Origin of the sequence: Saccharothrix sp. ALI-22-I (assembly GCF_001984175.1) — a bacterium.
In the GTDB taxonomy this organism is placed as follows: domain Bacteria; phylum Actinomycetota; class Actinomycetes; order Mycobacteriales; family Pseudonocardiaceae; genus Actinosynnema.
Genome location: NZ_MTQP01000063.1, coordinates 224,607 through 282,277, shown reverse-complemented (window position 1 = coordinate 282,277; position 57,671 = coordinate 224,607). Strand labels below are relative to the sequence as shown.

General features: G+C 71.4%; 47 protein-coding genes, 3 pseudogenes and 1 riboswitch (2 of these 51 cut by a window edge). Of the genes and pseudogenes, 32 read left to right on the top strand and 18 right to left on the bottom strand.

Annotated features, from left to right (window positions below; all coding sequences use genetic code 11):
* The 5 genes in view from ALI22I_RS24750 to ALI22I_RS24730 are tightly spaced (each overlapping or abutting the next) and all read right to left on the bottom strand, a layout consistent with a single transcriptional unit that may run on beyond the window.
* A protein-coding gene (locus ALI22I_RS24750) for a Gfo/Idh/MocA family protein (protein WP_077007912.1) crosses the window boundary here: on the bottom strand, positions 1 to 674 show its 5' portion. It extends 226 nt beyond the left edge of the window; the window shows 674 of its 900 coding nt (coding positions 1–674); it begins with the start codon at positions 672 to 674; its stop codon lies beyond the left edge, outside the window.
* Positions 671 to 1,723 carry an Ldh family oxidoreductase gene (locus tag ALI22I_RS24745; protein WP_077007911.1) on the bottom strand — a complete coding sequence of 351 codons (1,053 nt, stop codon included), beginning with the start codon at positions 1,721 to 1,723 and terminating at the stop codon, positions 671 to 673. The genes ALI22I_RS24750 and ALI22I_RS24745 overlap by 4 nt, the downstream gene beginning before the upstream one ends.
* On the bottom strand, positions 1,720 to 2,955 hold the full coding sequence (locus tag ALI22I_RS24740) for a M20/M25/M40 family metallo-hydrolase (protein ID WP_077007910.1): 1,236 nt from the start codon (positions 2,953 to 2,955) through the stop codon (positions 1,720 to 1,722). Before ALI22I_RS24740 ends, ALI22I_RS24745 begins: the two co-directional genes overlap by 4 nt.
* Positions 2,949 to 3,770, bottom strand: coding sequence for a sugar phosphate isomerase/epimerase family protein (locus tag ALI22I_RS24735; protein WP_077007909.1), 822 nt, complete (start codon positions 3,768 to 3,770; stop codon positions 2,949 to 2,951). The genes ALI22I_RS24740 and ALI22I_RS24735 overlap by 7 nt, the downstream gene beginning before the upstream one ends.
* The gene (locus tag ALI22I_RS24730) at positions 3,760 to 4,797 is read right to left on the bottom strand and encodes a Gfo/Idh/MocA family protein (RefSeq protein WP_238598549.1); all 1,038 of its coding nucleotides are present in this window, start codon (positions 4,795 to 4,797) and stop codon (positions 3,760 to 3,762) included. Before ALI22I_RS24730 ends, ALI22I_RS24735 begins: the two co-directional genes overlap by 11 nt.
* A 215-nt stretch (positions 4,798 to 5,012) precedes the next feature.
* Here ALI22I_RS24730 and ALI22I_RS24725 point away from each other — a divergent pair, with 215 nt between their 5' ends.
* From ALI22I_RS24725 to ALI22I_RS24665, 12 genes are all read left to right on the top strand, one after another.
* Positions 5,013 to 6,158 carry a DegT/DnrJ/EryC1/StrS family aminotransferase gene (locus ALI22I_RS24725; protein ID WP_077007984.1) on the top strand — a complete coding sequence of 382 codons (1,146 nt, stop codon included), beginning with the start codon at positions 5,013 to 5,015 and terminating at the stop codon, positions 6,156 to 6,158.
* Positions 6,158 to 7,282: a DegT/DnrJ/EryC1/StrS family aminotransferase gene (locus ALI22I_RS24720; protein WP_077007907.1), complete on the top strand. Its 1,125-nt coding sequence runs from the start codon at positions 6,158 to 6,160 to the stop codon at positions 7,280 to 7,282. Before ALI22I_RS24725 ends, ALI22I_RS24720 begins: the two co-directional genes overlap by 1 nt.
* A 9-nt stretch (positions 7,283 to 7,291) precedes the next feature.
* On the top strand, positions 7,292 to 8,215 hold the full coding sequence (locus ALI22I_RS24715) for a UbiA family prenyltransferase (protein WP_077007906.1): 924 nt from the start codon (positions 7,292 to 7,294) through the stop codon (positions 8,213 to 8,215).
* Entirely contained in the window at positions 8,215 to 9,540 is a 1,326-nt protein-coding gene (locus ALI22I_RS24710) for a protoporphyrinogen/coproporphyrinogen oxidase (protein ID WP_077007905.1), read from the top strand. The genes ALI22I_RS24715 and ALI22I_RS24710 overlap by 1 nt, the downstream gene beginning before the upstream one ends.
* Positions 9,537 to 11,090, top strand: a complete 1,554-nt coding sequence (locus ALI22I_RS24705) for a class I adenylate-forming enzyme family protein (RefSeq protein WP_238598546.1) — start codon at positions 9,537 to 9,539, stop codon at positions 11,088 to 11,090. Before ALI22I_RS24710 ends, ALI22I_RS24705 begins: the two co-directional genes overlap by 4 nt.
* Positions 11,087 to 11,854 (top strand): class I SAM-dependent methyltransferase, encoded by a 768-nt coding sequence (locus tag ALI22I_RS24700; RefSeq protein WP_077007903.1) that lies wholly within the window; start codon positions 11,087 to 11,089, stop codon positions 11,852 to 11,854. The genes ALI22I_RS24705 and ALI22I_RS24700 overlap by 4 nt, the downstream gene beginning before the upstream one ends.
* On the top strand, positions 11,851 to 13,248 hold the full coding sequence (locus ALI22I_RS24695) for a CoA transferase (RefSeq protein ID WP_077007902.1): 1,398 nt from the start codon (positions 11,851 to 11,853) through the stop codon (positions 13,246 to 13,248). Before ALI22I_RS24700 ends, ALI22I_RS24695 begins: the two co-directional genes overlap by 4 nt.
* A complete protein-coding gene (locus ALI22I_RS24690) occupies positions 13,245 to 14,714 on the top strand; it encodes a class I adenylate-forming enzyme family protein (RefSeq protein ID WP_077007901.1) in 1,470 nt (489 codons plus the stop codon). The genes ALI22I_RS24695 and ALI22I_RS24690 overlap by 4 nt, the downstream gene beginning before the upstream one ends.
* A gap of 52 nt (positions 14,715 to 14,766) precedes the next feature.
* Positions 14,767 to 15,177, top strand: a complete 411-nt coding sequence (locus ALI22I_RS24685; protein ID WP_179118344.1) for a carboxymuconolactone decarboxylase family protein — start codon at positions 14,767 to 14,769, stop codon at positions 15,175 to 15,177.
* On the top strand, positions 15,174 to 16,757 hold the full coding sequence (locus ALI22I_RS24680; RefSeq protein ID WP_077007900.1) for an FAD/NAD(P)-binding protein: 1,584 nt from the start codon (positions 15,174 to 15,176) through the stop codon (positions 16,755 to 16,757). The genes ALI22I_RS24685 and ALI22I_RS24680 overlap by 4 nt, the downstream gene beginning before the upstream one ends.
* The gene (locus tag ALI22I_RS24675; protein WP_077007899.1) at positions 16,754 to 18,100 is read left to right on the top strand and encodes a lyase family protein; all 1,347 of its coding nucleotides are present in this window, start codon (positions 16,754 to 16,756) and stop codon (positions 18,098 to 18,100) included. The genes ALI22I_RS24680 and ALI22I_RS24675 overlap by 4 nt, the downstream gene beginning before the upstream one ends.
* A 1,662-nt stretch (positions 18,101 to 19,762) precedes the next feature.
* Positions 19,763 to 20,986: an FAD-binding protein gene (locus ALI22I_RS24665; RefSeq protein WP_202971064.1), complete on the top strand. Its 1,224-nt coding sequence runs from the start codon at positions 19,763 to 19,765 to the stop codon at positions 20,984 to 20,986.
* A 186-nt stretch (positions 20,987 to 21,172) separates the two neighbouring features.
* Here ALI22I_RS24665 and ALI22I_RS53890 read toward each other — a convergent pair whose 3' ends face one another.
* Entirely contained in the window at positions 21,173 to 22,972 is a 1,800-nt protein-coding gene (locus ALI22I_RS53890) for a Crp/Fnr family transcriptional regulator (protein ID WP_238598545.1), read from the bottom strand.
* A 414-nt stretch (positions 22,973 to 23,386) separates the two neighbouring features.
* On the opposite strand from ALI22I_RS53890, the pseudogene ALI22I_RS55665 reads away from it, so the two are divergent.
* The 6 genes and pseudogenes from ALI22I_RS55665 to ALI22I_RS24635 form a co-directional block, all read left to right on the top strand.
* Positions 23,387 to 23,656, top strand: a pseudogene (locus ALI22I_RS55665) (AfsR/SARP family transcriptional regulator); the annotation flags it as partial.
* Positions 23,657 to 23,742: 86 nt separating this feature from the next.
* A complete protein-coding gene (locus ALI22I_RS53885; protein ID WP_179118327.1) occupies positions 23,743 to 24,018 on the top strand; it encodes a hypothetical protein in 276 nt (91 codons plus the stop codon).
* The gene (locus ALI22I_RS24650) at positions 23,988 to 24,284 is read left to right on the top strand and encodes a hypothetical protein (RefSeq protein WP_077007895.1); all 297 of its coding nucleotides are present in this window, start codon (positions 23,988 to 23,990) and stop codon (positions 24,282 to 24,284) included. Before ALI22I_RS53885 ends, ALI22I_RS24650 begins: the two co-directional genes overlap by 31 nt.
* A gap of 107 nt (positions 24,285 to 24,391) precedes the next feature.
* A complete protein-coding gene (locus tag ALI22I_RS24645; RefSeq protein ID WP_077007981.1) occupies positions 24,392 to 24,838 on the top strand; it encodes a MarR family winged helix-turn-helix transcriptional regulator in 447 nt (148 codons plus the stop codon).
* A gap of 113 nt (positions 24,839 to 24,951) precedes the next feature.
* Positions 24,952 to 25,443 (top strand): hypothetical protein, encoded by a 492-nt coding sequence (locus tag ALI22I_RS24640; RefSeq protein ID WP_077007894.1) that lies wholly within the window; start codon positions 24,952 to 24,954, stop codon positions 25,441 to 25,443.
* 14 nt (positions 25,444 to 25,457) lie between these two features.
* On the top strand, positions 25,458 to 26,129 hold the full coding sequence (locus ALI22I_RS24635) for an HD domain-containing protein (RefSeq protein ID WP_202971062.1): 672 nt from the start codon (positions 25,458 to 25,460) through the stop codon (positions 26,127 to 26,129).
* A 40-nt stretch (positions 26,130 to 26,169) separates the two neighbouring features.
* On the opposite strand, the gene ALI22I_RS24630 is transcribed toward ALI22I_RS24635, so the two are convergent.
* Positions 26,170 to 26,475, bottom strand: a complete 306-nt coding sequence (locus ALI22I_RS24630) for an ABC transporter permease (RefSeq protein ID WP_238598544.1) — start codon at positions 26,473 to 26,475, stop codon at positions 26,170 to 26,172.
* 8 nt (positions 26,476 to 26,483) lie between these two features.
* Positions 26,484 to 26,588: pseudogene (locus ALI22I_RS49570) on the bottom strand (daunorubicin/doxorubicin resistance ABC transporter ATP-binding protein DrrA); the annotation flags it as partial.
* Positions 26,589 to 26,802: 214 nt separating this feature from the next.
* Between ALI22I_RS49570 and ALI22I_RS24625 the strand changes: the two are divergent.
* The 3 genes from ALI22I_RS24625 (at position 26,803) to ALI22I_RS24615 (ending at position 29,332) form a co-directional block, all read left to right on the top strand.
* Complete coding sequence (locus tag ALI22I_RS24625) at positions 26,803 to 27,987, top strand: sugar efflux transporter (protein WP_077007892.1); 1,185 nt, start codon at positions 26,803 to 26,805, stop codon at positions 27,985 to 27,987.
* A 16-nt stretch (positions 27,988 to 28,003) separates the two neighbouring features.
* Positions 28,004 to 28,570, top strand: a complete 567-nt coding sequence (locus tag ALI22I_RS24620; RefSeq protein WP_077007891.1) for a hypothetical protein — start codon at positions 28,004 to 28,006, stop codon at positions 28,568 to 28,570.
* A 99-nt stretch (positions 28,571 to 28,669) separates the two neighbouring features.
* Positions 28,670 to 29,332 (top strand): hypothetical protein, encoded by a 663-nt coding sequence (locus tag ALI22I_RS24615; RefSeq protein WP_083751977.1) that lies wholly within the window; start codon positions 28,670 to 28,672, stop codon positions 29,330 to 29,332.
* Here the strand turns inward: ALI22I_RS24615 and ALI22I_RS24610 are convergent.
* The 3 genes from ALI22I_RS24610 to ALI22I_RS24600 are packed head-to-tail and all read right to left on the bottom strand — an operon-like array spanning position 29,277 to position 32,808.
* On the bottom strand, positions 29,277 to 30,128 hold the full coding sequence (locus ALI22I_RS24610) for an ECF transporter S component (protein WP_083751976.1): 852 nt from the start codon (positions 30,126 to 30,128) through the stop codon (positions 29,277 to 29,279). The genes ALI22I_RS24615 and ALI22I_RS24610 overlap by 56 nt on opposite strands.
* Entirely contained in the window at positions 30,125 to 31,726 is a 1,602-nt protein-coding gene (locus ALI22I_RS24605) for an ABC transporter ATP-binding protein (RefSeq protein WP_077007889.1), read from the bottom strand. The genes ALI22I_RS24610 and ALI22I_RS24605 overlap by 4 nt, the downstream gene beginning before the upstream one ends.
* Positions 31,723 to 32,808: a CbiQ family ECF transporter T component gene (locus ALI22I_RS24600; protein WP_077007979.1), complete on the bottom strand. Its 1,086-nt coding sequence runs from the start codon at positions 32,806 to 32,808 to the stop codon at positions 31,723 to 31,725. The genes ALI22I_RS24605 and ALI22I_RS24600 overlap by 4 nt, the downstream gene beginning before the upstream one ends.
* Positions 32,809 to 32,930: 122 nt before the next feature.
* Between ALI22I_RS24600 and ALI22I_RS24595 the strand changes: the two genes are divergently transcribed.
* A complete protein-coding gene (locus ALI22I_RS24595) occupies positions 32,931 to 33,605 on the top strand; it encodes an RNA-guided endonuclease InsQ/TnpB family protein (protein ID WP_202971061.1) in 675 nt (224 codons plus the stop codon).
* Between the two features lie 148 nt (positions 33,606 to 33,753).
* Here the strand turns inward: ALI22I_RS24595 and ALI22I_RS49565 are convergent, their stop codons facing one another.
* Together ALI22I_RS49565 and ALI22I_RS24585 are read right to left on the bottom strand one after the other, a co-directional pair.
* Positions 33,754 to 34,548 (bottom strand): hypothetical protein, encoded by a 795-nt coding sequence (locus tag ALI22I_RS49565; protein ID WP_143532409.1) that lies wholly within the window; start codon positions 34,546 to 34,548, stop codon positions 33,754 to 33,756.
* 91 nt (positions 34,549 to 34,639) lie between these two features.
* Positions 34,640 to 35,965, bottom strand: coding sequence for a prenyltransferase/squalene oxidase repeat-containing protein (locus ALI22I_RS24585; RefSeq protein ID WP_077007887.1), 1,326 nt, complete (start codon positions 35,963 to 35,965; stop codon positions 34,640 to 34,642).
* A 91-nt stretch (positions 35,966 to 36,056) separates the two neighbouring features.
* Positions 36,057 to 36,198: riboswitch (cobalamin riboswitch) on the bottom strand.
* Positions 36,199 to 36,269: 71 nt separating this feature from the next.
* Between ALI22I_RS24585 and ALI22I_RS24580 the strand changes: the two genes are divergently transcribed.
* The 6 genes from ALI22I_RS24580 (at position 36,270) to ALI22I_RS24555 (ending at position 44,218) form a co-directional block, all read left to right on the top strand.
* On the top strand, positions 36,270 to 37,529 hold the full coding sequence (locus ALI22I_RS24580; protein WP_077007886.1) for a cytochrome P450: 1,260 nt from the start codon (positions 36,270 to 36,272) through the stop codon (positions 37,527 to 37,529).
* Between the two features lie 246 nt (positions 37,530 to 37,775).
* On the top strand, positions 37,776 to 38,711 hold the full coding sequence (locus ALI22I_RS24575; protein ID WP_077007978.1) for a DMT family transporter: 936 nt from the start codon (positions 37,776 to 37,778) through the stop codon (positions 38,709 to 38,711).
* Between the two features lie 114 nt (positions 38,712 to 38,825).
* Positions 38,826 to 40,007: a S8 family peptidase gene (locus ALI22I_RS24570; RefSeq protein WP_077007885.1), complete on the top strand. Its 1,182-nt coding sequence runs from the start codon at positions 38,826 to 38,828 to the stop codon at positions 40,005 to 40,007.
* A gap of 273 nt (positions 40,008 to 40,280) precedes the next feature.
* On the top strand, positions 40,281 to 41,225 hold the full coding sequence (locus tag ALI22I_RS24565; protein WP_077007884.1) for an alpha/beta hydrolase: 945 nt from the start codon (positions 40,281 to 40,283) through the stop codon (positions 41,223 to 41,225).
* Positions 41,226 to 41,232: 7 nt separating this feature from the next.
* Positions 41,233 to 41,778, top strand: a complete 546-nt coding sequence (locus ALI22I_RS24560) for a QsdR family transcriptional regulator (RefSeq protein ID WP_077007883.1) — start codon at positions 41,233 to 41,235, stop codon at positions 41,776 to 41,778.
* Positions 41,779 to 41,827: 49 nt separating this feature from the next.
* Complete coding sequence (locus ALI22I_RS24555; RefSeq protein WP_077007882.1) at positions 41,828 to 44,218, top strand: PEP/pyruvate-binding domain-containing protein; 2,391 nt, start codon at positions 41,828 to 41,830, stop codon at positions 44,216 to 44,218.
* Here the strand turns inward: ALI22I_RS24555 and ALI22I_RS24550 are convergent.
* Positions 44,201 to 48,490, bottom strand: a complete 4,290-nt coding sequence (locus ALI22I_RS24550) for a tetratricopeptide repeat protein (RefSeq protein ID WP_083751974.1) — start codon at positions 48,488 to 48,490, stop codon at positions 44,201 to 44,203. The genes ALI22I_RS24555 and ALI22I_RS24550 overlap by 18 nt on opposite strands.
* Positions 48,491 to 48,539: 49 nt before the next feature.
* A pseudogene (locus ALI22I_RS55660) lies at positions 48,540 to 48,713 on the bottom strand (tetratricopeptide repeat protein); the annotation flags it as partial.
* A gap of 143 nt (positions 48,714 to 48,856) precedes the next feature.
* Here ALI22I_RS55660 and ALI22I_RS24540 point away from each other — a divergent pair.
* Positions 48,857 to 49,999 carry a cellulose-binding domain-containing protein gene (locus ALI22I_RS24540; RefSeq protein ID WP_077007879.1) on the top strand — a complete coding sequence of 381 codons (1,143 nt, stop codon included), beginning with the start codon at positions 48,857 to 48,859 and terminating at the stop codon, positions 49,997 to 49,999.
* Between the two features lie 151 nt (positions 50,000 to 50,150).
* Here ALI22I_RS24540 and ALI22I_RS24535 read toward each other — a convergent pair whose 3' ends face one another.
* Positions 50,151 to 52,412, bottom strand: a complete 2,262-nt coding sequence (locus ALI22I_RS24535; RefSeq protein WP_077007878.1) for an ATP-binding cassette domain-containing protein — start codon at positions 52,410 to 52,412, stop codon at positions 50,151 to 50,153.
* 76 nt (positions 52,413 to 52,488) lie between these two features.
* Between ALI22I_RS24535 and ALI22I_RS24530 the strand changes: the two genes are divergently transcribed.
* Complete coding sequence (locus ALI22I_RS24530) at positions 52,489 to 53,277, top strand: TetR/AcrR family transcriptional regulator (protein ID WP_077007877.1); 789 nt, start codon at positions 52,489 to 52,491, stop codon at positions 53,275 to 53,277.
* Positions 53,278 to 53,370: 93 nt separating this feature from the next.
* Here ALI22I_RS24530 and ALI22I_RS24525 read toward each other — a convergent pair whose 3' ends face one another.
* Both ALI22I_RS24525 and ALI22I_RS24515 read right to left on the bottom strand, forming a co-directional pair.
* Positions 53,371 to 54,294, bottom strand: coding sequence for a GNAT family N-acetyltransferase (locus ALI22I_RS24525; RefSeq protein WP_238598543.1), 924 nt, complete (start codon positions 54,292 to 54,294; stop codon positions 53,371 to 53,373).
* The gene (locus tag ALI22I_RS24515; RefSeq protein ID WP_077007876.1) at positions 54,291 to 55,448 is read right to left on the bottom strand and encodes a winged helix DNA-binding domain-containing protein; all 1,158 of its coding nucleotides are present in this window, start codon (positions 55,446 to 55,448) and stop codon (positions 54,291 to 54,293) included. Before ALI22I_RS24515 ends, ALI22I_RS24525 begins: the two co-directional genes overlap by 4 nt.
* Before the next feature lie 74 nt (positions 55,449 to 55,522).
* On the opposite strand from ALI22I_RS24515, the gene ALI22I_RS24510 reads away from it, so the two are divergent.
* Together ALI22I_RS24510 and ALI22I_RS24505 are read left to right on the top strand one after the other, a co-directional pair.
* Positions 55,523 to 56,122 (top strand): PadR family transcriptional regulator, encoded by a 600-nt coding sequence (locus tag ALI22I_RS24510; protein WP_077007976.1) that lies wholly within the window; start codon positions 55,523 to 55,525, stop codon positions 56,120 to 56,122.
* Positions 56,123 to 56,130: 8 nt separating this feature from the next.
* Positions 56,131 to 57,671: the 5' portion of a DEAD/DEAH box helicase gene (locus ALI22I_RS24505; protein ID WP_143532408.1), read on the top strand. Its footprint extends 1,162 nt past the window's final position; 1,541 of the gene's 2,703 nt are visible here — the first part of the coding sequence; its start codon is at positions 56,131 to 56,133; the stop codon falls past the right edge of the window.

The following is a 57,671-nucleotide window of genomic DNA, read 5'->3' as shown; positions in this document are numbered from 1 at the left end:
GACCAGTCCAGCTCGACCACCGCCGGCGCGGTGCCGCGCACGTGCAGCACGGCCTGCCGGTCGAGGTCCGCCGCCCGCGTGATCCGCACCGACTCCAACGTCAGCTCGCCGAGGAACAGCCGGGCCAGGTCCAGCGCGTTCGGCCCGTTGTCCGCCACGCACCCGCCACCGGACCGCGTCGGATCCAGGTACCAGCGGTCGCGGCCGACGTGGTCCTCGATCCGCTCCAGGTAGCGCACCCTCAGCTCGGCGATCGGCGCGGCGCCCGCCAGCTTGTCCTGCAACGCCAGCACGTTCGAGTTGTACCGGCGGTGGAACGCGGTGAACAGCGCCACGTCCCGCGCCCGCGCCGCCTCGGCCACTTCCAGCCCGGCCCGCAGGGACATGGCCAGCGGCTTCTCCACGCACACCGGCAGCCCACGCGTGACGACCTCCAACGCGACACCGGCGTGGACGTCGTTCGGCGCGGTGACCAGCACCGCGTCCACCCCGCCCGCGTCGAGCATCGCCCGGTGCGACCGGTACGCGGGCACGTGGTACCCGGCCAACGCCTGCTCGTCCGGATCGCACACCGCGACCAGTTCGAAGCGCGGGGAGGAGGCGATCGCGGCCAGGTAGAACCGCGAGATCACCCCCAGCCCGACCACACCCAGCCGAATCACGTTCGGGCTCATCCGGCCGCCCGCAGCTCCGGCGCGACCGCCCGCAACTCCTCGTACAGCCCGGCCGGCACGGGCACGCCGTGCGCCCGCCGCCACCGCGCGCGCTCACCCTCGTGCCACCCCGGGTAGGACACCGGCTTGTGCGGATCGAGCGGCGGCGCACCCAACACCGCGCCGAACAGCGCCGAGGCGTCCCGGTCGAACCCGGACCGCAGAGCCGACGGAGCGAACGCCAACGCGATCACGCCGATGTCGTCGTCCCGGGACTCCATCGACGTGGGGCCCATTGCCGCACCCGGCACCAGCGCCGCCAGCACCTCCACCAGCAGCCCGAGCCCGAAACCCTTGTACACGCCCGTCTCCGGCGCGCCTCCCAGCCACAACAGGTGCCCGTCACCCCGGTCGAACGCCGACGGGTCGGTCACCGGCGTCCCGTCGTCCGCAGCCAGCCACCCCGGCGGGATGTCCTCACCGGCCCGCGCCGCCGCCCGCACCCGCCCCGTCGGCACCACCGTCGTGCTCATGTCCAGCACGAACGGCGGCCGGTCGCCTGCGGGGCAGGCCAACGCCAGCGGGTTCGTGCCCAGCAGCGGCTCCCGACCGCCCGGTGGCCGGGTGATGCGCTGCGCGCCGCAGTTCGACGCGATCAGCCCCACCATCCCGTGCGCCGCCGCCCGCGCCGCGTGGTGCCCCGCGCACCCGATGTGCGTCGCGCCGCGCACGGTGACCATCCCGATCCCGTACCGCTCGGCCCGCGCCGCGGCCAACTCCATCGCCTGGGACGCCGACCACAGCCCGAGCGCCTTGCGCGCGTCGGCCAGCACGGACGCCCCCAGGTCCGCGATCACCGCCATGTCGGCGGCCGGATCGGTGCGGCCGGAGTCGAACAGCGGCAGGTACAGCCTGGTCAGGTTCACCAGGCCGTGCGTGCTCATCCCGGTCAGGTCACCGTGGCACAACGCCTCCGCGGCGACCAACGCCCGATCGGGCGGCATACCCCGCTCGCGGAAAACACCGGTGACGGTGGCCAACAGGGTCGGGTAGGGCACCAGGACGGTCATATTCCTCCGTTCCGTGCGAACCGCACGACGATGTCCCGCACCACGGCGGAGAACCGGTCGAGATCGGCGACGTCGGCGTGTTCGCCGCGCGCGTGGGCGTTGTTGGCGTCCAGTGATCCGGGGCCGAGCACGGCGGTCTGGGTGCCCGGCACGTCGGCCAGCCAGATCGCGTCGCAGGTGAACGCGGGCTCGTGCGCGGGCCAGCGCGGTACCACGGCGTCCAGCAGCGGCACTTCCTGCGGGGGCAGTGCGGGCAGGCCGCGTTTGCGCCACACCAGCCGGGTGATCGCGGCAGCGTCGACCGCGGTGCGGTGGAACGGCCGCATGCCGCGGAACCGGGCGGTGAACTCGGCCAGTCCCGCGCGCAACGCGGCGTCCAGCGCCACGGCCAGCACCCGTGCCGACGACGTGCTGCCGTAGGACAGGTTCAGCAGCAGCTCACCGGTCCCGTACACGCGGTTGTGCATCAGGCCGGTGTGCAGTCCGGCCACGCACACCTGGCCGTCGGGCACCCGTCCCGCCAACGCGCCCGCCAGGTGTTGGGCCAGGAACCCCAGCAACACCGACGCGTTGTGCCCGGCGTGGGGCTGGTCGTCGATCGCGTCCTCGCCGTTGACCTGGACCGAGGCCGTCATCGCGGCGGTGGAGCGGGGCAGGTAGCGCAGGCCGGTCGGCTCGCAGAACACGTTCAGGCTGCCGTGGAACCCGGCCTCGACCAGCGGACGGGTGCCGAACACGCCCATCGCGCCGCCCTCCTCGCCGGACACCGCCTGGACCAGCACGCTCACGTCCCGCCCCACCGCGCGCTCGGCGAGCGCGGCGCGGACACCGGCCAGCAGCGCCACGGCGGGGCCCTTGGCGTCGATCGCGCCCCGGCCGTGGAACCGGACGCCGTCGAACCCGGCCGGCTCGAACGGCGCGACCGTGTCCAGGTGCACGTTGAACATGACCGTCGGCTCGGCGTCGCCGACCCGCAGCACCAGGCTCGGCTGCCGGGCCAGGAAATCCCGGTCCTGCGCGATCGCCTCGCGCACCACGGCGGGCACGTCCGGCCGCAGCACGTCCGCCTCCCGCGCCGGTCCCACGTGGACGGTCCGCATCCCGAAATCCTCGGCTGCCTCCGCGTACGCGTGCACGGCGTCCCACAGGCAGACCTCGGCGGTCGTCTCCAGCGGGCCGGCGGTCGGCAGGTCGAGCAGCCGCAGCAACAGGTCGCGGTCCTGGTCTAGCACCGCACCAGCCCGGCCATCGCCCGGCCGGCCGCGACGAACGCGGGCGCCGCGTCGGCGGCGAGCACACCGCTCTCGTGCGGGCGCAGCGACACGTGCGGCTCCAACGACCACGCGCCCCGGTACCCGTTGGCGCGCAGCAGCGCCACGCAGTCGGCCACCCGCGCCGCGCCGGAGCCGGGCAGCACGAACCGGCCACCGTTGGCGTCCTTGACGTGCACGTGCTCGACGTGCGCGACCACCTCGCGCAGCAACGCGTACCCGTCGTAGCCGTGCGCGACGCCGTTGCCGGTGTCGAACAGCAGCTTCAACGCCGGGTTGCCGACCGCGTCGAGCAGGTCCAGCGCGCGCTCGGCACTCATGCCCGCCCAGCCGGAGCAGTTCTCGTGCAGCAGCACGACACCGGCCGCCTCGGCGATGTCGGCGAGCATCGACACCCGGGTGATCACCCGGTCGCGCCACCGCCGTTCGGACAGGCCCGCGTTCGGGTAGGACATGATCCGCACGTACCGGGTGCCCAGCTCGGCGCACCGGCGCAGCAGCACGTCCAGCTCGGCCAGGTCGTCCTCGAACGGCGTGCTGATCGGGCGGGCCCAGCCGCCGATCCGCGAGTCCAGGCACACCACCCGGACCCCGTGCGCCTCCAGGGTCTTCGCCACCACCGCGAACCCGTCGTCGTCCAGATCGGCCACCGCGCGACCGTCCACGGTGCGCAGTTCGACGTGCGACCAGCCCAGTTCGGCGAGCACGGCCAGCTGGCCGGCCAGATCCGGTGCGGCCTCGTCCGTGATCCCGGCCAGCACTGGTTCAGCGGACATGCGCGGCCACCGGCCCGGGGAAGGACTCGCCGCGCGCGGCCGGCACCACCGGCTCGGCGCAGATGTTCTTGGCCACCGACAGCAGCTGCACCACGTCCGTGGCGAACGTGAACCCGCGCGCGTGCTGGTCGCCGGGGGCCTGGAAGAGCCGGTAGGCGCGGATCATCCACTCGGTCAGCGAGTCGTCCCGCAGCACCTCGTGCTCGCCCCGCCCGTTGACGGTGACGGTGAGCTGCGAGTGGTCGTCGTCGTCGCTCACCGCGAAGTGGCCGACCGCCCGGCCCTTCTCGAACTCCACCGTGATCCGGCGTTCCCGCACCGGCGAGGTGAGGTCCGAGCTGATGTCGGTGCGCACCCCGCTGTTGTGCCGCAGGCCGATCCGCGCGCCACCCATCCGGGGCACCACCACGTCACCCACGGTCAGGTCGAACCCGGCCGCGTGCGTGACCCGCGCGCTGCCCGCGAGGCGCAGCGCCAGACCGACGCCGTGCGGCAGCTCCACGTCGAACGCGGTCCGGTGGCTCGGCCTGGTCAGCGACCGGCGGAAGCGCGGTTTGTTCTGCACGATCGAGATCGCCTTCGGCTCGCCGAGCGTGCCGCCGCGCACCAGCTCGGTGAGCCGCACGGTGAGCGCGCTGGTCAGCCACGGCTCGACCACCGCGATCCGCAGGCCGTGCTTGCGGCGCAGCCGGATCACCCGGGCCAGGTCGTCGGTGTCGGCGGCGAGCGGCTTCTCCGCGATCACGTTGCGGAACCCGCGCTGGGCCAGTTCGGCCATCACCTCCGCGCGCACGTCCGGCGGCGTGCACACGTGCGCCACCGTGTCGCCGGGGTCGAGGAGGGTGGCGGCCTCGGCGAGGCTGCCCGCCATCGCCAGACCCGGTCGTTCCGCCGCCGGCCGGCGCGGGTCGCACGCCACGATCGGGCGGTCGTCGAACAGTTGCCGGACCGAGTTCCGCGCCCTGGCCAGCACCGGCAGGTGCAGTTCCGCCCCGGCTCGGCCCAGCCCCACGACGAGTGTTCGCACTATTGAGCCCCGTCTTGTCTAGTCCAGTCTCGAAGGCGCCATGAATTGGCGATCTCAATTGAGACTCACGACGTTGTCCTAATCACGTGGAGCTGTCAACTCGATGTCGGTGAGTTGACCAGGAAGAGTGAACTCGCCGGTGCTCCGCGGCTCGCCCGGTTGCCTGCCATACGCTCGCACCGGGAAGCAGCGACGCGGAGGTGAGTGCGCTGGCCGTGCCATTCTTCACGCAATCGGCGACATTTTCCGATTTGTGGCCGATAACGCGTGGGCACATTGTGGAAGTGGTCGGGAACGGCAAGTACTCGCACGGACGGAAAGTCCTCGAATTGGAAAGCGCGCTGGCCGCCTACACCGGGGCCGCGCACGTGGTGGGGGTGAACAGCGGCACCGACGCGCTGGTGCTCCTGCTGCGCGCGTGCGGGCTGAGCCCCGGTGACGAGGTGGTCGTGCCGGCGTTCTCGTTCATCGCGTCGGCGTCCTCGGTGGTGCTCGCGGGCGGGCGGCCGGTGTTCGCCGACATCGAGCCGGACGGCTACGGCCTCGACCCCGGTTCGGTGGCCGCCGTCGCCGGGTCGCGCACCCGGTTCGTCATGCCGGTGCACCTGTTCCACCACGTCGCGGACCTGACCGGGCTGGTCGAGGTGGCCCGCCGGCTGGACCTGACCGTGGTCGAGGACAGCGCCGAGGCGATCGGCATGCGCTACGACGGTGTGCACGCGGGCCTGCTCGGCGCCGGGGGAGTGCTGTCGTTCTTCCCCACCAAGACGCTCGGCGCGCTCGGCGACGCGGGCGCGGTCATCACGAACGACCCGGACGTCGCCGAGACGGTCAGCGCGCTGCGCCACCACGGGCGCTTCGGCCGCACGATCGACAACTTCCCCGGCATCGCGACCAGCACCAGCGTGGTCGGGGTGAACAGCAAGATGGACGACGTCCAGGCCGCCGTGCTGCTGGCCAAGCTGGGACGGCTGGAGGCGGACATCCGCCGCCGCGCCGTGCTGGCCAAGCGGTACGCCGAGGGCCTGGCGGACGTGCCGGGGCTGAAGCTGCCGTCGGTGCTGCCGCGGCGGCGCAGCGTGCGCGGCGTCTTCTACGTGTACGTGGTCGAGGTCGACCGGCGTGACGAACTGGCCGCACACCTGGCCGACAGCGGTGTCGGCACCGAGACCTACTACCCGCTGCCGCTGCACCTGCAGCCGTGCTTCGAACACCTCGGGCACCGGCCCGGTGACTTCCCCAACGCGGAGGCGGCGTGCCGTCGCACGCTCGCGTTGCCGCTGTACCCGGATCTGCCACTCGGCGACGTCGACCACGTGTGCGACGTGATCCGCTCCTTCTACCTCGGACGGCACACGTGATGATCCCGTTCTTCCCACCGGACCTGTTCGACCGCGACCTGCTGCTGGAGGTGGTCGAACAGGTCGGCCTGACACCGGACCAGCGGTTCATCCTCGGCACCCGCACGGCGGAGTTCGAGGAGGTGCTGCGGGACTCGCTCGGCGTCGCGGACGCGGTGGCGTGCGGCAGCGGCACGTCCGCGTTGACGCTGGTCCTGCACGCGATGGGCGTGGAGCCGGGCGACGAGGTGATCGTGCCCGCGTACGGGTGCGCGCCCCTGGCGTCCGCGCCGCTGCTGCTGGGCGCGACGCCAGTGTTCGCCGACGTGGACCCGTGGACGATGGTGGTCGACCCCGCCGAGGTGGACAAGCTCGTCACCGAGCGCACCAAGGTGATCACGCCCGCGCACATGTTCTCCGTGATGGCGGACATGCCCGTGTTGCGGCGGATCGCCACCGAGGCGGGCGTGCGGCTGCTGGAGGACTCCGCGGTCGGCCAGGGCGGTGTGCTCGCCGGACGACCGGCCGGCACCTGGGGTGACGCGGGCGTGTTCTCGTTCGTGCAGGTCAAGACGTTCGGCATGCCCGGCGAGGGCGGCATGGTCGTCACCGGCGACGCGGCGCTCGGCCGGGCGGTGCGGATGCTGCGCAACCACGGCCAGGACGGCGTGCAGCGGTTCGTGCACCACCGGATCGGCTACAACAGCCGGTTCGACGAGGTGATGGCCGCCTTCCAGCTGCGCCGGTTCGCCTCGCTGCCGTTCCGGCTGGAACGGCGGGCGCGGATCGGCGAGTACTACACGCAGCGGTTCGCGGGCCTGGCGAGCCAGGGTGTCCTCGCGCCGCCACCGGGCCGCGACGGGCGCTGCTTCTACGTCTACTCGCTGCTGGCCGACCGGCGTGAAGCGTTGCGCGACCACCTCACCTCCCACGGCATCGGCACGCACATCTACTACCAGGCCCCGCTGCCGCGCCAGCCCGCGTTCGCCGGGCACGCGCAGCCGGGCCGCGACTGGCCCGCCGCGGAGTCCGCCGCACGGCGGCAACTGGCCATCCCGATCCACCCCCACCTGACCGACGCGCAGGTGGAGCACATCGCCGACGAGGTGTGCCGGTTCGCGGCCACGTCCGGCTCACACGGCTGAGGAGGACCGATGACGACGACCATCGCGCCCGGATCGACCCGCGCGTACGTGAAGCTCGCCAAGCTCGACATCGTCGACTACTACCTCGGCGTCCTGGTGGTGTGGGCGCTGCTGGCGCCCGCGCTGCGGCTGGACGGCGGCGTGCTGGCCACGATGGCGGTGTTCCTGGTCGGCGAGGTGTTCGTGATCGTCGCGATGGTCGCTTTGGACGACCTCACCGGGTACCGGGACGGCAGCGACGTCGCGAACTACGCCCCGGACGCGCCGGCGCGCAAGCTCAACCGCAAACCCCTGGTCGCGGGCACGCTCACCGAGCCGCAGGTGCTGCGGTTCGCGCTGCTCACGGCACTGGTGGGCGCGGTGGTGTGGCTGGGCGCGCTGGCCATCGCACCACACCGTCCGCTGTGGACGGTCGTGCTGGTGGCGGTCACCTACTTCTTCGCGCTGCAGTACTCGTGGGGCGTGAAGCTGAGCTACCACGGCTTCCAGGAGTTCTTCCTGGCCGCGCTGGGCTGGGCGCTGGTGCTCGCGCCGTACGGCCTGGTCGCGGGGGAGTTGGACGGCGTGGTGGTCGTGCAGGCGCTGATCTTCGGCCTGGGGCCGCTGCTGTTCGGCGTCTACTCCAACACCAACGACGTGGCGGGCGATCGGCAGGTCGGGCGGCCGACGGTGGCCGCGCTGACCTCGCCGCGCGGCAACATGCTGTTCGTCCGGGCCGTCTCGGCCTGCGAGCTGCTGCTGATCCTGGCGTTGCCGCTGGTCGGCGGGCCGTGGTGGTTCCCGCTCGCGCTGCTGCCCACGATCCTGTTGCGGTTCAGGCAGTTGCACGTCGGTTTCGGTGCCGGCGACATCCTGTGGGCGCGGCGGATCGGCATCGACATCCACCGGGTGACCGTGGTGACGCTGGTCGTGGTGAACCTGGTGGTGCGGTGATGGGCGCGGACGTCGACGTGGCCGTGATCGGCGCGGGGATCGCCGGGCTGGCCGCCGCGCACGAGTTGGCGCGGGCGGGTCGCCAGGTGCGGGTGTTCGAGGCGGCGGACCACGTCGGCGGGCGGATGGCGACGCGGCGGATCTCCGGGTTCGTGGTCGACACCGGCGCCGAGCAGATCTCCACCCGCGGCTACCCGCACACGTGGGAGTTGTTGCGGCGGTTGGAACTCGACGACGCGGTGCCGAGGATCGGGCGGCAGCTGGGCGTGTGGCGCGGCGGCCGGGTGCGGCGAGGGCTGGCGCACCCGTTGGGCCTGATCACCGGCGCCGGCATGTCGGTTCGGGCGCGCGCGGACTTCATGCGCGCCACGCGCGGTCGATTCGACGCCGCGCACCCCGAGGCGTCTCGGCTGGGCACGGCCACCGTCACGGAGTTCGCCGCGCCGTACCACCGTGACCTGCTGGAATACCTGTGCCAGCCGGTGGTGTCCGGGTTCTTCGGGTGGCGGCCGGAGCACTCGGCGGCCGCGCCGTTCCTGGGTCTGCTCGGCGCGATCGGCCCGTCCACCGCCTGGCGCACGTACGACGACGGCATGGACCTGGTGGCGCGTGCGCTCGCCGCGCGGCTGGACGTCACGACGTCGTTCCCGGTGCGGGAGGTCATGGCGGGGCCGGGTTTCGCGCGGATCACCGGTGACGGCACGGAGTTGCGGGCCCGGTCCGTGGTGCTGGCCGTGCCCGCGCCGGTCGCGCGGCAGGTCTACGCCAACCCGCCGGAGCACGAGCGGCCGTTCCTGGACGCGTGCACGTTCACCCCGATGGTGAAGGTGCACCTGATGCTCGACCACCGCCCTGAGTCGCGCGTGTACCTGCTGGCCGTGCCGCGGTCGGAGAGCCCGTCGGTGTCGGTGGTGCTGTTCGACCACCTCAAACACCCCGACCGGGCGCCCGGGGGCCGCGGACTGGTCACGGTGATCGCGAGTCCGGTCATGGCGCCGGCGCTGCTGGACGCGCCGGACGACCAGGTGGTCGGGGTGCTCGCCGACGAAGCCGAGCGGTTTGTGCCCGGACTGCGGGCGGCGGTGACGGGATCGGTCGTGCACCGGTTCCGGCACGGCCTGCCCGAGGCCACGCCGCGTGCCCTGGCGTTGCGCGCCGGGTTCGAGTCCCGGATCGGCGGGGTCGTGGACTACGCCGGCGACTGGGTGAGCCTGGCCCCGTACAGCGAGGCCGCGGTGCGGTCCGGCCGCCGTGCCGCCGCACGGGTGCGCACCAGACCGTCGTCCACCACCGTCTCGTCGAACACGAGGAGCCAGCACGCATGAGGCCGCACGACATGGGCACGCTGTTCGACGAGGTCGCGGCTCGCAACCCGCACACCACCGTCCACCTGGATCGGCCATTCGACATCGCGCCGTCCGATTCCGGGTCAGGGGTGGACTACACGGTGGCGCAGCTGTCCGGGCTGGTCCGCGAGGCGTCAGGCTGGCTGTACGCGGCGGGTGCGCGTCGGGGTGACCGGGTGGCGGTGGTGAAGCGCAACCACTACGACTACGACCTCCTCGCGTGCGCGGCGGTGCGGATCGGCGCGGTGCCCGCGCTGCTGTCCGGGCACCTGTCCGACGACGTGCTGGAGATCCTGCTCAAGCGGCTCGATCCGGCGGTGCTGGTCACCGACCGGGTGCCGCCGGTCGGTCTGGCGCGGCGGGTGTTGGCGCTCGGTTCGCCCGTGCCGGGTGCGCTGACGTTGGACGACGTGCGGGGTTCACGGGCGCCGGCGCCGCGACGCCGGCAGAACGACGCCCCGCTGGTCGTCAACCACACGTCCGGCACCACCGGTGTGCCGAAGCTCGTCGTGCACACCACCCGCACGATCGTGCACCGGCTGGCCCGGTTCGAGGCGGTGCGCTGGCCGGTGATCGGCGTGCGCCGCGACGACGTGGTGGCCAACGCCAGCTCGTACGCGCACGGCCGCACGTTCTGCTGGACGGCCAGCGTGTTCTGCCTCGCGCCGCGCAAGATCGTGCTGCTCAGCGATCCGGCGTCGGCGTCTTCGGTATTGGCGCAGCACCCGCCGACGACGGTGGAGGCGCTGCCGTCGGCCTACGTGCGGTGGCAGCCGTTGGCGGCTCGGCCGGACAACCCGTTCCGCGACGTGCGGCTGTTCGTCAGCACCTACGACGCCATGCACCCGCCGGCGATGCGGGCCATGCTGCACGCGTCCCAGCGCAAGCGGCCGCTGTGGATGCAGGGCTGGGGGCAGACCGAGACCGGTCCGCTGACGTTCCGGTTCCTCACCCGGCGTGCGCTCGACCGTTCGCCCGACGCCCGTGACCTGGGACGTCCCGTGCCCGGTCGGACGCGGCTGCGGGTGGTGGACCCGGCGACGTTCGCGCCGGTGCCGCGTGGGCAGAGCGGGCTGGTGCTGGCGCGGACGAAGGCCCGGTGCGTCGGGTACGTCGGCGAACAGGACCGGTGGCAGGCCAAGAACACCGGGCCGTGGTGGAACACCGGAGACCTGGGCGTGCTGACCCGCGGCGGCGCGGTGCGGCTGCTGGACCGCGAGGTGGACGCGGTGCCGGGGCTGAGCTGCCTGCAGGTGGAGGACCTGGTCGAGGACCGGTTGCCCGAGGTGGTGGAGTGCGTGGTGCTCGGCACGCCGGGCCGGCCGCCGATCCCGGTGCTGGTGATGTCCGGCCCGCTGGACCCGATGGTGTGGCGGCACGCGGTGTCCGATCTGCCGCCGATGTCCGACCCGCACGTGCTGGCCTGGGACGACGTGCCGCGCACCGCCACCGGCAAGGTGCGCCGGCTGGATCTGCTCACCCGGCTGGTCGGCAGCGCCGAGACCTACGGCACCGGGCGGTGGACATGACCACGTACGTCTTCGACCGCGCGCACGTGGCCGAGCAGCACCGCTGCCTGGCCGCCGCGTACGACCCGTTGACGTTCGCCCGACTGGCGCAGACCGGTGTCCGGCCCGGCTGGCGGTGCCTGGACGTCGGCGCGGGCGGCGGCAGCGTGGCGCACTGGTTGGCCGGGCGGGGCGCGACCGTGCTGGCCACCGACGTGCAGCCGGACCACGTGCGGCCCGCGCCGCGGCTGACCGTGCTGCGACACGACGTGGTGTGCGACCCGCTGCCCGAGTCCCGGTTCGACCTGGTCCACGCGCGGCTGGTGCTGCGGCACCTGCCGGAGCGGGACGCGGTGCTGCGCAAGCTCGTGGCCGCGCTGAAGCCGGGCGGGTGGTTGCAGATCGACGAGTTCGACAACTCCTACAGCCCGCTGCTACTCGCACCCGATCGGCATGCCGCCGAGCTGTACGAGACGTTTTTGGCGGTGAAGGAGAGCGTGTTCGAGGCGTTCGGCGTGGACGTCGGGTGGGGGCGGAAGGTGGCCGGGGCGATGGCGGCGGCCGGGTTGGTCGACGTGGACCCGCGGGTGGTCGTGCACCCTTGGCGGGCCGGATCGCCGGGCGTGCGGCTGCTCGCGCACACCACGTACCTGTTGCGGGACAAGCTGGTCGCGGCGGGGATGACCGACGCGCAGTTGGCCGCCGTGCGCGAGGTGATGGCCGATGAGCGGTTCCTGGCCACCTCGCCCGTCGTCTACTCCGTGCACGGTCGGCGGGCGGCATGACTTCGACGGTGACGGCGGTGCCGTGGGCCGGGCCGGTGGACCTGCCGTTGAGCGGTGAGCTGGACGTGCAGGCGGCGTGCGGGCTCATGCACGTGCACGGGCGTCGGTTCGGTCGGCCCACTGCGCTGGGGTTGGACTACGCGTCGATTGTGGCTGCGGAGTTGGACGCGATCGGTGCGTCGGCGCTGGAAGTGGCTCGGTTGCGGGGTGTTCCGGTGCGGACGGTGTCCACCTCGGTTGCTCAGGCGGCGTTGCTTGCGGTGTCGCAGTACCTGGCGGCGGCTACGGCGGACGAGGTGGACTCCGTCTTTGTTGGTGTGGGTGGGCCGCCGTTCGTGTCCTGTGACGGGGTGGCGTTCGAGGTCGAGGCGTTGGACGCGGAGGTGTGGCGGCGGTTCTGGGCGGCGTTGGACGCCGATCCGGGTGCGGTGGCGTGGGGGTGGCGGCCGTTCCAGCAGCGGTTCGCGACGGCGACCTGCCCGTTGCCGCCGGAGTTGACCGGGTTGGCCGCGGGGCTGCCGATCGTGCTGCTGGAACGGATCGCGAAGTTGACCGGGACGACGTTGGTGCGGGTTTCGCACAGGGCGGTGGACGACCTGCCGCCGTACCGGGTCCGGCCGCTGGGGGCGGGGTCGGGCCCGGTGGGGGCCGGGTTGCGCCATTCCGGCGTGCTGCCGTTGTCGGGGGTGGTGGTGCTGGAGTCGTGCCGGCGGGTGCAGGGGCCGTTGGCCGGGCACTTGCTGTGGCAGTTGGGGGCGTCGGTGGTGCGGATCGAGCCGCCGGGCGGTGATCCGCTGCGGGGTGTGCCGCCGATGTCCGGTGAGGTGTCGGCCCGGTTCCACGCGTTGAACCGGGGGAAGCGGGTGGTGGAGGTCGATCTCGGCACCGTGGCGGGGCGGCGGGAGGTGCTGGAGCTGGCGTCGGGTGCGGACGTGTTCCTGCACAACTGGGGGCCGGGGAAGGCGGAGGCGTGGTCATTGCGGGCGCGTGACGTGGCGCGGGTGCGGCCGGGGATCGTGTACGCGTACGCGTCCGGGTGGGGTGACGCGCTGGGGCCTCGGCCGCCGTTGGGGACGGATTTCGTGGTGCAGGCGCATGCCGGGGTGCCACCGTCGCTGATGACGATCGTGGACGTGTTCGGTGGCGTGGTGTGTGTGCGGGGGGTGGTCGACGGCCTGGTGCGGCGGATTCTGTCCGGGGTGGGGCAGTCGGTGGCGTCGTCGTTGCTGTCGGCGGCGTCGTGGTTGAACGCTCGGGCTTCGCGTCGGTGCACGGCGCCGTTGAGCGTGCCGGTGTGCACGGATCTGGCGGCGTTGGGGCGGGATTCGCGGTTTTCCCGGGCTGTGGTGCGGGACGGGTGCGTGGTGCCGGTGTCGGCGTGGGAGTTCGGATGAGTTGGACTTCGTCCACCGGGGTGGTGTTGCGGGATCTGGTGCCTGCCGCGTTGCGCCGGTCGTGGGTCGCGGCGGGGTACTGCCCGGATCGTGACCTGTACTCGTTGTTCCGGTCTCGGGTGGCGGCGCATCCGCGTCGGACGGCGGTGATCGACGACGGTAGGTCGATGGACTACGCGTCGTTGGATCGCGCCGTGCGGCGGCTGGCGAGGTTACTCCGTGGTTATGGCCCCTCCGACATCATCGGTATCGACCTGCCGAACGGACGAGAGGGGGTGGTGGCGGAACTGGCGGTGGCGGCGGTGGGTGCGGTGGCGGTGCACCTGCCCGATGGCGGTTCGCCGGTGGTGAGCACGGTGATCACCGACGTGTCGGAGGCGTTGGAGGCCGAGGGGGACGCTCCTTGGTCGCCGGTCGCGGTCGACCCGGAGGCTCCCGCGCGCATCCTGGTGTCCTCGGGCTCGGAGGCGGCGCCGAAGCTGGTCGCGTACTCGCACAACGCGTTCGCCGGTGGTCGGGGCAACTACGTGCGGGCGGTGCACGGTGCCACGGCGGTGCCGCGCGATCTGGTGCTGGTGCCGTTGGCGTCGGCGTTCGGGTCGTTCGGGGTGGCGATCACGCTGTGCCGGTTCGGCGGGACGGTGCTGCTGATGCGGCGGTTCGACGCGGCGGCGGCGTTGCGGGTGGTGGCGGAGCAGCGGCCGACGCACGTCTTCGGCGTGCCGACGATGCTGCGCCGAATGGCGGCCGTGGCCCTGACCGGCGCTGGCTCGTCCACTGTGGACACATCATCGGTGCGCGCGGTGGTGTCGAGCGGTGACGTGCTGACGCCGGAGACGTTGTCGGCGGTGCGTGCCGCCTTCGGCTGCCCGGTGGTCAACATCTACGGCTCGTCGGACGGCGTGAACTGCCACACGTCCACGCCGGAGCACGGTGTCGGCCGCCCGGACCCGGCCGTGACCGACATCCGGATCGTCGACGGCGAGATCTGCGCGCTGGGCCCGATGACACCGCTGTGCTACGTCGACGCACCGGAACTGGACGAGCGCCACCGCCTGCCCGGCGGCTGGGTCCGCACCGGCGACGAGGGCTACTTCGACCCAGGCGGCACCCTCCACGTGGTGCGCCGCCTCAAACGCGTGGTGATCCGAGGCGGCTACACCATCAGCCCCGCCGAGGTGGAACAGGCACTGGGCAGCCACCCCGGCGTGGCGGAGGTCGCGTGCGTCCCCGTCCCGGACCGGGACCTGGGCGAGCGGCTGTGCGCCTGCCTCGCCGTGCACCCCGACCACCACCCACCGTCGCTAGGGCAGCTGACCACGTTCCTGACCGAACGCGGCATCAGCCGCCGCAAACTGCCCGAACGCCTGGTGGTGCTACCGGAACTACCACTGGGCCGGACGGGAAAGGTCTGCCTGCGCACGGTCACCCGGCTCGCCGCCGAACAACACGGGGCCGCGCTGTGACTGTTCGGTCGTGGAGTGCGGTTCAGGAGTGGGAGACGACTCGGAGGTGGTTGTGATCAGGCTTGATCCGTTTGCCGGGCCGGGGTTCGCGGCGTTGGGTGCGTTGGCGAAGGCCGTGGACGACGTGGATTTGCCGGTGGGGCTTGTCGAACTGGTGCGGTTGAGGTGTTCGCAGATCAATGGGTGTTCCTATTGCATCCGGCTGCACAGTGACGCGGCCGCGGCGGTGGGGGAGGTGCGGGATGTTTCCGGTTGGCGGACCGATCCGGCGTTCACGGTGGCCGAGCGTGCCGTGTTCGCGTTGGCCGAAGCGGTGACGTTGGTGCACGACGGGCATGTGCCGGATGCCGTTCTCGACGCGGCGATCCGTGCCCTGGGGGAGGTGCCGGTCCAGCAGGTCGTGTGGGTGGCGACCGTGGTCAACGCGTACAACAGGCTGGCGATCAGCGCGCGGCTCACATGACGGTGGTCTGCATCGTGGGCGCGGGGCCGCGTGGGACGTCGGTGCTGGAACGGATCTGCGCCAACGCCCGCGAACCCGTGCGGGTGCACGTGGTCGACCCGTTCCCGCCCGGCCCTGGGCGGGTGTGGCGGACCGATCAGCCCGAGCACTTGCTGATGAACACGCCCGCCGGCCAGGTCAGCCTGTTCACCGACGCCACCGTGCCGTGCACCGGCCCGCACGTGCCCGGACCGTCGCTGGCGGAGTGGGCGGGCGTCGATCCGGACGGTTATCCCTCACGCGCCCAGTACGGCCGCTACCTCACCTGGGTGTTCCAGCGCCTCACCAGGCAAGTGGACCTCGTGGTGCACCGCGCCGAAGCCGTCGCACTGGACGACACGGGCGTCACGCAGTCCGTCACCCTCTCCACCGGCCACCGGATCACCGCCGACGCGGTCGTCCTCGCCCTGGGCCACGACCCGGTGACCCCGTCCTGGACAGGCGGACACCTGTCACCCGGCAACGCCGCCGACGCGGACCTGTCCGCACTGCGCCCCGGCGACCCGGTCCTGCTGCGCGGCATGGGCCTGACGTTCTTCGACTACCTGAGCCTGTGCACGGTCGGCCGCGGCGGACGCTTCACCCGCGCCGACGGCACCCTCCGCTACCTGCCGTCCGGCCGCGAACCACAGCTGTTCGCCACGTCCCGACGCGGCGTGCCGCACCACGCCCGGGGCGTCAACCAGAAGGGCACGGCGGGCCGTCACGAGCCGGTTTTCCTCACCCACGACCGGATCGCCGCCCTCCCGCGCGGCCGGTCCAGTTTCCGCCGCGACATCTGGCCCCTGGTGGACCGGGAAGTCCGACACGTCTACCACCGCGCGCACCCGTCCGGCCCGCCGTGGAACTGGCGCCGGATCGCCAACCCCGCCCGCGGCCTGCGGTTCCCCAGCCGGGGCGGCTACCAGAACTGGCTCATCGGCCACCTGGTCCGCGACGTCGCCCACGCCGAGCGCGGCAACGTGCGCGGCCCGGTGAAGGCGGCGCTCGACGTGCTCCGCGACATCCGCAACGAGATCCGGCTCGCCGTCGACCACGGCGGCATCTCCGGCGAGTCCTACCGCGACGACGTCGCCGGCTGGTACACGCCGCTGAACGCGTTCCTGTCCATCGGCCCACCGGTCGGCCGGATCGAGGAGATGATCGCGCTGCTGAGATCGGGCGTGCTCCAGGCCGTGGCGCCCGACGTCCGGCGCGGTCCCACCAGGTTCACGGTCGGGGACGTCGAGGTCACGTCCGTGGTCGAGGCGCGGATGCCGGAGGTGGACGTGCGCCGGGCGGCGAACCCGCTCCTGCGGCACCTGCTGCGCACGGCCCAGGCCCGCCCGTTCCGCCTGGGCAGCTACGAGACAGGAGGCCTGGACGTGACCCGGACCCCGTCACGCGTCGTGGACGCGGCCGGCCGGCCCCACCCGCGCCGCTTCGCGTTCGGCGTGCCGACCGAGTACGTCCACTGGGTCACGGCCGCCGGAGTCCGACCGTGGTCGGCGTCGGTGACGTTGGTGGAGGCCGACGCGATCGCCAGGGCGGCACTGTCATGAGCCTGCTCTCACCCGTGTGGGCCGGGATGCCGGTGGCGTCGCTCGCCACCGACGAGGCGTGGCTGGCCGCGATGGTGGACGTCGAGAACGCGCTGGCCCGGGCCCAATCCGGCGCGGACCCGGTGACGGTGGACATGGACGTGCGCGAACTGGCCGTTCTCGCCCGCGACGCGGCCAACCCGGTGGTCGCCTTCGCCGCCCGCCTGCCGCCACACCTCCACCGGGGCTCCACGAGCCAGGACATCCTCGACTCGGCCGCGATGCTGGTGACCCGTCGGGTGGTGGACCTGATCACGGCCGACCTGGAACGCATCGGCGAGGCACTGGCCGTGCTCGCCGACCGCCACCGGGAAAGCGTCATGCCCGGCCGAACCCTGGGCCAGCACGCCGTGCCGACGACGTTCGGCCTGCGCGCCGCCGGCTGGCTCGACCTGGTGCAGGACGCCTGGGAACGCGCGCGTGCCCTGGTGCTGCCCGCGCAACTGGGCGGTGCGGCGGGCACGTTGGCCGCCTACGCCGAGCACCCCGGATTGCTGGGCGGCGTCGACCTGATCGAGCCGTTCGCCCGTGAGCTGGGCCTGGCCGTGCCGACGCTGCCGTGGCACACCCTCCGCACACCGATCGTCGACACCGGCTCCGTGCTGCAGTTCGTCACCGGCGCGCTGGGCAAGATCGCGGTGGACGTGATCACGTTGAGCCGCACCGAGATCGGCGAGGTGTCGGAGCCCGTCAAACCCGGCCGGGGCGCGTCCTCGGCGATGCCGCAGAAGCGCAACCCGACCCTGTCCACCCTCGTCCTGACCGCCGCCCGCCAGGTGCCGGCGCTCGTGCTGGTGCTGGCCCAGTCGATGATCGCCGAGGACGACCGCCCCGCCGGCGCGTGGCACGCCGAGTGGGAACCGCTGCGCGAGTCCCTGCGCCTGACCGGCGGCGCCACCCACACCGCGGTGGAACTGGTGGAGGGCTTGGTGGTGCACCCCGACCGGATGGCGGCGAACCTGGCCCTGACCGGTCCGGCGATCGTCAGCGAACGCCTGGCCGCCGCCCTGACCCCGGCGTTGGGCAAGGCGAAGGCCAAGGACGTGCTCGCCACCGCGGCCCGGACCGGGACGTACCCGGACGTGCCGCCCCACCTGCTCGACCCGGCCGAGTACCTGGGCGCGGCCGACGCCCTGGTGACCCGGGCGGTCGAGCGGTGGTCAACCCGTCAGACCGACCACCGGGGCCGGGGTGCCGCCGGACGCCGTGCGGGTGACCACGATCGCGCCGGGGGCGGCGACCAGACGGACCTCCGGCAGCAGGCCCGAGCCGTCCAAACGGACCGAGGTGGACGTGGGGGGTGAGCCGTCCAAGGACTGCGTCACCACGGTCAGCTCCCGGCCGTTGTCCTCGCATGCGCGCAGATAGGTGGTGCTCGTCGTGGTGTCGGCCGCGCGCGCCGGACAGACGTCGACGGCGAGTGGCGTGGTGACGCCGGTGGCCGGGTCGATCGCGTGGACAGCGGTGACCCGCGCGCCTTCCTGCTCCTCCAACAGCGGCGTGACACCCAGGTCGGCGCGCACGGTCGAGGGTCGGTCCGGTCGGATCAGCACCCGGCCCGTCCCGGCGTCCAGCAAACCGTTGACCACCGAGCCCGGTACGGCTCGCGTGGCGACCACCCGCAGCGACATGACGGAACCATCCCGTGTGGCGCGCACCAGCACGTCCTGCCGCTCGCCGTCGGCCGGACCGAGCGGGATCTCGTGCCGCCACCGCTCCTGGCCGGTCACCTCGTCCAGCGCCACGACACCCAGCCAGGTCGGGCACTCCACGGGCGCGAGCACCGTCGTACGACCCCGCGCGGTGCCGCTGAACCGTGAAGTGCACCCCGCCGGGGGCGACCACCGCCACTTCACCTCGCCGCTGACCAGGTCGTACCCGGTGATCACGTCGTCGTCGCGCAAGGCCAGGGTCTGCGTGCCCGGCATCAGCTCACCGACCTCCACCAACACCGACCGGACCACCAACTCGAACCGAGGTGCCCCGGTCTCGGCATCCAGCACGACCACCGACATCGCCTTGGTGTTGCGCGACGAGCCGAAAGCCGCGACCACGGCCCGCCGGTCCAGCGTCGCGACCACTGCTCCCACCCGCGCGCCGGGCCGCGCGTACCGCCACGCCACCCACCCGTCGGTACCGTCCAACGCCACCAGCGACCCGTCATGCATCGCCACCGCGACCCCGTGCCCGGACGGCACGACATCGACCACTTCAGCGGCCGGCTGCCACGACCACTGCCGACCACCAGGCCGCTCCACCACCGCCTCCGGCGTGAAACCCCGTGAATCCAACGTCTTCGACCGGACGATCACCGCCCCAGCCACCACCGGCGCGAAGACCGCCGCGACCACGACTACGACCGCCGCCACAACCCCGACCGGCCGCACCCGCCACCCGTTCGGTCGCGCCGGTCTGTCGGCCGCGTCTGCCGTCTGCTGGGCTTGCTCTGTCGCGCTCTCGGCTGGTTGTGCCTGTTGCCCTGCCTCGCCGTCATCCGGCAGGGTCCGCCGTTCTGCCGTGTCCTCGGCGGGGTGTGTCCGCCATTCGGCCAAACTGATCGCTCCCGCCGCGACGGCGAGCGACCCCACCGCCAGCACCGGCAAGTCGTCCCCGGTCAAGCCGGTGAGCAGGTCCGACACCAGCAGCCACCACACCACCGCTGCCAAGCCGGTGCCCAAGAGACCTGCAAACACTCGCATCGACCGCTGACTTCCCAGAGCCAGTGCCGCTGCGCCGACGACACCCACCGCCAACCCGATCACCGTGACGTCCACGTCCGGCCGGGGCACCCCACCGGACAGAAACGGCGCGCACCCGGCGCACAACGCCCCGACCAACATCATGTAGCGCAGCATCACGGCACCTCCCGGCGTGGGACGAGAAGCGCGGCTGATCCGTTCCCTCCCGTGCCCACGACGAGCCCTGGTCGGGAAGGAGCCAGGTGGTGATGGGGCAGAATCTGGCCGGTGAGCACCAACTGGGCAGGCAACTTCACCTTCTCCGCCGCACGGACCGTGCAGCCGACCTCGGTCGAGGAGGTCCGGGACGTGGTCAAGGCGGCCGAGTCGGCGCACGTGGTCGGTGCCGGCCACTCGTTCAGCACGATCGCCGACACCGCCGGCACGCTGATCAACCTCGACCGGATGCCCGAGGTGTTCGAGGTCCGCACCGGGTCGGTGCGGGTCGGCGCCGGGATGCGGTTGGCGCGGCTCGCGGAGCTGCTGCACGACGCCGGGCTCGCGCTGCCCGCCATGCCGTCGTTGCCGCACATCACCATCACCGGCGCGTGCGCGACCGCCACCCACGGCTCGGGCAACGACGTCCCGTCCCTCGCGAGTCTGGTCCGGTCGCTCGACCTCGTCACCGCCGACGGCGGCATCACCACCCTGAGCAGGGCGGACGCCGGGTTCGACGGGGCCGTGGTGGCGTTCGGGTCGCTCGGCGTGGTGGTGGCGGTGGAGCTGGACGTCGTGCCGACCTTCGAGGTCGAGCAGCGGATCTACGACAACATGCCGTTCGACGCCCTGGTCGCGAACGTCGACACGATCTTCGCCAGTGCCTACAGCGTCAGCGCCTTCACCACCTGGCAGGGCGTCGCGCACGTGTTCGCCAAGCGCCGCACGACCGACCCCGAGAACGACCTGACCTGGACGGGAGCGATGCCGGCCACCGAGCCGCGCCACCCCGTGCCCGGTCAGCCCGCCCTGCACTGCACGACCCAGCTCGGCGTGCCCGGCCCGTGGCACGAACGGCTGCCGCACTTCCGCGCCGACTTCACGCCGAGCGTCGGCGCCGAACTCCAGTCCGAGTACTTCGTGGCCCGTGAGCACGCGGCCGAGGCGCTGACCGCGTTGAACGACCTGGCCGCCGAGATCACGCCCGTGCTGCTGACCTCCGAGGTCCGCACGGTCGCGGCCGACACGCAGTGGCTGAGCCCGGTGCACGGCCGGCCGAGCGTCGCCTTCCACTTCACCTGGCAGCCGGACGACACCGCCGTGCGCACGGTGCTCCGCAAGATCGAGGACGCGCTCAGCCCGTGGCGCCCGCGCCCGCACTGGGGCAAGTTGTTCGAAATCGCGGACCCCGGCGAGCGGTACGAGAACTGGGCCCGGTTCGCCGAACTGCGCGCCGGACTCGACCCCACCGGCAAATTCCGCAACCCCTTGATCGACGGGTGGTTCACCGGATAAGCGCGGGGCGCACGGCGGTGGTCATCACGGCCATCGCCGACCCCACCAACCGGTCCGAACCGGGCGCCGCCGACATGTCCGCCGCGAGGTCCGCACGTTCGCGTCCGTCACCCACCCCGGCGGACCGGACGCCACCGATGTGACCGCGACGATCAGAACGCGCCGCCGATCAGAACGCGCGGTTGATCACAAGCGCGCGAACCTCCGCAGCGCGTCCAGGTCGGGTACGACCACGTCCCGCCGCAGGTGGCTCACCACCACACCCGCCTTGCGCAGGTCGGCGAACGCCTTCTCGGCCGTGCGCGGCTTCATCCCGGCGATCGACGCCAGCTCCACCTTGGTCAGCGGGATGCCCAGCACCCAGCCGCCGACTTCCTGCCTGCCGTGCGCGCCGACCAGCTCGGCCAGCACCCGCGCCACCCGCTCGGCGGCGGTGTGGGACAGGAAGTCGCGCCGCCGCCGGTTCGCCCACCGCAGCTGGTCGTCGATCACCCCGATCAGCTCGACGAACCCGTCGTTGCGGCGGTGCAGGAACCCGTGCAGTTCGGCGCTGGTGATCAGCTTCGCGGTGACGTCACCACAGGTCACGACCGTGGCCGAACGCGGCTTGTGGTCCAGTGAGGCGAGCTCGCCGATCAGGTCTCCCGCGACCCGCACGGTGAGGACGGCGGTGTCTCCACTGGCGTCGTTGACCAGCACCTTCACCACGCCTTCGAGCAGCAGGAAGGCGTGCGTGTCGGAGGAGTCCTGGACGATGATCTCCCGGTCGGCGGCGTAGCGGACCGTGGTGCCCAGGGTCAGCAGCTCCTGCCGGCTGCTCTCGCGCAGCCGGGCGAGCAGGGTGCCCGGCGGCCACTCCGCCATCGCGATGCTCTGCCGCACGGCGGGCGTGGTCGACTTCGCCGTGGCCAGCGACCGGCCCGCGTCGGCGAACGACGCGTAGCCGCGCTCGAACGACGGGTCGGGCCCCACACCGGACAGCAGCGCCTCGCACGCCCGCCGCTGCTCGTCCAGCGCCAGCACGGCCGGGTGGTCGGGGCCCAGCGCCGACACCGACCGCATCGACGCGTCGCGCACCACGTCGAGCAGGCGTTGCGCCTGTCCGCGGGTGCCTTCGAGGTGCGCCAGCTCCAGTTCCGCGGACGCCAGGTTGGACGTCGCGATCACCGCGTGCGGGTGGTCCGCGCCCAGCCTGGTGGCGGTGCGGTCGGCGGCCGAGCGCAGGCTGGGCAGTGCCAGCCGGGCCCGTTCGGCGGACCGGCGCACCCTGGCCAGCTCGAACTCCGCCGACGCCAGGTTGGCCTGCGCGACCAGCGCCCGGGGGTGATGCGTGCCCAGCGAGCTCAACGCCCGGTCGGTCGCGTCCCGCAGGTCGGCCAACGCCTCGGCGACCTCCTCGGCGTCACCGTGGTCGCGGGCGATCCGGAACCGCGCGCACGTCAGGTTCAGCCGCAGCACGCACGTCTGCGGGTGGTTCGAGCCGAGCACGGCCGCGTTGCGCTGTAATGCCAGTTCCAGCGCGCCGGTCTCGGTCGGTTTCACCGGTTCGAAGGCCACCGCGACCGAGCCCACCGCGACCGGGTCGGGCACCGGCAGCGGGTCGAGGAAGTCACCGACCACCTGGCGCAGGGGAGCACCCCGGCCGAACGCCGTGCCCGGCGCCCTGCGCCGCGCGTGACGCGACGCGACGATGCTCGGGTCCCGCCGACCGCGGGCCACGGACGCCAGCGCCTGCTGGTCGCGCACCCTCGCCGCTTCCGGACCGGTCGGGTCCACCAGGGCGAGCATGGCGATCAGCAGCGCGTCCGCGGCGTCGGCTGAGCCGATCCGGGTCAGCGCGGAGGCACAGCGCAGCAGTCTGTCCACGTCCCGGCGCGCGCTCAGCGCGTCCAGCGAGCGCGCCAAGTCCACGGCGAGGCGCCGTGCCGCCTGCCGGTCCGGGGCGGACCGGGACAGGACTGCTTCGAGTTCGACCATTCGGTTCATCCGGCACCCCAGGTGGTTGCTCGGTCTGCGTCGGCGCGGTTCACACGTTCGGACGCCGTGTTCCGGCGTTCGGGCGCGCGCACTCGTTCCGCCGGAGTGGAATCCTCGTCCATAGCGGCGTTATCGGTTGCTCGGGGTATTCGTTAGCGCGCATGCCTGACATTGTTACGGGTCGAATGGTCGGATGTCCGAACGCTTCCGCAATATTGCGGAAAACCGTGCAAGTTTTTTGTCACCGCCAGCCGTTCCAGGGGTCGGGGGACACCGAGAGTGTTCGTCGGGGGAGCGCTCCTGAGGACTTCCGGGCGGTCGGCGGGTGAAGAGTTCGACGAAATGGCCGGGAGCGTGCGCAGCCCGTTCGGGGTGATCGTGGCACAGTGACCGCATGCGGGTGGGGGTTTGGGGCCGCTGGAGGTGACGGCGGACAGCACCGCGGTGGAGATCGGCGGCGCCAGGGTGCGTGCGCTGCTGGTCCGGCTGGCCGTGGCCGCGGGCCGGGTCGTCACCACCGAGGAACTGGCCGACGCGCTGTGGCCGGACGACAAGCCCGCCGACGCTGTCGACGCGCTCCGGTTCGACCGGCTCGCCCGCGAGATCAGGATCGCGTTGGCCGGTGGTGATCCGATGACTGCCCGGCGACTGGCGGCGGACGCGGTGGCGTTGTGGCGCGGACCGGCGTTGGTCGACGCGGCGGGCAACCTGCGGATGCCGTTGACCAGTCTGGTGGGCCGGTCCGCCGACGTGGAAAGGGTGGCCGGACAGCTCGGCCGATGCTCGGCCTGTTCCTCGACGACGCCGCGCGGACGCTGGAGGCGGTCGACCGGCTGCAGGACGTGCCCGATCCGTGGACGCGGGCGGTGCTGTGGATGGTGCGCGGCGCGGTCCGGGAGAACGACGGCGACATGCGGGGCGCGCGTGACGACATCACCACCGCGGTCACCGGTCTGCGGGAGGTGGGTGACCGGTTCGCGTTGTCCCAGGCGTTGAGCGGGGTGGCCGCGCGGCGGCGGAGACGATGCTCGCCGAAGCCGCCGAACACGCGATGAGGTCCAAGGACATGCCGGTGCTGGCCAAGGTCGGCGTCGCGTTGGCGGCCCTGCACGCCCACCACGGCAACCCCATGCACGCGGCCAAGGTCCTCGGTGCGGCCGAGCAACTGCGCGGCGCGCCCGACGCCCGCAACCCGGAGGTGGCCCGCCTGACCGACCGCCTCCGCGCGGACGTGGGCGACGCTGCCTTCGACCTCGCCTACGCCACCGGCGCCGCCCTCGACCGCCCCGACGCCATCGCCCTGGTCCACACTCCCGCCTGAGCTTGGTGTTCACCGCGCGTCGAATGCCGGCGTGCCTGCGGAAACGGTGCGCCAGGCGCACACGCCGTGGACGGTCGGTGGGCGACGCGGTAGGGGACAATCACCGGGTGACCAACGAGAACGGCCGCTCCACTCCACCGGTGACCAGCACCTCCATCGTCGTGTTGACGTTGGCGCGCCGGATCGAGACCGAGCTCAACGCCGTTCTCGCACCACTCGACCTCACGGTCAGCCGGCTCGGACTGCTCGGTCACATCGCCGGCGTGCCCGGGGTGTCGTTCAGCGACCTCGCGCGGATGTCCGGGACCACGGTGCAGACCGCGCACACGGCGGTGAAGGCACTCGTCGGCGCCGGGCTGGTCCGCGACAACACCGCCCGCCCCGGTTCCGCCTCCGCCATCGAGGTCACCCCGGAGGGCGCGCGTCTGCTCCAGTCGGCGAGGGCCGCGGTGGCCGAGGTCGACGACCGCTTGTTCGGCCCGGACTCGGATCCGATCCAACGGCAGGTGGGCGATGCCGTCCGCGCTGCCTTCGGGAGCACCACCACGTCCTGACCCGCTCGCACGACGGCGTCGCGGGTGGTGATCTTCCTCCGCAAACCTTCAGGGTGACTGAAGCTTGATGCTAGGCTTCAGTCACCCTGAAGGTTGCCGAGCGTGGAGAGATCATGGAAAAGGTGTTGCTGTCGTTGCACGTACTGGCCGCCATCGTGTTCGTCGGAGGGTCGGCGATCGCGACGAGCCTGTTCCCCCGCTACGCGCCGGTCGCATCAGGCGTTCCCGTGGGGGCGTCCGGCGCCGCGGTCGGCTCGTCGCCGGACGCCCCGGGAGAGCGCAACCGCGCGGTGGCCGGCGCGCTGCACCGCGTCACCCGGGGCTACGGCATCGCCGGCATCGTCGTCCCGGTCGCCGGGATCGTCCTGGCCGCCACGCAGGGCCGCATGGGCGAAATTTGGATCACCATCTCCATGGTCCTCACCGCCGCCGCCGGCGCCCTGCTGGCCCTGCGGATCGCTCCGGGCCAGCGTGACGCCCTCGACGAGCCGGACGACGGCACGCGGCTGCGCGGGCTCTCGATGCTCGCCGGCATCTACAACCTGCTGTGGGCGGCCGTCGTCGTGCTGATGATCGTGCGTCCCGGCTCGGCCACGGGAGCGTGAGCCCGGTGCCCGACGTGACCGACCCATACCGGGAACTGCCGTTTCCGCTGACCGACCTGACCCGCAACGCGATCCGCTTCGCGCGGGGCATCGAGGATCCGGCGATCTTCAACCACAGCATGCGGACCTATCTCTACGGGCGATTCCTCGGTGGACAACGCGGTCTGCGGCCCGATCACGACTACGACGACGAACTGCTGTTCCTGGGCTGTGTGCTGCACGACGCCGGGCTCAGCGGCGAGGGCAACGGCGATCAGCCCTTCGAACTCGACGGCGCCGACCTGGCCGCTCGCTTCCTCACCGAGCAGGGGCTGCCACCACAGCGGGTCGAAATCGTCTGGGACGCGATCGCGCTGCACACCTGCTTCGACGTCGCGATGCGCAAGCGGCCCGAGATCGCCCTGGTCACGGCCGGTGCCGGGTACGACCTCGGTGCCGGTTCCCCTGCCCTGCCGCCGGGCTACGCCGACCGCGTCCACGCGGTCCTGCCGCGCCTGCACGCCGGTGCCGTGCTCTACGACGCGATCGTCGACCAGGCGCTCGACAAGCCGCAGAAGGCTCCGCCGTTCAGCATGCCGGGCGAACTCGTTCGGCAGAAGACGCAGGTCGCCTGGCCCACCTGGCACGAACTGATGGCCCAACCCGACGGCTGGCACGACTACGACGGCTACCCACCGTCGACCTGAATCCGGCGCGTTCGACGGGCCGTGCTCCTACCGCCGTCGGTCACGTGCGGCGGCGGTAGGCGTGGACGGCCAGTGGGGCGAAGACGGCGACGAACAGTGCCGACCAGAACAGCGTCCACGCCACGGGTCCGGCGACCGGGCCGCCGACCAGCAGGCCGCGTGACGCGTCCATCACGTGAGTCACCGGGTTGATCTCCACCCACGACCGCAGCCAGCCCGGCAACGTCTCCGCCGGCGCGATCATGCTGGTGCCGAACGTCATCGGGAACAGGGTCAGGAACGCGATGCCCTGCACCGTGCCCGCCTGCCGCGCCAGCATCCCCACCAGCACGAACACCCAGCTCACCGAGAACGCACCCCCAGTACCGTGCCCGGTCGTGCGGCGAGATCGACACCGGCCAGCGCGGTGGTCTTCCCGTACCGCTTGACCAGGCCTTCCGCCTCGAAGGCGTAATCCATGCCCGTTCCCCTTCCCCTGTCGTTCAGGGGGAGGGTCCGGGGTGGTCATGTCATCGGGCGTGCAGACGCATGTCACCTCCGTGCGTTCCGGGTCGTTCCGGAACTCGAAACCTCCTGGCCCGCGGTCACCGCGGCCGGGTGTGAGCGCTCTCACCGGTGCGGGTGCCGGAAATCCGCTTCCTCGCCGCCCCTGTGGGCGGCGAGGATCGCCGGTGTGTCCGCGCTGAGCAAGACCCCTGCCCCGACCCGTTCCCGGCCCTTCGTCCCGTTGGTGTCGGTGAGCCTGCTGACGGGCGTCGGGTATGCGCTGGCGAGCCCGTTCATGTCGCTGTTCCTGATCAAGGAAGTGCAGGCGGGTCCGGTCGCGGTCGGGGCGTTCCTGTTGGTCAGCGCACTGGTGTCGATGCTGGTGAGCACGCTGATCGGCCGGTTCTCCGACTCGCGGGCGATCCGCCGCACGCTGCTGGCGGTGGCTGGGGTGGCGGGTGCGCTGGCGTGGGTGCTGCTCGCGGTCCTGCGCGACTACTGGCTGCTGATGGTGGTGGCGGTCACGTTGTCGGCGGTCGCGTCCTCGCAGATGCCGCAGATGTTCGCCTATGCGCGCCAATTGCTGGAACGCAGCGGGTCAGCCAAGGCGCCGTTGGTGATGAGCGGCCTGCGGATGACGATGTCGATCGCCTGGGTCGGCGGGCCGCCGCTGGGTGCGCTGCTCATCGTGGGCGGCGGGTTCACCGGCCTGTTCGCCGCCAGCGCCGCGGTGTACGTGCTGGCCGTGGTGGTGACGTTGGTGTGGCTGCCCGAGCTGGGGCCGTCCGCCACGCCGTCGCACGAGGTGCGGCGGGAGTCCGGGCTGCGGCGGGAGGTCGTGCTCGCGGCTTCGGCGTTCGTGCTGCTGCAAGGCGCGACGGCGGTCGGTGTGGCGGCGATGCCGTTGTTCATCACCGAGAACCTGGGCGGCACGGCCGGTGACGCGGGTCTGGTGCTGGGTCTGTGCGCGGCCCTGGAGATCCCGCTGATGCTCGGCTTCGGCGCGTTGGCGATCCGGTTCAACCACCGGGTGCTCGTGCTGGCGGGCGGCGCGGTGGCGCTGGCGTACTACGCGATCATGCTCGCCACCCAGGCGACCTGGCAGGTGATGGCCGCGCAGGTGCTGCACGCAGTGGTGATCTCCGCGGTGATGGGCGTGGGCATCTCGTACTTCCAGGACCTCGCGCCGGACCGGCCGGGTTACGCCAGCACGCTCTACACGAACACGGCCAAGACCAGCGCGATGCTGGCCGGGCCGCTGCTGGGCCTGGCCCAGCACCTCGGCTACCGCACCGCGTACGGCATGGGCCTGGTCATGTCGGTGCTCGGGCTGGCCCTGCTGCTGGCCGCCCGCCGCCGGGTGATCGCGTAGCGGCGATACTGGGGTCATGATCGACGAGTTGCTGCGGCGGCAGGGTGAGTTGCAAGCGCAGGCGGACGGGGTCGTGGCGGACCTCGGGCTGGACCGGCTGCTGTCGGCGCTCGGCGAGCCGGTGCGCACGGGCAGTTCGGCGTTGGGCCTGATGGTGGTGCCGGACGTCGACATCACCGTGGTGTGCCCGGTGCTGGACGTTGGCGCGGTGGTGCGGGTCGCTGCGGAACTGGCGTTGTCCGAGCGGGTGCGCGTGGCACAGTTCCGCAAGGACCACGGCCGCTGGAACGCCGAACCGGACGCCTACCCGGACGGCCTGTACCTGGGCGTGAAGTACCGCGACGACACCGGGCCGGAGTGGAACCTGGACATCTGGTTCGTGGACGAACCGGAACGCCAACCCGATCTCGGGCACGTGCGCGCGTTGCCGGGCCGGATCACACCGGAGGCGCGGGCGGTGATCCTGATGATCAAGCACTCGCGGCCGGACTACCGCAGCTTCGACGTCTACCGCTCGGTGCTGGACGACGGTGTGGGCTCACCGGAGGACTACGACACGTGGCGGATTACTCACGGTCAGTGAACCGACCGTTCGGTTTGCGCTCTTCGAGGGGATCTCCGCGAAAATCGGGTCTCGCTACCCCCAGCGTTGCTAAACCTTCCTGTGGGGGAGGAGGTCACTGTGCCCAAGGGTTTCTACGCGGATGAGAAAGGCCGTGTGCGGCCGGTCGCCGGCGGGGGCGGGCGAACCGGGTCGGTGCTGTTGGTCGGGTTGGTCGCGCTCGGCGCGATGGGGTACGGGGGAGCGGTCGGTCTCAGCACGGGCGGCTCCGGTGGCGGTGGTCCGGGGGCGAGCGTCGCGGCGCGCAAGGCCGAGGGCGGTGACCTGGCACGACGGGGTGACGCCGAGGGCGCGTGGCGGCGGATGGGGTTGCACGGGCTCAAGCAGACCGCGAAGCAGCAGACGGAGTGCGTGGCGGCGTCGTTCGGCGGTGTGCGGGAGTTCTTGCAGCAGTCCGGGTGCACGTCGATGGACCGGGTGCTGTTCACCGTCGGCGACGACGCGGGCAACTCGGCGGTGATCGCGGTGGCGTGGGTCGGGTTCTCGTCACGCGGTGACGCGCGGAAGTTCCAGGACCTGATGGACGCGTCCGGCACCGGCGACGTCACGCCGTTGGGTGGCGGCATGGTCGGCTTGGCGGACATCGCGTTCAGCGGGGACAACTACGGCTCGGACCGGGACCGGACCACGGTCACCGTCGCCGAGGCCGAGGTCGCCGCCGGCTATGTCACGCCGGAGGTGCTGGACGCGCTGGCGGAGGTTGCGGCGCAGTTGCCGCGCTGAACACGGGTTCGCCGAACGACGCCTTGCGGGCGGCCCGGCGCAGTGTTCGCAGCAGCACCGGGCCGGTCGCGAGGACGAGGATCGTGGTGGTGATCGCGCGGCCGACGTCCCAGCCGAGGGACGTGGCAAGGCTGAACGCGACCACGCGCACGAGGTTGTCCAGGATCGGCCCGCCCGGCTGGTAGGACAACGATGTGGCGCCCGCGCCCAACGCGAACGGCCAGAACGACAGGTTCAGCAGCAGCCCGTAGACCAGTGAGGCGGCGGCGCTGTACGCGGCGAGCATCGCCAGTTCGGCTCTGCCTCCCAACGACGGCACACGCATCGACGGCAACAGCCCCGCACCCAACGCCACCCAGGCCGCGCCCAGCATCTGGTAGGGAAGCCACGGCCCCACTCCGCCGGTGAGCAGCGCGGACGCGAACAACATCGTGTTGCCGAGCACGAACCCGAACCCCGGCCCGAACACCCGACCGCCCAGGACGAGCAGGAAGAACACCGTCTCGATCCCCGCCGTGCCCGCGCCGAGCGGCCGGATCGCCGCGCCCAGCGCAGACAGCACGCCGAGCATCGCCACGGCCTTCGCGTCCAACCCGCCTTCGCTGATCTCCGCCAGCACCACGGCCAGCACGAGCGGCAGGAGCAGGGCGAACGTCCACGGCGCGGTCGTGCCCCGGGCGATGTCCGCGTCGGCGGAGACCAGCAACGGCCACCCGAACGCCACCACACTGATCGCCGCCGCCACGGCCAGCGCCAGAGTCGCGCGTGGCCGGATGCGGATGGGGGAGGTGCTCATCGCGCCGCCAGGGCCGCGCGCACGTCGGCCACGGTCAGCCATGGCTGCGGGGCCAGCACCTTGGCCACCTGCGGTGAGAAGATCGGGGACGCGGTGACCACCTCGGCGGTCGGGCCGTCGGCGACCACCGCGCCCTCGGCCAGGACCACGACGCGGGTCGCGTACTCGGCGACGAACTCCACGTCGTGCGTGGCCAGCACGATCGCGTGACCGTTGTCGGCGAGGTCGCGCAACGCGGCGGCCAAGCGGGACTTGGCGGGGTAGTCCAAACCCCGGGTCGGCTCGTCCAGCAACACCGCGCGCGGCGACGGGGTGAGCGCTACGGCCAACACCAGCGCCAGCCGTTGGCCCTCGGACAGGTCGCGCGGGTGCTGCGAGTCCGGGATGCCGGGTGCCAGCCGGTCCAGGAACTCACGGCACGTGCCAGGGGGCTTCCCCGACTCGCGATCGGCCTGCGCGCATTCGCCGCCGACGGTGTGCAGGTACAGCAGATCCCCAGGCTGCTGCGGCACCAGGCCGATCGCCTTCCGGCGCGGACCGGGCTTGAGCGATGCCGGGTCCACACCGTCCACCGACACATCACCACCGGACCGCTTGCCGGTGCCCTGCACCGCCCACAGCAGACTCGACTTGCCCGAACCGTTGCGACCCATCACGGCCACTCTCTCACCCGCACCCACACTCAGCGACACACCGCGCAGAGCGTCCACAGTGGAGTAGCGGACCCGGAGATCCGTAGCACGCAACAGTTCCACCGACCGCGCCGCCGACACCACCGGTGGTGACGCGAGGCGGTCGCGCAGCGGGCCGGCCAGCCGCCGCGCGTCCCGGATGGACACCGGCACCGGCTCCCACCCGGCCAACTGACCCAACCGCACCACGGGCGGCGCGACCGGCGCGTCCGCCAACACCGGACCGGGCTCACCCGCGACCGGGGGCAGTCCACCGCCCGGCAGCCACACCACCCGGTCCGCGTACTGCGCCACCCGTTCCAGCCGGTGCTCGGCGATCAACACCGTCATGCCCAGGTCGTGCACGAGCCGGTGCAACGCGGCCAGCACGTCCTCCGCCGCACCGGGATCGAGCGCCGACGTCGGCTCGTCCAGCACCAACACCCTCGGGTGTGCGGTGAGCGCCGCGCCGACGGCCACCCGCTGCTGCTGCCCACCGGACAACGTCGCCAGCGGCCGGTGCCGCAGATCGGCCAACCCGAGCAGGTCCAACGTCTCCTCGACCCGCTTGCGCATCACCGGGTGGGGCAACGCCAGCGACTCCATCGAGTAAGCCAGCTCCTCCTCGACCGAGTCCGTGACGAACCCGGCCTGCGGGTCCTGCGCCACCATCCCGACCACGTCGGCCAGCTCGCGCGGCGGGTGCGTGCGGGTATCACGACCGGCCACCAGCACCCTGCCGTTGAGCGTGCCGCCGGTGAAGTGCGGCACGAGACCGTTGACCGCGCGCAGCAGCGTCGACTTGCCCGACCCCGTGCGCCCGACCACCAGGCACAGCTCGCCCTCCGGCACGTGCAGATCCACCCCGGCCAACGCCGGCGCGGCGGCGTCGCGGTAGGTGACCGAGACGTTCTCGAACCGGATCATGTCGCCTTCCTGTTCGGGGTCTTCCGACCGGCGATCACCACGGGCGCCAGCGCGCACAGCAGACCGATCGCGGGCAGCAACGGCAGTTCGGGCGCCACCAACGGCACCGTGCTCGGCGTCAGCACGGCCCCGCCGAGCGAAGCCGGTGCGAGGTAGGTCGCCAACGCCGCCACCAGCCCGGACGCGATGATCAGCAGCTCACGCGGCCCCCACCGGTCCAGTCGGTACCGGCTGCGCCGCACCCGCCGCGACCCGGTCCACAGCCCCGCGATCGCCAACACCGAACCCGCCACCAGCATCGGCGTGCCCACCACCGCCGGCGCGCTGCCGTCGAGCAACCCGTACGCGCCGACGCACAACCCGAGCAACCCGCCCAGCACCAACACGCCGGTCACCACCCGGGTCCTCTTCGGCAGCCCCGCCGTGCGGCCGTACCCGCGCGAGTCCATCGCCGCCGCCAGCACCAGGGACCGTTCGAACGCGTCCTCCAACACCGGCACCATCAGCACCCGCACCGCCTTCACCCCACGCACCGCGTCACCCCGCAACGCACGCGCCCGACGAACCGACCGCGCACTCGCCACCAACTGCGGCGCCACGGTCAACGCCACCACCACCGCCACGCTCACCTCGTACAACGCGGCCGGCAGCGACCGCAGCAGCCGCTTGGCGTTGGCCAACGCGTTCGCCGCGCCCACGCAACACAGCAACGTCGCCAGCTGAAGTCCCTGGTACAGCGCGAAAGCCAGCCCTTCGGCACTGACCGGACCACCCAGCCGGATACCCCGCGCCCACTCCGGCAACGGGATCTCGGGCAACGTCACCAGCACCGTCGGCCCGCCGACACCCCCGAGCAGCACGTGCAACACCACCCGGATCGCGAGCACCACCAGCGCGAACTTGAGGAACACCCCGTAGGCACTGGCCCACGGCGTGTCCTCGCGGCACGACACGGCCACGTACCCGGCGACCGCGATCACCAGCGCCAGCAGCACCGGGTTGGTCGTGCGGCTGGCCACGGCGGCGAGGCACAACGCCCACAGCCACCACGCGCCGGGGCACGGAACCGATGGGGTGTTCATCAGCGGTTCCTGGCGCTTCTTCGTTATGATCTTCGGATGCGGCTCGGTGATTGGGCGCGTGTTCGGGGTGGACACTGTCAGGCCGCCTGGGCATCGGCCATGCCCGCGTCCTCGGCGCGACCGTGCATGAGCAGGCCGGGCGCTGGTGGGTGTCCTTCCAGATCGAGGTGGACCGCGACGACATCAACAAACGACGTCGGGTCGACGAGCGGGCCCCGAAGTGCGGCATCGACCTGGGCCTGAAGACCTTCGTGGTCATTCGCGGCACCGACGGCGGCATCGAGGAGATCCACGCACCCAGGCCGCTCAAGGCCGCCCAGCGTGCCCTGAAGGGGGCCAACCGGAAGCTGGCCCGCTCCCGGGAGGGCTCTGCCAACCGGGCCAAGGCCCGTCAACGCGTGGCGCGGCTGCACCTGCGGGTCGCCGACCGCAGGCGGGACTTCCTGCACCTGACCACCACCCGGCTGGCGAGAACCAAGTCGGCCATCGCGGTGGAGACCCTGAACGTCAAGGGCATGGCCAGGAACCGCGGGTTCGCCCGAGCCGTCTCCGATTCCGGGTTCGGCGAGTTCGTCCGCCAACTCGACTACAAATCGAGCTGGTACGGCTCCCGGGTCTGGAAAGCCGACCGCTGGTTCCCGTCCTCCAGGACCTGTGGTGATTGCGGTCGGATCAACCGGGGCCTGATCCTCGCCGACCGCACGTGGACATGCCCGGGCTGCGGCGTCGTGCACGACCGGGACGCCAACGCGGCGGGCAACCTGCTCACCGCGATGCTCGCCGACCTGACACCTTGACATCGCCGACCCTCTCCGGGAAGTTCCCCGGAGAGGAAAAACACCTGTGGAGACCACGTAAGACCTCACCCTCCGAGGTAGGCAACGGTCGATGAAGCAGGAAGATGACCAGCGAAAGAAACGCTGAGATTCACGCAACGGTGCAGGCTCACTCCGCTGCCTCGGCCCGCCGCCGCGCGGTCCGCACACCCAGAACGGCCAGCGCGGCGATCACCACGAGCCCCACCACCAGCCCGACCGTGCCACCGGACGACGTGCCGGCCGTCGGCTCCACCGCCACCGATGTCGTGCTCGTCGGTGTGACCGACGAACCGGATGCCGTACTACTACTGGTCGCCGTCTCCGAAGCGGGCGGCGCGGACGTCGTCTCCGGGGTCGTGGTCGGCGCAGGTGTCTCCGACTGCGCGGGCTGCTGCGTCGGCTGACCAGGCTGCGGTGCGGGCTGACCAGGTTGGGCGGGCTGTCCCGGCTGTGGTGTGGGTGGTTGCGGCACGGGCTGGGTCGGCTGAGGCGCCGGTGCGGGGGCGGGCGCGGGTGCCGGCGGTGCGATGCCGGGCTGCTCGCCCGCACCGAACGACCAGCCCTCCACGCTCCCCGGCGCGGGGTCGTACGCGCTCGCGCTCGTGCTGCTGTAGGTCCAGGCTCCACCGGGCCGCCCGTGCCAGTACGCCCAGTACGCCGTGGGCGGGGACGCGTTGACGCACGGATCGCTGCCCGGCAGGCCGTTGATCCGGCACACGAACCCCGGCTGCCGGGCCGCGAACGTGTACCCGAACCCCGCGCTGGTCAACGCCGCCGTCCCGGACGACGGGTCACCCGGAGCACAGCCCGTCCGCACGCCACCGCCCAGCGAACCGAAGTCCACGACGACCGTCACGCCCGCGCAGTCCGCCGCATGGGCGGTCAGCGGAACGCCCGTCACCACCAGCCCGACAACGGTCAACGCCGTCAGGGCTCGCCGCCACCCACCCGTCACGGCGCGGTGGGGGAGACCAGGGCCGCCGCAGCGACGAGGACTCCGACGTCGCGGCCGTTCACTTCCGGGCCTCCGCATACCGCCTGCGCGACAGGACGACCGTGAGCACGCCACCCACCAGCAGCAGCGCGCCGATCCACAGCGCCAGGCCGATCTCCACGCCCGTGCGGGCCAGGTTGCCACGATTGCCCACCACGACCACCGCCGCCGCAGTTGTCGTGGTCGTGGTCGTCGCGGTGACGTCGGTCGTCGTAGTCGCAGTGGTAGTCGTGGTGTCCGAAGTGGACGAAGTAGGTGAAGTCGGCGTCGTGGTGGTCACCGGGCAGTCGAGCACCGGCGCGCCCGGCGTGCCGCCCTCCGCCGTGAGGTCCGCGAAGTTCACCCCCACCAGGCCGAGGACACCCTGAGCGCTCGCCCGCAACGACGAGACCTGCGTGAACCCGGTCTTGTCGAACGCGATCGCGCCCCGGTCCGCCACTGCGGCCGCGCAGGCGACCTGCAACGACGTCAGGAACGCGGCAGCCTTGTCGGCGGCCGCCGTCCGACCGCCCACGCGCAACGCCTGCGCCGCGAGACCGGTGCTGTTGGCGTTGCCCTCGTCGGTCTGGTCCTCGTCGCGGAACCCGCCGCCGGGCTGCTGCACGCCGGTCAGCCAGTCGAGCGCCTTGCCCGCCTCGGCGGTCTTGCCGACCGCGACCAGCGCCTGCACCACCATCGTGGTGGCGTCCACGTGCGACGCGCAGGTCGGCGCGCCCAGGATCAGCGGGAAGCCGCCGTCCGGGCACTGGGTGCCGACGAGGTAGTCGACCGCCGCCTTCGGCGCGCCCTGCCACCGGTCCAGCGCCAGCACCGCGAACGCCTGGGTGAAGCCGTTGGACAAGTCGCCGTACTGCGACTTGTCGCTGAACCGCCCAGACGGGGTCTGCAACGCGGTGAGGCCCGCGATCAGGTCGACGCCACCGAAGTCCGTCGGATTCTGACCGCGCACCTGGGCGGCCAGCGCGAGTTTGGCGTGCGGGCCCGCGAACGAGTCGGTGGGCTTGCCGAGGCGCAGGTAGTTGTCGATGATCTCCGGCCGGGCGAGCCACGCGGCCGCCTTGTCCGCGCTGTCCGACGCCACGCCGGCCGCGGTGAACGCGAACAGCGCGTCCAGCGTCAGGCCCTGGTCGGGGTAGGTGGTGCCGTCGTGGACGTTCTCGAAGTGGTCGCCGTTCACGAGCTGCCGGGCCAGCCACCCGGCGGCGGCGTCGCTCACGTCCGTCATCACCGGAGCCGGAGCCTGGACAGGGGCCGGGGCTTGGGCCTGGCTCCGGGCGGCGGGCGCGATCGCGAGAACGGCGACGGCTGCGGCGGCGATGACGGCGGCGGTCCGTCTCAACGACATGTTCGGCCTTTCCGGGCGCAAGGCGTGAGCGGACCCCGGACAGCCGTGATCGACTTCCCCCGGGCTCCGACCCGTTGACCTCGACGGTGTCAGGAGCGTGGCACGCGCGACGGGTGTTCGGGCTCGTCCCGGGGGACCTACCGTTGCGGGTCAGCGCCGGATTTCGACCGGCTTCCCCCGTTCGTGCGCGATTGTCGATCGTCTGTCAACGACCTTGGCGTGTCAATCCGCCTGTGGCGCGATGCTCCTCACCTCTACGTACCGTTACCGTCTCTCGAATGAACCGGGGGAAGAGGGGTGTGGGATGACAACTCTGGCGTCCGTGCGCGACGGCTTGGTGGCGTGGGTCGCACGGCGTTCGGCGATGCGGTGGGTTGTGGGCAAGATCGGTTCGCGGGCATTTGCGCTGCTCCCGGACCGTGCGCTGGTTCCGCTGAAGCGGGACGGCGTGGTGCCGGTCGCCGAGCTGGAGCGGATGCGTGAGTCGGGCGCGGTGCACCGGATCCCGGTGCCGTTCGGCTTGCGGGTGTGGTTGGTCACGGGGCACGACGAGGCGAAGAAGGTGCTTTCCGACACAAGTGCATTCAGCAACGACTACGCCCGGCTCGGCGCGGCGGTGGGACGGGTGGAGCAGTCGCCCGGGGGTCTCGGCTTCGCCGACCCTCCCGACCACACCCGGCTGCGCAAACTGCTCACGCCGGAGTTCACCATGCGCCGGCTGTCCCGGCTGGTGCCGCGCATCGACGCGATCGTCACCGAGCGGCTGGACGCGATGGAGGCCGCCGACGGGCCGGTCGACCTGGTGCAGGAGTTCGCGCTCCCGATCCCGTCGCTGACGATCTGCGAGCTGCTGGGCGTGCCGTACGAGGACCGCGACCGGTTCCAGGAGCTGGCGGCGGCCCGGTTCGACGTGTTCGGCGGCGCGGCGCAGGCGTTGGGCGCGATCTCGGAGTCGTTGTCCTACATGGAGGAGATCGTGCGCCGGGAGCGCCGGTCGCCGGGCGACGGCCTTATCGGCATGATCATCCGTGAGCACGGTGACAACGTCAGTGACGCGGAGTTGGCCGGTCTGGCGGACGGCGTGCTCACCGGAGGGTTCGACACGACGGCGTCGATGCTCGCGTTGGGCGCGATCGTGCTGATGAGCGACGACGACGCGCGGGCGGCGATGCGTGACGACGACGCGGCCACCGCGCCGCTGGTCGAGGAGCTGCTGCGGCACCTGAGCGTGGTGCAGGTGGCGTTCCCGCGGTTCGCCCGGCACCCGTTGCAGGTGGGTGACCAGCAGATCGAGGAAGGTGACGTGGTCGTGGTGTCCCTGACGGCGGCCAACCGCGAGGGCTCGTCCGACTTCGACCCCAGCCGCCCGGCGTCCTCGCACCTGGCGTTCGGCTACGGCGCGCACCGCTGCGTCGGCGCCGAGTTGGCCCGGATGGAACTGCGGGCCGCCTACCCCGCCCTGCTGCGCCGTTTCCCCAACCTGCGCATGGCGACGGACAGCCCCGCGTTCCGCACCGCGTCGATCGTCCACGGCGTCGACTCACTCCTGGTCCACACCCGCTGATCACCTGAGCGTTGAATTCGGGGGTCCTGAAGGTTCGACTCTCGCGCTCCGAACGTAGGACTCACGCGAGAGTCGAACGTTCAGGACCCGAGAGTCGGACCTTCAGGACCCCCGAGTTCTACGTTCGGGTTCGGACAGGGCTTCGGGATCTTGTAGTTCTGCTTAACGGAACGTCATGAGGTTTCACTTTTCTTGAAGACGGTCGTGGGCGACGGTAGTCCCGTGACCGGACGAGGTGTGCTGCGGATGGGAGTGCTGGCCCTGCTCTGGGGCTCGGGCTTCCTGTGGATCAAACTGGCCCTGACCGGCCTCACCCCGGTGCAGATCACCGTGATCCGGTGCGCCCTGGGCGCGGCCGTCCTGCTCGTGTTGGCCCGCGCGAGTCACCAGAAATTGCCGCGCAGGACCTGGGGCCGACTGGCGATCGCCGCGTTCTTCTGCAACGCCCTGCCGTTCCTGCTCTTCGGTATCGGCGAGCAGACCGTCGACTCCGGCGTGGCGGGCGTCCTCAACGCCACCACCCCGCTGTTCTCCCTGCTCATCGGACTCGTGATCGGCACCGAACGCGGCCTCACCCCGGTCCGGGTCACCGGCTTGGTCCTCGGTTTCGCGGGCGTCCTGCTGATCTTCGCGCCCTGGCGGCACGACGTGGTGGGTGTCGGGGCACTCGCGCTGCTCGCCGCGGCGGCCAGCTACGCGGTCGCATTCGCCTACATGGGACGCAAACTGGTCGGCAAGGGCGGCCCGGTCGCCGTGTCCGCCGCCCAACTGACCGCCGCCACCGGCCTGGGTGCCCTCATGCTCCCGTTCGACCCCACCCCGGCCACCCTCAACGTCACCGCGATCGTCGCGGTGGCGCTCCTCGGCGTCTTCGGCACCGGTATCACGTTCTACCTCAACTACCGGATCATCGAGGACGAAGGCCCGACCAGTGCAGCCACGGTCGGCTACCTGCTGCCCGTCGTGTCTGTCGCGCTGGGCGCGATCGTGCTGGACGAGCCGCTGACCCCGCGGATCGTGGCGGGCATGGCGGTGGTCCTCGCCGGTGTTGCCCTGACCCGATTGGCGCTGACTCGGTCGGCCCTGACCAAGCGCCCACCGGAGCGAAAGCGGCGTTACCAGTTGTCGGTTATGTCCACCGAGCGTGACGACCCGCGCGGCCGTTCGGCCGACCTCCGTTGACCATGGCATAACCGCTGGTCAGGCTCCTGAGTGAACCCCCGGACGAGTGACTGTCCGCTCCGTCAACCCTGCGTCGGAGCGCGCGCGTCCGGGGGTCCTCGAAGGAGCCGACACGTGCGTCCTTTCCACAGAACCCTTGCCGTTCTGGCCGTCTCCACCACCGCCGTCGGACTCACCACCGGCGCCGCCCTGGCCGAACCCCTGCACCAGGCCGACATCGTCGTCCCGGCGGCCTCCGCGACCGTCCACCCGATCAAGGACTCCTACATCGTCACGCTGGACCCCGCCGCCCGCAGCGGCGTCAACGTGGCCGCCACGGCGGGCGTGACGCCGACCCACGTGTGGGACGCGGCGTTCAACGGGTTCGCCGCCAAGCTCACCCCGGCGCAGCTGCGCAAGCTCAGCCGCGACCCGGCGGTCACCACCATCGAGCAGGACGTGCTGGTCACCGACGCGCTCGACGTCACCCAGGCGAACCCGCCGTCGTGGGGCATCGACCGCGTCGACCAGCGCAACCTGGCGCTGTCGGCGAGCTACACCTACAGCGGCACCGGCGCGGGCGTGCACGCGTACATCATCGACACCGGCATCACGCCGGGCCACGCGGACTACGGCGGCCGGGGCACGTTCGACTACAACGCCTACGACACCAACAACACCGACTGCCACGGCCACGGCACGCACGTCGCCGGCACCATCGGCTCCACCACCTACGGCATCGCCAAGGGCGTGCGCCTGCACGGCGTGAAGATGATGAGCTGCTCCGGCAGCGCCACCACCACGTCGGCGCTCAACGCGATCAACTGGGTGACGGCCAACCACACCAAGCCGGCCGTGGCCAACACGTCGTGGAACTTCACCGCGTCGGCCAGCCTGGAGACCGCGATCCGCAACATGATCGCCGCGGGCGTCTTCCTGGCCACCTCGGCGGGCAACACCGGCGCGAACTCGTGCGACCGGCTGCCGCGCAAGGTCGAGACGGCCAGCGTGGTCGCGTCGTCCGAGCGCACCGACGCCCGGTCGTCGTTCTCCAGCACCGGCGCGTGCGTCGACCTCTACGCGCCGGGCGGCTCGATCGTCTCGACCATCCGCACCGGTGGCTCGGGCACGATGAGCGGCACCTCGATGGCGACCCCGCACGTGGCGGGCGTGGCCGCGCTCTACAAGCAGCGGTACGGCGACCAGCCGTCGGCCACCGTGCACAACTGGCTCAACTCCAGCGCCACGCCGAACGTCGTCAGCGGCGGCGGCATCGGCAGCACGGTCAACCGCCTGCTGTTCACCAACGGGCTGTGACCCGTCCCCGGCGCGCGGGGCCTGTCCTCGCCCCGCGCGCCGGGACCCTTTTCGTGCGATTCCCACAAAATGCTCACGTGGATTTGTGGCATGGTGGATGAACATTCGCGCATACGTGAATCGATGTCACGAAAGTAGTGGTTGACAGTTCTTTTACCCGTCGGTAGCTTCGGTGTTCGGCACGCTGGAAACGACCACGGGAAAAGTTGTGACAGTCGCACAAAAACCATTTCGGAATTTATCATCGCGGGAAAACGAGGGCGGGGGGACGTCATGGTCCGCGTTCTGCTGTTGACGTTGTCCGCCCTGGCTCTGCTGGTCGTTCCCGCCCAGGCCACACCCCGCGCGGCGGATGACGGCGCACGGGTCACCGGCGAGAGGCGGATCGACAGCCGCACCGTCGACCTCACCGTGTCCTCGCCCGCCATCGGCGGAAACGTCCCCGTCCGCATCCTCACCCCGCCCGGCTGGTCGCCGACCGCCACCCGCACCTGGCCCGTGCTCTACCTGCTCCAAGGCGTCGGCGACGACTACACCTCGTGGACCAGGGAAACCGACGTCGAAGAGCTGAGCGCGATGAGCGACGTCCTGATCGTCATGCCCGACGGCGGCCGCGCCGGTTGGTACACCGACTGGTGGAACGGCGGACAGGGCGGCTCGCCGAAGTGGGAGACCTTCCACACCGCGGAACTGCCGCAACTCATCGAGCGCAATTACCGAGCCAATACGACACGGGCCATTGCCGGGTTGTCGGCGGGCGGCACGGGAGCGTTCGGGTACGCGGCCAAGCACCCCGGCATGTTCCGGGCCGCCGCGTCCTACAGCGGTCTGCTGTCGACGCAGTTCGTCGGCGTGCCGCAGTTCATCTACACCACCGTCCTGCGCGAAGGCCTCGACCCTTACGGGCCGTGGGGGCGCGAGGCGCTCTTCCCTCTGATCTGGGCCCGGCACAACCCCAAGGCCCTGGCCGCCAACCTGCGCGGCACGTCCCTCTACATGTCCTATGGCAACGGGTTCCAAGGCGTGCTCGACCCCAGCTGGTCCGTCGACGCGTTCGAGGTGATCGTGGGCGCGACCTCGCCGGACTTCGTGACCCGGCTGCGATCGCTGGGCATACCGATCACGGTGAACGCCTACGGCGGCGGCACGCACACCTGGAAGTACTGGCAGCGTGAGCTGCGGGCGTCCTGGCCGATGCTGATGACCGCGATCCGATGAACCGCACATGAGGACGACATCGGTGGACGCCCTGGCCGAGGCGAAGCGGACGTTCCTGCGACGGCAGCGAGTGGACATGGGCGTGCTCGCCGAACGGCTCGACATCAGCTGCGTCACCCTCTACCACTGGGTCGGCTCACGGGAAGAACTGCTGGTCGAAGTGGCCTGGTCGCTGGCCGAGCACACGCTGGGCGAACTGGACCGGCCGCCGCGCGAGGCCGGGGCGGAACGCGTGGTCGGGCTCGCGGTCGGATTCCTGGAGGCCGCCATCGGCAACCCCGGCATGAGGCACTGGCTGGCGCACGAGGGCGAGTTGGCCATGCGGCTGCTGACCCGGTACGACAGCGGTTTCCAGCCGCGGCTGGTGCGGGTGTTCCTGACCGTGCTGCGGGAGGAGACCGACGCCGGCCGGCTCGCCCTGCCCGCCGACTTGGCCGAGGTCGCGTACGTGATCGTGCGGATCATCGAGTCCTACACCTACCTCAACCTCATCACCGGCCGCGAACCTGATGTGGCGAAAGCGGAATCGGTGCTGCGGATGCTCCTGCGCTGATCCACGACTTCCCGCACGAAGCCGTCGCGCCTCTGCCAGGATCGGCCGCATGGGGACCACTGCGCTGGTGCTGCCGCTCGCCGATCCCGATGCCGATCTGGAGACGGTCGGCGGGAAGGGCGCCTCGCTGGCCCGGCTCGCCGCCGCCGGCCTGCCCGTGCCGGACGGCTTCCACCTCACCACGCACGCCTACCGCCGGTTCACCGCCGACCTCGACGCGGAGATCCGGGAAGGACTGCGCAGCGAAGACGCGGCCACCGCGGCCACCGCGATCGCCGCCGCCTTCGCGCGCAGGGACATGCCGGACGACATCGCCGCCGCGATCCGCGCCGCCCTGCCGTCCGGCCCGGTCGCGGTGCGCTCGTCGGCGACCGCCGAGGACCTGCCGGACCTGTCGTTCGCGGGCCAGCACGACACGTTCCTCGACGTCACGGGTGACGACGTGCTGGACGCGGTCAAGCGGTGCTGGGCGTCGCTGTGGACGGCACGCGCCATCGCCTACCGCGCCCGCAACGGCATCACCGACGTGGCACTGGCCGTGGTGGTGCAGGAGATGGTGCCCGCCGACGCGGCCGGGGTGTTGTTCACCGCGAACCCGGTCACCGGCGCACGCACGGAAACCGTGGTCAACGCCGCGCCAGGCCTCGGTGAGGCGCTGGTCGGCGGAACGGTCACGCCGGACGAGTACGTGGTGACGTCCGGCGTGGTGCGCCGGACGGGAGACTTGCTGTCCGATGCCCGAGTTCTGGAGCTGGCCGGGCTGGGGGCGCGGATCGAGGACCTGTACGGCGTGCCGATGGACGTCGAGTGGGCCGTCGCCGGCGGTCGGATCGCGGTGTTGCAGGCCCGTCCGATCACGGCGCTCGCCGAGGTCTGGAACGACAGCCTGCGCGGTGACTACCTGTGGACGTGCGCGAACCTGCGTGAAGCCGTGCCGAGCGTGATGACGCCCGCCACCTGGTCGTTCGCGGCGGTGTTGGCGCAGCCGCCGATCGCCGGGCACCCGACGTCGGGCAACATCGGCGGCCGGTTCTACCTCAACGTCAGCGCCGCGTTCGCGGTCGGGTCGGCGCTCGGGCTCGGCGGGCTCATGCGCCGGGCGGCCGAGCAGGCGTTCGGCCGCATCCCGCCCGGCATGGAGGTGCCGCCGCTGCCGCTGTCACGCCTGGCCGTCCTGCGTGCGGCGGTCGGCGCGGTGGTGCCGTTCATACGGCTGGGCCGGGAGTACCGGGCGAAGATCGACGGCCTGCTGGCATCCGCGCCCGGCCGGGCCGAACGGCTGCACGCGGCGTTCCGCGAAGCCTCCACGCCCGCCGAACTTCTCGTGCTGTGGAAGTCCGATGTGGACGAAGTGCTGCACGTGGACGCCAGGGTGTTCGACACGGGCGCGCGCAACGGCTCGATGTCGTCGCTCAAGGTGCGGCGTCGGCTGGTGAAGCTGGTGGGGGAGGACGACGCCACCGCGTTGCTGACCGGTGCGCACGGCGCGTCGGGGGAGTTGGAGAGCCTGGGCCCGGTGCTGGGGCTGGCGCGCCTGCGACGTGGCGAGATCTCCCGCGAGACGTACGTCCGTCAGTACGGCCACCGGTTCGCCGACGAGTTCGAGGTGTCCGCGCCGCGCCCGGCCGAGGACCCGGCGTGGCCGGATCAGCAGGACGTGGGCGTCGACCCCGAGGAGCTGCTGGCACGGCAGGCTGAGGTGCGGGACGCGGCGTGGGAACGGCTGCGTGCCGCCCATCCCGGCAAGGTCGTTGGCCTGCGCCGCCAGGTGGACAAGCTCGCCGCACAGGCCCGTGAACGGGAACGGGCGCGGTCGGAGTTCGCCCGGACGTTCGGGGTGCTGCGGGCGTTCCTGGTGCGAGCCGGTGAGGTGACCGGGCACGGCGACGCCCTGTTCTTCCTGCCGATCGATGAGACCTTGCGCGTCCTGGAAGGCGACGAGGCGCCGTTGGCGTCGGTGCCCGCCCGCCGAGCCGCCTACGACCGCTACCGCGCGTTGCCGCCGTACCCGACGCTGATCCGGGGCCACTTCGACCCCGAGACCTGGGCCGCCGACCCGAACCGCAGGTCGGACGTCTACGACGCCTCCACCGAACCTTCGCCCCAAGGTGACGCCGTGTCCGGTTTCCCCGGTGCGGCGGGCGTCGTGGAAGGCGTGGCACGGGTGATCCACGACGTCGAGGACGGCGGCGCGCTCGAACAGGGCGAGATCCTGGTGACCACGGTGACGAACATCGGCTGGACCCCGCTGTTCCCCCGTGCCGCCGCCGTGGTCACCGACGTCGGCGCACCGCTGTCGCACGCCGCGATCGTCGCCCGCGAGCTGGGCATCCCGGCCGTCGTCGGCTGCGGCAACGCCACCACCCGCATCAAGACCGGCGACCGCGTCCGCGTGGACGGCGGACGCGGCACCGTGACCGTGCTACTCGCGCCGGGGTAGCTGACCGGTCGGACCGGTGGTCACGGTGAACCGGCCGGGCCCGAACGTGACCTGCCCGGTGGGTCCGGGGGACACCGTGGCGCTACCCGCCTGGAGATCGGCCTCGAAACCGGGCAGCTTCAGCCGGATCAACGCGGGCAGCAGCACGGCCACGGTGAACAGCCCGACCAACACCGGCGTGGTGGCCGTCAGCATCACCGCGGTCACCTTGGCGGAGAAGAAGAACGCCGTCCACATCGTGCCGAGCAGCACCAACGAGATCGTGGCCACCGCGTAACCACCCCAGATCGCGGGCGCGACCGCCTTCATCTCCCGCTCCAGCAGCTGGAGGTTGCGCTGCGCCTCGACGTGCCCACGACTGCGCTTCAGGCACTCACGCAAGTGGTGCATGGCCCGCACCCGGTACCCGAACCGACCGCGCGCGTCGGCGGCCAGCGACCCCATGCGGTGGTGCGCCACCCCGGCCACGAAATGCGGGTCCGCCTCCGTATCCGGCGCCGCCTCGATCGCCGACTGCGCCTGCGCGTAGGCCTCCGCGTGCAGGTCCGGGTTCTGCTGCTTGTCACCCCGCTGCACCAGCAGCCGCGCCAACGCCAGGTGCGTGCGCCACTTCTCGGACGCGTCCTGCCGCCGTTCCGCGAGCCGCAACACCGACTCGGCCTCCGCCTCGTCACCGGCCTTCGCCAACGCCTGCGCCAACCCGATCGCGGCCGCACCCGAAGCCGGCTCGATCGCCAACGCCTGCCGGAACTCCCGTTCCGCGTCCGACAACCGCTCCTCGCCCAACTGGAGGAACAACGCGCCCAACTCGACGTGCGCGTTCCCGTCGTACCAGTCCCGCGCCACCGCCTTGCCCAACTCGACCTCGGCCTCCTCGTACCGTCCCATCTGGACGTACAGCGCACCGAGGTCGGCGTGGCTGCCGTGGTACGGGTCGATCTCCAACGCCTTCTTCAGGTGGTACTCGGCCGAGGCCAGGTTGCCCCGCCGAAACGCCACCACCCCCAGACACACGTGCACCGACGGGTGCGCCCGCCGGTCGAGCAGCCCACTGGCCAGGCCCTCAGCCTCAGACCACCGCTTCTCCCCGTCCTGTCGCGCCAACGCCCACGCCAGGGCGAGTACGTAGTCGTAGTCGCCGTCACGGTCCTTGAGCGCCGCCCGGAACTCCTTCTCGGCATTGACCAGATCGCCGGACGTGAACGCCACCCAGCCCAGCGCGTGGTGGGACGCGGCCCGTTCGGAGTCGTCGACCGAATCCTCCAGCAGCGCGGTGAACGCTCGACGTGCCTCGCTGAGACGCCGGGCGTCGTGGTGAATCCACCCCAACTCGAAACGAGGCTCACGCAGATGCGGGTGCCTCGCACAGAACTCGGCGACCTGGCGTTCGGCCTCTCCGAGTCGGCGCAGCGAACGCAACGTCGCCGACTGCGCGACCGCCACGTCCGCGTTGGTCGGGTTGCTCTCACGGGCCAAGGCGAATTGCCGCTCCGCGCGGTCGAACGCGAGGGTGTGGTCGTACACCTTGGCCAGCAGCACGTGCAGCGCCGTCACGCCTGGGCAGTTGATCAACGCCTGCCGCGCGGTTTCCTCCGCCTCGTCGAACCGGTGCAGCGTCATCAACGCGTCGACCCGCTCCTCGTAGGCGTTGACATGACCACTGTCGAGTTCCAGCGCGCGTTCGGTGAGGGCCAGCACGCGGTCGAACCGGTCCATCGCGCTGTACAGCCAGGCCGCCGTGAGCAGGCTGTCCGGGTCTTCACCGTGGAGGTCGAGTATCCGGTCCGCGGTGTCCAGCGCCTCGGTGAACCGGCGGGCGGCGCGGAGCATGCTCACCTTGCTGCGCAACGCCCACTCGTGCTCCGGCTGCCGCTCCAGCGCTCTGTCCACCTCGGCGATCGCGTCGAGCCGGCGATCGAGAGCCGCGTACAGCCAGGCGACCGTGACGCGCAGGTCGACATCGTCGGGGAAGTGGGTCAACGCCTCGTCTGCCGTCCGCCTGGCCGCGTCGAACCGGCGCGCGTGCTGGAGCAGGTAGATCTTCCGGCGGTGGGCGGACCCGTACGACGGGTTGACGGCCAACGCCCGGTCGAGGTGCGCCAGGGCCTCGTCGACGTGGTGTTGATCGGCAGCCAGTACGGAGATCGTGAAGCGGAGGTTTTCCCTGTCCGGATGGAGCGCCACCGCCTTGGCCGCCGTCTCCTGCGCCTCACGTACCCGCCCATTGGTGTGCAGGATGCCGATCCGGCTGCGCAGTGCCCATTCGTGTTTGGCGTCCAACGCGAGCGCGGCGTCCAATGACGCCAGGGCGTCGTCTGTGCGCCGACGATCGGCGTGCAGCCAGGCGACGGTGACGTGCAGATCGGGGTCGTCCGGGGTGCGGTCCAGGGCCTCCTCGGCCGCCTGCCGGGCCTCCTCGAACCGGCGGGCGGACCGGAGGAAGCTGATCCGATCCTGTACGGCATGCGGGTAGTCCGGCCTGATCGCGATCACACGGTCGATCGTGGCCAACGCCTCGTCGTGCTGCTTCGCGTTGGAGTACGCGCCGGCCAGCTGGATCAGGGCGGACACGTCGTCGGGCGAGTGTTCGACGTTGATCTCGGCTTCACGCAGGGCTTCCGGTAGCCGACCGAGCACGGTGAGCATGTTGAACCGCGTGGCACGCGCCCACGAAGAGCGCGGGTCGAACTCCAGCGCCCTGTCGACATCCGCCATGGCTTCGTCGAATCGACCCTGCGCCATACGCAGTTGGGCGATCACGATGTGGAGGCCCGGATCGTCGGGCAGGCGCTCCAGCGCCTCCGCCGCCGCTTGTTCCGCTTCGGCGAACCGCTTCGCGTAGGTCAGGAAGATTACGCGGCTACGCGACGCGGGCGCGTGGTCGGGCGCCAGGCGAAGCGCATCGGTGGCCGCCTTGGCGGCCTCATCCTCGCGGTCGAGCGCGCTCAAGGCCCACGCGTACTCAACATGCAGACCCGGATCGTCCGGTCGCGCGGCCACGGCGTGCCGTCCTGCCTGCTCGGCCTCCTCCCGGCGGTTCAGCTTGCCCAGGTAGTCGACACGCAGCCGCAAGGCGGTGGTATCGCGCGGGTTGACGGCCAATGCTCGGTCGACGCAAGCGAGGGCTTCCTCGTACTGGTCGCGCGCGGCGTGCAGGTCGGCGAGCGCGAGCTGGATCGCGGGATCGCGCGGGTGGAACGACCTCGCCCGTTCGGCCGACTCGAACGCCTCCTCGAACCGCTTCGCATCGCGCAGGAGCATGATTTTCCGGCGCAACGCGGCGGCGTGCCTCGGGGTGCCGGCCAACGCCCTGTCGCAGCACGCGAGAGCGCGCTCGGGCTCGTTGCGGGCCAAGTACAGCGACGCCAGGATCAGTTGGAGGTCCGGGCTCTCCGGGTAGTGGTCCAGGGCGATCTCGGCCGCTGCTTCAGCTTCGTCGTGCTTTCCCGCCGACGTCAGGATCGACACCTTGCTCCGCACCGCCCACGCATACGTGGGCGAAATCGCCAATGCGTCGTCCAGGTGCTTGATCGCCCGGTCGTGGTCGTCCCCACCGGCGTGCAGCCAGGCCGTTGCGATGTGGAACGTGGGGTCGGTCGGGTGCATGGCCAACACGTCGGCAGCCCGCCGCACCGCTTCCTCGGTGCGGCGGGCTGCTTGGAGGAAGTCGATTCGAGTATCCAGCGCCCAACGGTGTCGAGGGTTGAGGGCGAGCGCGCGATCGACGGCGGCCAGCGCCTCCTCGTAGCGGTACTGCTCGCTGAGTACCCAGCCGTGTTCGACGTGCAGTCGGGTGGCACCGGGCGCTGACTCCAGTGCGGCCAGGATCGTCTGTTCGGCTTCGTCGTGCCGGTGTTGGCGGCGAAGGGTCGTGGTTTTCCACTCCAGGGCTTTGACGTTCCCCGGATCGAGGACCAGCACCGTGTCGAAACACGCCTCCGCCTCCGCGTACTCGCACGCCGTGACGAAGATGCGCCCGAGGGTGTAGTGCGTCTTCGCGGTTCCTGGGTGTCGGCGGACCGCGTCCTCCGCGGCAGCCTTCGCCTCGTCCAACCGGGTCAGGTCGGCCAGGGCGACGGCGTGCCATCCGGCGGTGCGCCAGTCGTCCGGCGCGGCGAGCCGTCGGGCCTCGGTGAAGACCGTCAGCGCTTCGCGTGGTCGCCACTCGTCCAGATGCGCTCGGCCGAGCGCCAGCCGCAGCGGCACGCTGTCGGGTGACTCGGCGAGTGCCTTGGTGGCCCACCGCGATCGCCTGGTCGTGTTTGTCGGCACGTGCCAGTGCGGCGACGTGCCATGCGGTCAGGCGGTCATCGTTGCCTGCCGTGAACACCTCGATGGCCTCGGTCTTGCGGTGTCGGGCCAGGAGCAGGCGGCCCCATGCGATGCGGAGGTCTACGTCGTCGGGGGAGTGGGCGAGGGCTTGCTGCGCCAGGGTTTCGGCCTGGTCGAGTTCCCCTCGGAGCCGTAACCGGTTGATCTCGGCGGCAGTGGGCATGGGTCTCCCGTCGGTGGCCGGTCGGGTTGTCGATGACAGTGCACTAGGGACCGTTGCGGCTGGTGGGGTATTCCGTCGTGGTGACGAGATCGTTACAGTCGGTGTCTGGGAACGCTCCCAGAAACGACAACGAAGGGGTTGTTGTGCGAAATCTGCTGGCGGCGGTAGCCGCTGTGGTGTCGATAGCCGGGTTGGTGGTGATCGGCGGGACCAGCACGGCGGGTGCGGCTCCCGTCTGCGCCGTGGACTACAAGTTGAACCAGTGGGCCACCGGGTTCACCGCCAACGTGACCGTGACCAACCAGTCCGCTCCGGTCACCTCGTGGAACCTCACCTGGACGTTCGCCGGCAACCAGGCGATCAGCTCCGGGTGGAGCGCCGACGTGAAGCAGTCCGGCACACGGGTGACGGTGTCGAACCTGCCGTGGAACGGTTCGTTGGGCACGGGCGCGAGTGCGCAGTTCGGCTTCCAGGCCACCTACAGCGGCACGAACGAGGTGCCGACCGACTTCGCGTTCAACGGCGTCTCGTGCAGTGGGGACGGTCCGACCACGACCACCACGTCGACCACCACTACGACCACGACGACCACCACGGGTGTGCCGCCGGTCGGCTGTGGCACGGCGGCGTTGTGTGACGACTTCGAGCAGCAGACCGGGGCCACTCCGGCCGGCCGGTGGACTGTCGGTGCGGCCAACTGCACCGGCCAGGGCGCGGTGAGCATCGACAACTCGGTCGCGCACAGCGGTTCGAAGTCGGTGCGGGTCAACGGCGCGGCGGGCTACTGCAACCACATCTTCTTCGGCACTCCGCTGACCGGCTCGGGCACCGTCCACGGCCGGTTCTACGTCCGCCACACCACCGCGCTGCCTGCGGCGCACGTGACGTTCATGGCCATGAAGGACACCGGTGACGCGGGCAAGGACCTGCGCATGGGTGGCCAGAACGCGGCGTTGCAGTGGAACCGCGAGTCCGACGACGCCACCCTGCCCGCGCAGAGCCCCCAAGGCGTCGCGATGAGCAAGCCGCTGCCCACCGGCCAGTGGAACTGCGTGCAGTTCACCGTCGACCCGGCGGGTCGGCTCTCGACCTCGCTGAACGGCGCGGCGGTCGAAGGGCTCCAGGTGGACGGCGTGCCGACGCCCGACATCGACCAGCAGTGGCTGAACAAGACCTGGCGGCCCGCCGTGACGGACCTGCGGCTGGGCTGGGAGAGCTACGGCGACGGCGCGGACACCCTTTGGTACGACGACGTCGCGGTCGGTTCCTCGCCGATCGCCTGCTAGCTCCCAGCCCACCGCTCAACCGGCCGTCACCCTTACGTGGAACGCGCCCCGTTGGTCCAGTTTTCTCAATAACTTCAGTGTTGACTGAAATGAGCCTTCCCCGATCGTATGAACACCGGGGAAGGCTCATTTCAAAGCAAGCCAGGACGGGTCAGCCGCCGACGTAGACCCGGAGGTGTTGGGCGGTCAGGGTGGAGGCGTTCTCGACCAGGTCGGCGGGGGTGCCGGTGAAGACGATGCGGCCGCCGTCGTGGCCGGCGCCGGGTCCGAGGTCGATGATCCAGTCGGCGTGGGCCATGACGGCTTGGTGGTGCTCGATCACGATCACCGTGTTGCCGTCGTCCACGAGCCGGTCGAGCAGGGCCAGCAGTTGGTCGACGTCGGCCAGGTGCAGGCCGGTGGTGGGCTCGTCCAGGATGTAGGTGGACGCCTTCTCGGCCATGTGGATCGCGAGCTTGAGCCGTTGCCGTTCGCCGCCGGAGAGCGTGGTCAGGGGCTGGCCGAGGGAGAGGTAGCCGAGGCCGACGTCCACGAGCCGGTCGAGGATCGCCTTGACCGGCTTCTCGGTGAAGAAGTCGCGGGCGTCGGTGACGGACATGCCGAGGACTTCGCTGATGTTCTTGCCGCGCAGTGTGTGGGTGAGGACTTCGGCGGTGAACCGCTTGCCCTCGCACTCCTCGCACAGGGAAGCGACGCCGGCCATCATCGCGAGGTCGGTGTAGACGAGGCCGATGCCCTTGCACTTGGGGCAGGCGCCTTCGGAGTTGGCGCTGAACAGGGCGGCTTTGACGCCGTTGGCCTTGGCGAATGCGGTGCGGATGGGGTCGAGCAGGCCGGTGTAGGTGGCGGGGTTGGAGCGTCGTGAGCCTCGGATGGGCGCTTGGTCGACGGTGACGACGTCGGCGCGTTGGGCCAGGGATCCGTGGATGAGTGAGCTCTTGCCCGATCCGGCGACGCCGGTGACGACCGTCAGCACGCCGAGTGGGATGTCGACGTTGACGTCTTTGAGGTTGTGCAGGGAAGCACCGGTGATGGGGAGTTGGCCGGTGGGGGTGCGGATGTCGTCGCGGAGTCGGGCGCGGTGGTCGAGGTGGCGGCCGGTGAGGGTGTCGGAGGCGCGGAGTTCGGGGACGGTGCCGGTGAAGGTGATGTGGCCGCCGTTGGTGCCGGCGCCGGGTCCGAGGTCGATGACGTGGTCGGCGATGCGGATGGTTTCGGGTTTGTGTTCGACGACGAGGACGGTGTTGCCCTTGTCGCGCAGGCGGAGCAGGAGGTCGTTCATGCGTTGGATGTCGTGGGGGTGCAGGCCGATGGTGGGTTCGTCGAAGACGTAGGTGACGTCGGTGAGGGCGGAGCCGAGGTGGCGGACCATTTTGACGCGTTGGGCCTCGCCGCCGGAGAGGGTGGCGGCGGGTCGGTCGAGGCTGAGGTAGCCGAGGCCGATCTCGACGAGGGAGTCGAGGAGTTCTTTGAGGGTGGTGAGCATGGGGCCGACGGAGCGGTCGGTGATCTTGGCGACCCAGTCGGCGAGGTCGCTGATCTGCATGGTGGAGCAGTCGGCGATGTTGACGCCGTCGATCTTGGATGAGAGTGCGGCGGTGTTGAGGCGTGCGCCGCCGCAGGTGGGGCATTCGGTGAAGGTGACGGCGCGGTCGACGAAGGCGCGGATGTGGGGTTGCATGTTTTCGCGGTCTTTGCCGAGGTAGAGGCGTTGGACTTTGACCAGGAGGCCTTCGTAGCTGACGTTGGTCTTGCCGATTTTGACTTTGGTGGGTTCGTGGTGGAGGAAGGCGTCCCATTCTTGGTCGGTGTAGTCGTGGAGTTTTTTGTCGGGGTCGTAGAAGCCGGATTGGATGTAGGTCTGGACGTACCAGTTGTCGACGGTGAAGCCGGGGACGGTGATGGCGCCTTCGGTGAGTGATTTGGTGCGGTCGACGATCTGGTCGATGTCGACGGTGGAGACGCGGCCGAGGCCTTCGCAGTGGGGGCACATGCCTTCGGGGAGGTTGAAGCTGAAGGCGCCGGAGGTGCCGACGTGGGGTGTGCCGAGGCGGCTGAAGAGGATGCGGAGCATGGTGTGGGCGTCGGTGGCGGTGCCGACGGTGGAGCGTGAGTTGGCGCCCATGCGTTCCTGGTCGACGATGATGGCGGCGCTGAGGTTGCGGAGTGCGTCGACGTCGGGGCGGCCGAGGCTGGGCATGAAGGATTGGATGAAGGCGGTGTAGGTCTCGTTGATGAGTCGTTGTGACTCGGCGGCGATGGTGCCGAAGACGAGTGAGGACTTGCCGGAGCCGGAGACGCCGGTGAAGACGGTGAGTCGTCGTTTGGGGATGTCGACGGAGATGTCGGCGAGGTTGTTCTCCCTGGCGCCGCGTACCTGGATGACGTCGTGGCTGTCGGCTGGTGCGCCCATCGCCTTGCTTCCCCCTGCTTTGTTTATGCCGTAAAGTGATCGCGGGCACGATACTTTACGGTGTAAGGAGTGGCAAGTGGCGGTCTTCGCCGGGCAGGGTGACGCGCGTCGGTCGATGCGGCTGCTGTGGCGGGAGCCGGGTGGGGTGGCGGGGCCGGGGTTGAGTGTGGACGTGATCGTGGACGCGGCGATCGCGGTGGCGGACGGCGACGGGATGGCGGCGTTGTCGATGCGTGCGGTGGGGGAGCGGTTGGGTCGTTCGGCGATGGCGTTGTACACGTATGTGCCGAGCAAGGCCGAGTTGGTGGATTTGATGTACGACAGGGTGTTGGGGGAGTTGCCGACGGAGTACCCGTTGGATGGTGGGTGGCGGGTGGCGTTGCGGGCGTGGGCGGAGGACGCGCGGGTGTTCTTCCTGGCGCATCCGTGGGTGTTGCAGGTGTCGCAGGCTCGGCCGGTGTTGGGGCCCAACGAGTTCGCGATGCTGGAGGCGTTGTTGCGCATCCTGCGGGGGACGGGGTTGGGTCCGTCGGTGTTGCGGGGCGTGGTGGGTGCGGTGGTGCAGTTCGTGCGTGGCGCGGCGGGGGTGATCGCGGATGCGCGGCGGGCGGCGCGGGAGACGGGGATGACGGACGAGGAGTGGTGGTTCTCGCGGTCGGAGGTGTTGGCGGAGGTGGCGGTGGATTTCGCCTCGCGGTTCCCTTTGTCGGCGGCGATCGGCGCGGAGGAGCCGCCGTCGGTGCCGGGTGAGGAGTGTGTGCCGTATCTGGAGCGGGACGCGGTGCGCAATTTCGCGGTGGGGTTGGACGTGCTGCTCGACGGCGTGGAGGCCGCAGTGGCGCGGGCTCGTGCGGGTGGGAGCTGACGTCGGCTTCGTGTGGGATCACGGCCCGCTGGTCGGCCCTGGGTGGGCGGCTAGTGGAGACCGGTGGACGGCGGGGCGCGCATGGAGGTCGGCTCAGGCGCCGGTGGTTCCGTCGCTGAGTTCGCGGGCCACGTCGAGGTGGCCGACGTGGCGGGCGTATTCCTGGAGGAGGTGGAACAGGATCCAGGCGAGGGTGGCTCGGGGGACGTCGGGGCGGTTCCAGCGTGCGGCGCGGTCGGTGAGGGCGGATTCGGTGGCGATGGCGCGTGATCGGGCGCATTGTTCGAGGTAGAAGGCGCGGATGCTTGCTGTGGTGTCGGTGTCCTCGATGACCCATTCGGCGCGGTCGATGTCGGGGTTGCCGTGGGGGTGGGCGATCTCTTCGCCGCGGAAGCACCAGCGCAGCCAGCGCAGTTCGACGTAGGCGAGGTGTTTGACCATGGCTAGGGGTGTCCAGCCGGTGGGCAGGCGGCTGGTGCGCAGTTCTTCCTCGGACATGCCGTCGATCTTGCGGAGCACGGCTTCGCGGTAGAAGTCGAGGTAGGCGTGGAGCAGTTCGCCGGTGTCGGCGATGTCGGGTCGGGGTTCGTGGGGTACGGCGAGTCGTGCCGTGACGCGGGTGCCGTCGGTGTCGAGGACGGCGCCGGCTTTGCGGAGGATGGTGACGGCGGCGACGTTGTCGGTGGTGGTGTCGGCGACGATGGTGCGGACACCACGTCGGGGCGCCTCCTCCACGATGCGGCGCAGTGCGGCGAGGCCGATGCCGTTGCCGCGTGCGCGGCGGGCGATCCAGATGCCGGTTTCGCCTTGGGTGGTGAGGCGGATCATGCCGACGGTGCGGTCGTTCTCGACGATTTCGTAGGCGTCCTGTCGGAAGCCGCGGTAGAACTCGCGGAACTCGTCGGGGTGGTCGGTCGTCCAGCCGGGTGGCATCACGTCGGTGGGGTCGGCGTCGGTGACCGCGAGGTCGAGCAGGCGCTCCAGGCCTTCGTCGTCCATGCGCCGCAAGTGGATCACTTCGACAGCTCCTTCTCCAGTGGGGTTCGGAAGCGGGGGATCACGCGTACTCCGCCGAGCCAGGACGTCAGGCGGTCGGCTTCGCGGGCGATCGCGGTTTTCGCGTCCGCGCCGACGTCCTCCAGGAGTTCCCACACCGGTTCGCCGTCGGGCTTCTGCGCCCATCCGCCGACGACCGCGCCGTTCCACCACACGGTCGGGCCGACGTTGCCGGAGGTGTCGAACAGGCGTGGCCGGTGTCGGGCGGGGAGGTACCAGTCGCGGGTCTGCCAGCCCATCGGGGTGGGGTCCAGCGCGGGCAGCAGGGCCGCCCACGGTTCGGGGTCGGGGGTGTCGGAGAGGTCGTCGGGCAGGGTGTAGCCGATGCCGGTGGACAGTTCGACCTGGACCGCGCCTGCGGCGGCGAGGGCTTTGCGGACGTTGCCGAGGGTCCAGCCGGTCCACCACTTGACGTCGGCCTCGGTGCCGGGGCCGTAGGAGGTGAGCCAGCGGCGCACGAGTTCCGCGCGGGCCGTGTCGGGGGCGAGGTCGGGCCACGGTGTGGCGGGGGCCCAGCGGAACTGGGTGCTCAGCCACGTGCCGAGGGGGCGGCTGCGGCGCATCCAGCCGTCGGCGGCGAGGACCCGGAGGATGCGGCTGGACACGTTCTGCCGGATTTCCTTGGGTGTGCCGGGCGCGAGGACGACCTGTTCGAGCAGCGCGGGCACGTCGCGGGTGAGTTCGACGGCGGTCGCCTCGCCGCGCAGTCGCAGCGCTTCCAGGGTGGCCTTCTCGACCTCGGCGAGGCGGTCGGCGTCCCAGCCGAGGCCGTCGGCGAGGTGTTTGAGCAGCTTCTGCCGTTCCTTCTGGGCGATGGCGACGCCGGCGGCGGCCTGCACGACCGGGGCCGTCGTGGCGGTGACGGCGAACATCGTGCGGCGCATGCAGAGCAGCTTCACCAGCGTCTGCCGGTCGTAGAGCGCGGCCTCCACCTCGGCCGCCGACGGTTGCTCCAGGCGGGCGCACGCGGACAGCACCACGGTGGCCGGGTCGCTGGCGTGCAGGCCCACCAGCGCGTCGGCCACGTCCTCGACCGAGGTGGCGCGGGTGGACAGCAGGTGTCGGACGCCGAGGCGGGCCCGCCGCCGAACGTCGTCGATCTTGGCGAGCGTCACCGGTCCATCCTCTGCGATCTACCCTGATCACGGAAACGAAATGCGAAACCCGAATACCGTTGGACGAGGACGCGATGTCGGCAACACGGCTGCTGGTGCTCGGGGTGGTGCACGGCTACGGGCGCGCCCACGGCTACCTGATCGGCAACGACCTGATGTCGTGGGGTGCGGGGGAGTGGGCCAATGTCAAGTGGGGCTCGATCTACCACGCGTTGAAGCAGCTCACCAAGGACGGCTGCCTGCTCGACCACGCCGTCCCGCCCGGTCGCACGGACTACGAGATCACGCCGAAGGGTGAGGCCGAGTACCGGAAGCTGATGCGGGACGCGCTGCGCCGTCCGGAGACGCGGCCCGACCTGCTCGCGGCCGGGCTGGCGTTGTTGCCGTCGTTGTCGCGGGAGGAGGCCGTGGGTCTGCTCACCGAGCGGCTGGCGGCGTTGGAGACGCGGCGTGACGCGGCGCGCAAGCAGACCGGGCAGTGGCGTGAGCCGCCGCACGTGAAGGAGCTGTTCGGGCTGTGGGAGCACACCGCGGCCAGTGGTGCGGAGTGGACGCGGGGGCTGGTCGAGCGCCTCGAAGCGGGGGCGTACCCGATGGCGGGGGAGCCGGGATCGCCCGGGACGCCCGGCAGCTGGGCTATACTCAAACTTGAGTACAGCGAGGGGGAGCACTGAACGCAGGGTTGGAGCGGTACGCGGCCGTCTTCGAGGCCGCCGACCCGCCACGCACGTCCACCATCGCCTTCTACCCCGATCAGGACCCACCCGGCGACGACCTGACCGGGCGAGACGGCCTGACCGGGCGTTTCGGTGCCGACCGGCTCACGATCGCCGCCCCCGACGGCTCCCGCCGCACCGTCCCGGCCCTGCGCCTGCCCGTCGCCGAGGCCATCCCGCTGCTCAGCCGCGCCCGCCGCACCCCGCACTCCCACCCGGCCACCGCGTTCTGGGGTGCCGCCGTGGTCGTCGCGCTGCAACTCGTCGCCCGCGGCCGGGTGCGCCCCGCCGTCACCGACGGGGATTTCGACGCGTGGCTCCTGGGCCCCCTCGACGCCGGCGACCACGCCCGTGTCCGCGACCTCGCCGACGTGATGCCCGCGCACGCCCGCGCGGTGCCGGTGCCGGGACGCGACCCGCTCGAACTGCCCGACGCCGAGCCCCTGCTGCGGGCGTTCCTGGACGCCGTCGCCGACACCATGCCGCGTGGCGCGGCGGCCGTGCACGCCGCGGGTGCGCCCGCGTTCGCCGCCACCGCGCCCCACCAGGTGCCGCACCTGCGCGACTGGGCCGACCAGGGCGTGCGGATCTCCCTGCGGATCGAGGGTTTCGGGCCGTTCCGGGCCGTCGTGCAGGTCCACAGCCTCGCCGACCCCGCCCGGGTCGTGGACGCCGCCGAGCTGTGGGCCGCCGCCAACCAGCGGTCCCGCGCCGACGCCATGGTCGCGCTGCGCCGTGCCGCCCGGGCGTGGGCGCCGCTGGAACGGCTGCTGGACCAGCCGGTGCCCGACGAGGTCACCCTCCTGGACTCCGACATCGAGCACCTGCTCACCACCGGCGCGGTCCGCCTGGCCGGCGCGGACGTGGACGTGCACTGGCCGAAGGACCTGGTGCGCGACCTGTCGGCGAAGGTCCTCATCGGCGAACGCCCCACCGACCGCCCCTCGTTCTTCGGCCCCGACCAGCTCACCTCCGTGGACTGGCAGCTCGCCCTGGGCGACGACCCGCTCACCCCCGACGAGCTGGACCGGCTCGCCGAGGCCACCCGACCCGTGGTCCGGTTGCGCGACCGCTGGACCCTCGTGGACCCCGAACTGGCCCGCCGCGCCCGGGAACGCGACCTCAAACCCGTCACCGCGATCGACGCCCTCGGCGCCGCCCTCACCGGCACCACCCGGATCGACGGCATCGAGGTGCGGGTGGCCGCCACCGGGTGGCTGGACGAGCTGAAATCCCGGCTCGCCGACCTCGACGGCGAACCCGTCCCCCAACCGCCCGCGCTGCGCGCCACCCTCCGCGACTACCAGCTGCACGGCATGCGCTGGCTGGACCGGATGACCTCCCTCGGCCTCGGCGCCTGCCTGGCCGACGACATGGGCCTGGGCAAGACCATCACCCTCATCGCGCTGCACCTGCACCGCGACAACGGACCCACCCTCGTCGTCTGCCCCGCGTCCCTGATGGGCAACTGGCAGCGCGAGATCGAACGCTTCGCGCCCGGCGTCCC

Coding starts and splice junctions, on each gene's coding strand:
- ALI22I_RS24640 (WP_077007894.1), top strand. CDS start 24,952: ATGGAAAAGGTGTTGCTGTCGTTGCACGTACTGGCCGCCATCGTGTTC.
- ALI22I_RS24600 (WP_077007979.1), bottom strand. CDS start 32,808: ATGAACACCCCATCGGTTCCGTGCCCCGGCGCGTGGTGGCTGTGGGCG.
- ALI22I_RS24650 (WP_077007895.1), top strand. CDS start 23,988: ATGCTCGCCGAAGCCGCCGAACACGCGATGAGGTCCAAGGACATGCCG.
- ALI22I_RS24735 (WP_077007909.1), bottom strand. CDS start 3,770: ATGTCCGCTGAACCAGTGCTGGCCGGGATCACGGACGAGGCCGCACCG.
- ALI22I_RS24710 (WP_077007905.1), top strand. CDS start 8,215: ATGGGCGCGGACGTCGACGTGGCCGTGATCGGCGCGGGGATCGCCGGG.
- ALI22I_RS24510 (WP_077007976.1), top strand. CDS start 55,523: ATGTCGGCAACACGGCTGCTGGTGCTCGGGGTGGTGCACGGCTACGGG.
- ALI22I_RS24555 (WP_077007882.1), top strand. CDS start 41,828: ATGGGGACCACTGCGCTGGTGCTGCCGCTCGCCGATCCCGATGCCGAT.
- ALI22I_RS24620 (WP_077007891.1), top strand. CDS start 28,004: ATGATCGACGAGTTGCTGCGGCGGCAGGGTGAGTTGCAAGCGCAGGCG.
- ALI22I_RS24560 (WP_077007883.1), top strand. CDS start 41,233: ATGAGGACGACATCGGTGGACGCCCTGGCCGAGGCGAAGCGGACGTTC.
- ALI22I_RS24680 (WP_077007900.1), top strand. CDS start 15,174: ATGACGGTGGTCTGCATCGTGGGCGCGGGGCCGCGTGGGACGTCGGTG.
- ALI22I_RS24705 (WP_238598546.1), top strand. CDS start 9,537: ATGAGGCCGCACGACATGGGCACGCTGTTCGACGAGGTCGCGGCTCGC.
- ALI22I_RS24675 (WP_077007899.1), top strand. CDS start 16,754: ATGAGCCTGCTCTCACCCGTGTGGGCCGGGATGCCGGTGGCGTCGCTC.
- ALI22I_RS24700 (WP_077007903.1), top strand. CDS start 11,087: ATGACCACGTACGTCTTCGACCGCGCGCACGTGGCCGAGCAGCACCGC.
- ALI22I_RS24535 (WP_077007878.1), bottom strand. CDS start 52,412: ATGGGCGCACCAGCCGACAGCCACGACGTCATCCAGGTACGCGGCGCC.
- ALI22I_RS24745 (WP_077007911.1), bottom strand. CDS start 1,723: ATGACCGTCCTGGTGCCCTACCCGACCCTGTTGGCCACCGTCACCGGT.
- ALI22I_RS24580 (WP_077007886.1), top strand. CDS start 36,270: ATGACAACTCTGGCGTCCGTGCGCGACGGCTTGGTGGCGTGGGTCGCA.
- ALI22I_RS24575 (WP_077007978.1), top strand. CDS start 37,776: ATGGGAGTGCTGGCCCTGCTCTGGGGCTCGGGCTTCCTGTGGATCAAA.
- ALI22I_RS24610 (WP_083751976.1), bottom strand. CDS start 30,128: ATGAGCACCTCCCCCATCCGCATCCGGCCACGCGCGACTCTGGCGCTG.
- ALI22I_RS24565 (WP_077007884.1), top strand. CDS start 40,281: ATGGTCCGCGTTCTGCTGTTGACGTTGTCCGCCCTGGCTCTGCTGGTC.
- ALI22I_RS53890 (WP_238598545.1), bottom strand. CDS start 22,972: ATGAACCGAATGGTCGAACTCGAAGCAGTCCTGTCCCGGTCCGCCCCG.
- ALI22I_RS24690 (WP_077007901.1), top strand. CDS start 13,245: ATGAGTTGGACTTCGTCCACCGGGGTGGTGTTGCGGGATCTGGTGCCT.
- ALI22I_RS24605 (WP_077007889.1), bottom strand. CDS start 31,726: ATGATCCGGTTCGAGAACGTCTCGGTCACCTACCGCGACGCCGCCGCG.
- ALI22I_RS53885 (WP_179118327.1), top strand. CDS start 23,743: ATGCTCGGCCTGTTCCTCGACGACGCCGCGCGGACGCTGGAGGCGGTC.
- ALI22I_RS24695 (WP_077007902.1), top strand. CDS start 11,851: ATGACTTCGACGGTGACGGCGGTGCCGTGGGCCGGGCCGGTGGACCTG.
- ALI22I_RS24720 (WP_077007907.1), top strand. CDS start 6,158: ATGATCCCGTTCTTCCCACCGGACCTGTTCGACCGCGACCTGCTGCTG.
- ALI22I_RS24715 (WP_077007906.1), top strand. CDS start 7,292: ATGACGACGACCATCGCGCCCGGATCGACCCGCGCGTACGTGAAGCTC.
- ALI22I_RS24585 (WP_077007887.1), bottom strand. CDS start 35,965: ATGTCGTTGAGACGGACCGCCGCCGTCATCGCCGCCGCAGCCGTCGCC.